50 protein-coding genes (1 of these 50 running past the window's edge) are annotated in these 57,671 nt (G+C 49.2%); 31 read left to right on the top strand and 19 right to left on the bottom strand.

Annotated features, from left to right (window positions below; translation table 11 throughout):
• Positions 1-1,044, top strand: partial view of a sensor histidine kinase gene (locus M988_RS19720; protein ID WP_064575436.1) — the 3' portion only. The gene continues 426 nt to the left of window position 1, outside the view; 1,044 of the gene's 1,470 nt are visible here — the last part of the coding sequence; its start codon lies off the left edge, out of view; the stop codon is at positions 1,042-1,044.
• A gap of 71 nt (positions 1,045-1,115) precedes the next feature.
• Positions 1,116-1,739 carry a threonine export protein RhtC gene (gene rhtC / locus M988_RS19715; protein ID WP_064575434.1) on the top strand — a complete coding sequence of 208 codons (624 nt, stop codon included), beginning with the start codon at positions 1,116-1,118 and terminating at the stop codon, positions 1,737-1,739.
• Positions 1,740-1,873: 134 nt separating this feature from the next.
• Here the strand turns inward: rhtC and M988_RS19710 are convergent, their stop codons facing one another.
• The 9 genes from M988_RS19710 to M988_RS19670 all read right to left on the bottom strand — a co-directional run bounded on the left by M988_RS19710 (position 1,874) and on the right by M988_RS19670 (position 11,493).
• Positions 1,874-3,133, bottom strand: a complete 1,260-nt coding sequence (locus M988_RS19710) for a DUF3142 domain-containing protein (RefSeq protein ID WP_248846526.1) — start codon at positions 3,131-3,133, stop codon at positions 1,874-1,876.
• Positions 3,134-3,340: 207 nt separating this feature from the next.
• Positions 3,341-4,678, bottom strand: a complete 1,338-nt coding sequence (gene gntU, locus M988_RS19705; protein WP_008815866.1) for a gluconate transporter — start codon at positions 4,676-4,678, stop codon at positions 3,341-3,343.
• Positions 4,678-5,217, bottom strand: a complete 540-nt coding sequence (gntK, locus tag M988_RS19700) for a gluconokinase (RefSeq protein ID WP_008815867.1) — start codon at positions 5,215-5,217, stop codon at positions 4,678-4,680. The genes gntU and gntK overlap by 1 nt, the downstream gene beginning before the upstream one ends.
• Before the next feature lie 188 nt (positions 5,218-5,405).
• Positions 5,406-6,401, bottom strand: coding sequence for a gluconate operon transcriptional repressor GntR (gene gntR / locus M988_RS19695; protein WP_064575432.1), 996 nt, complete (start codon positions 6,399-6,401; stop codon positions 5,406-5,408).
• Between the two features lie 111 nt (positions 6,402-6,512).
• On the bottom strand, positions 6,513-7,430 hold the full coding sequence (locus tag M988_RS19690; RefSeq protein WP_008815868.1) for a LacI family DNA-binding transcriptional regulator: 918 nt from the start codon (positions 7,428-7,430) through the stop codon (positions 6,513-6,515).
• A 100-nt stretch (positions 7,431-7,530) separates the two neighbouring features.
• Positions 7,531-8,910 (bottom strand): glycoside hydrolase family 1 protein, encoded by a 1,380-nt coding sequence (locus M988_RS19685; RefSeq protein WP_064575431.1) that lies wholly within the window; start codon positions 8,908-8,910, stop codon positions 7,531-7,533.
• A 10-nt stretch (positions 8,911-8,920) separates the two neighbouring features.
• A complete protein-coding gene (locus M988_RS19680; RefSeq protein WP_008815870.1) occupies positions 8,921-10,231 on the bottom strand; it encodes a PTS sugar transporter subunit IIC in 1,311 nt (436 codons plus the stop codon).
• A 16-nt stretch (positions 10,232-10,247) separates the two neighbouring features.
• A complete protein-coding gene (locus M988_RS19675) occupies positions 10,248-10,553 on the bottom strand; it encodes a PTS sugar transporter subunit IIB (RefSeq protein WP_008815871.1) in 306 nt (101 codons plus the stop codon).
• 244 nt (positions 10,554-10,797) lie between these two features.
• Positions 10,798-11,493, bottom strand: coding sequence for a pirin family protein (locus M988_RS19670; RefSeq protein WP_008815872.1), 696 nt, complete (start codon positions 11,491-11,493; stop codon positions 10,798-10,800).
• Between the two features lie 280 nt (positions 11,494-11,773).
• On the opposite strand from M988_RS19670, the gene M988_RS19665 reads away from it, so the two are divergent.
• The 5 genes from M988_RS19665 (at position 11,774) to M988_RS19645 (ending at position 18,728) form a co-directional block, all read left to right on the top strand.
• The gene (locus M988_RS19665) at positions 11,774-14,104 is read left to right on the top strand and encodes a zinc/cadmium/mercury/lead-transporting ATPase (protein ID WP_064575430.1); all 2,331 of its coding nucleotides are present in this window, start codon (positions 11,774-11,776) and stop codon (positions 14,102-14,104) included.
• A gap of 190 nt (positions 14,105-14,294) precedes the next feature.
• Entirely contained in the window at positions 14,295-15,416 is a 1,122-nt protein-coding gene (locus M988_RS19660; protein WP_039189780.1) for a hypothetical protein, read from the top strand.
• Positions 15,416-16,558, top strand: coding sequence for a BamA/TamA family outer membrane protein (locus M988_RS19655; RefSeq protein ID WP_008815875.1), 1,143 nt, complete (start codon positions 15,416-15,418; stop codon positions 16,556-16,558). The genes M988_RS19660 and M988_RS19655 overlap by 1 nt, the downstream gene beginning before the upstream one ends.
• Positions 16,552-17,691, top strand: coding sequence for a DUF4056 domain-containing protein (locus M988_RS19650; protein ID WP_082019210.1), 1,140 nt, complete (start codon positions 16,552-16,554; stop codon positions 17,689-17,691). The genes M988_RS19655 and M988_RS19650 overlap by 7 nt, the downstream gene beginning before the upstream one ends.
• A gap of 170 nt (positions 17,692-17,861) precedes the next feature.
• Complete coding sequence (locus M988_RS19645; RefSeq protein ID WP_008815877.1) at positions 17,862-18,728, top strand: carboxylate/amino acid/amine transporter; 867 nt, start codon at positions 17,862-17,864, stop codon at positions 18,726-18,728.
• Here M988_RS19645 and metR read toward each other — a convergent pair.
• Positions 18,640-19,647, bottom strand: coding sequence for an HTH-type transcriptional regulator MetR (gene metR, locus M988_RS19640; RefSeq protein ID WP_004089354.1), 1,008 nt, complete (start codon positions 19,645-19,647; stop codon positions 18,640-18,642). The two genes, M988_RS19645 and metR, sit on opposite strands and share 89 nt — an antisense overlap.
• 271 nt (positions 19,648-19,918) lie before the next feature.
• Here metR and metE point away from each other — a divergent pair, with 271 nt between their 5' ends.
• Positions 19,919-22,195, top strand: a complete 2,277-nt coding sequence (metE, locus tag M988_RS19635) for a 5-methyltetrahydropteroyltriglutamate--homocysteine S-methyltransferase (RefSeq protein ID WP_064575425.1) — start codon at positions 19,919-19,921, stop codon at positions 22,193-22,195.
• 264 nt (positions 22,196-22,459) lie between these two features.
• Positions 22,460-23,314 carry an AraC family transcriptional regulator gene (locus M988_RS19630; protein ID WP_064575422.1) on the top strand — a complete coding sequence of 285 codons (855 nt, stop codon included), beginning with the start codon at positions 22,460-22,462 and terminating at the stop codon, positions 23,312-23,314.
• Between the two features lie 13 nt (positions 23,315-23,327).
• On the opposite strand, the gene M988_RS19625 is transcribed toward M988_RS19630, so the two are convergent.
• The 5 genes from M988_RS19625 to M988_RS19605 all read right to left on the bottom strand — a co-directional run bounded on the left by M988_RS19625 (position 23,328) and on the right by M988_RS19605 (position 28,341).
• Positions 23,328-23,672: a PTS fructose-like transporter subunit IIB gene (locus M988_RS19625; protein WP_008815881.1), complete on the bottom strand. Its 345-nt coding sequence runs from the start codon at positions 23,670-23,672 to the stop codon at positions 23,328-23,330.
• A gap of 25 nt (positions 23,673-23,697) precedes the next feature.
• The gene (locus tag M988_RS19620) at positions 23,698-24,585 is read right to left on the bottom strand and encodes a [formate-C-acetyltransferase]-activating enzyme (protein ID WP_061059330.1); all 888 of its coding nucleotides are present in this window, start codon (positions 24,583-24,585) and stop codon (positions 23,698-23,700) included.
• Positions 24,551-26,848: a formate C-acetyltransferase gene (locus M988_RS19615; protein WP_064575421.1), complete on the bottom strand. Its 2,298-nt coding sequence runs from the start codon at positions 26,846-26,848 to the stop codon at positions 24,551-24,553. Before M988_RS19615 ends, M988_RS19620 begins: the two co-directional genes overlap by 35 nt.
• A gap of 68 nt (positions 26,849-26,916) precedes the next feature.
• The gene (locus M988_RS19610) at positions 26,917-27,237 is read right to left on the bottom strand and encodes a PTS fructose-like transporter subunit IIB (protein WP_004089362.1); all 321 of its coding nucleotides are present in this window, start codon (positions 27,235-27,237) and stop codon (positions 26,917-26,919) included.
• Between the two features lie 21 nt (positions 27,238-27,258).
• The gene (locus M988_RS19605) at positions 27,259-28,341 is read right to left on the bottom strand and encodes a PTS fructose transporter subunit EIIC (RefSeq protein ID WP_039189755.1); all 1,083 of its coding nucleotides are present in this window, start codon (positions 28,339-28,341) and stop codon (positions 27,259-27,261) included.
• A gap of 328 nt (positions 28,342-28,669) precedes the next feature.
• On the opposite strand from M988_RS19605, the gene ptsP reads away from it, so the two are divergent.
• A complete protein-coding gene (gene ptsP, locus M988_RS19595; RefSeq protein ID WP_064575419.1) occupies positions 28,670-31,171 on the top strand; it encodes a phosphoenolpyruvate--protein phosphotransferase in 2,502 nt (833 codons plus the stop codon).
• A 16-nt stretch (positions 31,172-31,187) separates the two neighbouring features.
• Complete coding sequence (gene fsa / locus M988_RS19590; protein WP_008815886.1) at positions 31,188-31,850, top strand: fructose-6-phosphate aldolase; 663 nt, start codon at positions 31,188-31,190, stop codon at positions 31,848-31,850.
• A 75-nt stretch (positions 31,851-31,925) separates the two neighbouring features.
• Here fsa and udp read toward each other — a convergent pair whose 3' ends face one another.
• Positions 31,926-32,687 (bottom strand): uridine phosphorylase, encoded by a 762-nt coding sequence (udp, locus tag M988_RS19585; RefSeq protein WP_004089366.1) that lies wholly within the window; start codon positions 32,685-32,687, stop codon positions 31,926-31,928.
• A gap of 338 nt (positions 32,688-33,025) precedes the next feature.
• Here udp and M988_RS19580 point away from each other — a divergent pair, with 338 nt between their 5' ends.
• The 13 genes from M988_RS19580 to hemB all read left to right on the top strand — a co-directional run bounded on the left by M988_RS19580 (position 33,026) and on the right by hemB (position 45,803).
• Entirely contained in the window at positions 33,026-33,862 is an 837-nt protein-coding gene (locus M988_RS19580) for a dienelactone hydrolase family protein (protein WP_064575417.1), read from the top strand.
• Between the two features lie 127 nt (positions 33,863-33,989).
• Positions 33,990-34,775: a tyrosine-protein phosphatase gene (locus tag M988_RS19575; RefSeq protein ID WP_008815888.1), complete on the top strand. Its 786-nt coding sequence runs from the start codon at positions 33,990-33,992 to the stop codon at positions 34,773-34,775.
• A 157-nt stretch (positions 34,776-34,932) separates the two neighbouring features.
• Positions 34,933-36,741, top strand: a complete 1,809-nt coding sequence (locus M988_RS19570; RefSeq protein ID WP_004089370.1) for a carbon starvation CstA family protein — start codon at positions 34,933-34,935, stop codon at positions 36,739-36,741.
• Positions 36,742-36,861: 120 nt separating this feature from the next.
• Entirely contained in the window at positions 36,862-37,392 is a 531-nt protein-coding gene (locus M988_RS19565) for a DedA family protein (protein WP_064575415.1), read from the top strand.
• Between the two features lie 121 nt (positions 37,393-37,513).
• On the top strand, positions 37,514-39,046 hold the full coding sequence (gene rmuC, locus M988_RS19560) for a DNA recombination protein RmuC (RefSeq protein ID WP_064575413.1): 1,533 nt from the start codon (positions 37,514-37,516) through the stop codon (positions 39,044-39,046).
• A gap of 103 nt (positions 39,047-39,149) precedes the next feature.
• Positions 39,150-39,905, top strand: a complete 756-nt coding sequence (gene ubiE / locus M988_RS19555; protein WP_004089375.1) for a bifunctional demethylmenaquinone methyltransferase/2-methoxy-6-polyprenyl-1,4-benzoquinol methylase UbiE — start codon at positions 39,150-39,152, stop codon at positions 39,903-39,905.
• 13 nt (positions 39,906-39,918) lie between these two features.
• Complete coding sequence (ubiJ, locus tag M988_RS19550) at positions 39,919-40,536, top strand: ubiquinone biosynthesis protein UbiJ (RefSeq protein WP_008815891.1); 618 nt, start codon at positions 39,919-39,921, stop codon at positions 40,534-40,536.
• Positions 40,533-42,167: a ubiquinone biosynthesis regulatory protein kinase UbiB gene (ubiB, locus tag M988_RS19545; protein WP_008815892.1), complete on the top strand. Its 1,635-nt coding sequence runs from the start codon at positions 40,533-40,535 to the stop codon at positions 42,165-42,167. The genes ubiJ and ubiB overlap by 4 nt, the downstream gene beginning before the upstream one ends.
• A 134-nt stretch (positions 42,168-42,301) precedes the next feature.
• Entirely contained in the window at positions 42,302-42,571 is a 270-nt protein-coding gene (gene tatA, locus M988_RS19540; protein ID WP_004089379.1) for a Sec-independent protein translocase subunit TatA, read from the top strand.
• A gap of 3 nt (positions 42,572-42,574) precedes the next feature.
• Positions 42,575-43,129, top strand: a complete 555-nt coding sequence (gene tatB / locus M988_RS19535; protein ID WP_008815893.1) for a Sec-independent protein translocase protein TatB — start codon at positions 42,575-42,577, stop codon at positions 43,127-43,129.
• A 3-nt stretch (positions 43,130-43,132) separates the two neighbouring features.
• The gene (gene tatC, locus M988_RS19530) at positions 43,133-43,921 is read left to right on the top strand and encodes a Sec-independent protein translocase subunit TatC (protein ID WP_004089381.1); all 789 of its coding nucleotides are present in this window, start codon (positions 43,133-43,135) and stop codon (positions 43,919-43,921) included.
• A gap of 62 nt (positions 43,922-43,983) precedes the next feature.
• A complete protein-coding gene (tatD, locus tag M988_RS19525) occupies positions 43,984-44,766 on the top strand; it encodes a 3'-5' ssDNA/RNA exonuclease TatD (RefSeq protein ID WP_064575410.1) in 783 nt (260 codons plus the stop codon).
• 14 nt (positions 44,767-44,780) lie between these two features.
• On the top strand, positions 44,781-45,803 hold the full coding sequence (gene hemB, locus M988_RS19520; RefSeq protein WP_064575408.1) for a porphobilinogen synthase: 1,023 nt from the start codon (positions 44,781-44,783) through the stop codon (positions 45,801-45,803).
• Between the two features lie 79 nt (positions 45,804-45,882).
• Here the strand turns inward: hemB and rfaH are convergent, their stop codons facing one another.
• Positions 45,883-46,371 carry a transcription/translation regulatory transformer protein RfaH gene (gene rfaH, locus M988_RS19515; RefSeq protein WP_008815896.1) on the bottom strand — a complete coding sequence of 163 codons (489 nt, stop codon included), beginning with the start codon at positions 46,369-46,371 and terminating at the stop codon, positions 45,883-45,885.
• A 253-nt stretch (positions 46,372-46,624) separates the two neighbouring features.
• On the opposite strand from rfaH, the gene pepE reads away from it, so the two are divergent.
• The 3 genes from pepE to fre all read left to right on the top strand — a co-directional run bounded on the left by pepE (position 46,625) and on the right by fre (position 49,761).
• On the top strand, positions 46,625-47,350 hold the full coding sequence (pepE, locus tag M988_RS19510; protein WP_008815897.1) for a dipeptidase PepE: 726 nt from the start codon (positions 46,625-46,627) through the stop codon (positions 47,348-47,350).
• A 152-nt stretch (positions 47,351-47,502) separates the two neighbouring features.
• Positions 47,503-49,011, top strand: coding sequence for a 4-hydroxy-3-polyprenylbenzoate decarboxylase (ubiD, locus tag M988_RS19505; protein WP_008815898.1), 1,509 nt, complete (start codon positions 47,503-47,505; stop codon positions 49,009-49,011).
• Between the two features lie 48 nt (positions 49,012-49,059).
• The gene (gene fre / locus M988_RS19500; RefSeq protein ID WP_064575407.1) at positions 49,060-49,761 is read left to right on the top strand and encodes an NAD(P)H-flavin reductase; all 702 of its coding nucleotides are present in this window, start codon (positions 49,060-49,062) and stop codon (positions 49,759-49,761) included.
• Between the two features lie 122 nt (positions 49,762-49,883).
• On the opposite strand, the gene fadA is transcribed toward fre, so the two are convergent.
• Both fadA and fadB read right to left on the bottom strand, forming a co-directional pair.
• Positions 49,884-51,047 (bottom strand): acetyl-CoA C-acyltransferase FadA, encoded by a 1,164-nt coding sequence (gene fadA, locus M988_RS19495; protein WP_039189869.1) that lies wholly within the window; start codon positions 51,045-51,047, stop codon positions 49,884-49,886.
• A 25-nt stretch (positions 51,048-51,072) separates the two neighbouring features.
• Positions 51,073-53,277, bottom strand: a complete 2,205-nt coding sequence (gene fadB / locus M988_RS19490; protein ID WP_064575404.1) for a fatty acid oxidation complex subunit alpha FadB — start codon at positions 53,275-53,277, stop codon at positions 51,073-51,075.
• A gap of 202 nt (positions 53,278-53,479) precedes the next feature.
• Here fadB and pepQ point away from each other — a divergent pair, with 202 nt between their 5' ends.
• The 4 genes from pepQ (at position 53,480) to hemG (ending at position 57,521) form a co-directional block, all read left to right on the top strand.
• A complete protein-coding gene (gene pepQ / locus M988_RS19485; RefSeq protein ID WP_008815902.1) occupies positions 53,480-54,811 on the top strand; it encodes a Xaa-Pro dipeptidase in 1,332 nt (443 codons plus the stop codon).
• Positions 54,811-55,425 (top strand): IMPACT family protein, encoded by a 615-nt coding sequence (locus tag M988_RS19480; protein WP_064575403.1) that lies wholly within the window; start codon positions 54,811-54,813, stop codon positions 55,423-55,425. The genes pepQ and M988_RS19480 overlap by 1 nt, the downstream gene beginning before the upstream one ends.
• A 61-nt stretch (positions 55,426-55,486) precedes the next feature.
• The gene (trkH, locus tag M988_RS19475; protein ID WP_004089405.1) at positions 55,487-56,938 is read left to right on the top strand and encodes a Trk system potassium transporter TrkH; all 1,452 of its coding nucleotides are present in this window, start codon (positions 55,487-55,489) and stop codon (positions 56,936-56,938) included.
• A 43-nt stretch (positions 56,939-56,981) separates the two neighbouring features.
• A complete protein-coding gene (gene hemG, locus M988_RS19470) occupies positions 56,982-57,521 on the top strand; it encodes a menaquinone-dependent protoporphyrinogen IX dehydrogenase (RefSeq protein ID WP_008815904.1) in 540 nt (179 codons plus the stop codon).
• Positions 57,522-57,671: the final 150 nt, after the last annotated feature.

Here is a 57,671-nt window from a genome sequence, read left to right as displayed (position 1 = left end):
CCACTGCAAGTCGATGGTAAAACCGAAGGATACTTATATGTTGTGCTGCTTGGTGAAGACTATGCTCGACTAGCCGATGATGCCCGAATGGGATCGGCGGCGCTAACGGCGTTTTGGTCGATGGGGTTGATTATGCTGTTTGGTTCTCTGGCTGGTTGGCTGGCTTTCCGCTGGGTGACTAAGCCGGTGCGTCAACTCACCCGTCAGGTGATCAAACTGGAACAGGAAGGGTTGGATTATGCGCGGGTCATGGCGCTGAGCGTGCCAGACGCTGACGTAAAAAGTAATGAGGTTACTCAGCTCAGACGTGCATTTGTTTTGATGGCCAAGCGTATTGCCGAGCAGTGGAAAACCTTGGCGGAGCAGGATCAACAACGCCGTGAATTTATTGCCAATATTTCACATGATTTGCGAACGCCGCTGACGTCTTTACATGGGTATTTAGAAACGCTGTCGGTCAAGTCATCCAGCTTGAGTGACGCTGAACGTAAACGTTATTTAGATATTGCACTCGCGCAGAGCCTGAAAGTAGGCCGTTTGGCACAAGAGCTGTTTGAGCTGGCGCGCTTAGAATATGGCGTAGTGAAGCCGCAAAAAGAGCGTATGTCGTTTAGTGAGCTGTTGCAGGATATTTTCCAAAAGTTTGAGCTTACGGCTGAAACCCGTCAGATTAGGCTTAGTGCGGATGTTCCTAAAGGTTTACCTCTGGTCAACGCTGATATCTACATGATGGAGCGCGTGTTGACCAATCTTTTGGATAACGCAATCCGCCATACGCCTTCAGGCGGGTATATTGCGGTGAAACTTTGGCATCAAGACGGGCAGATGTGGGTTCAACTGACCGACAGTGGTACAGGTATTCCTGAAGAGCTAAAAGCGGGATTATTTGAGCGTCCATCGTTGCTTTCAGGCGTGCGTCGCCAGTCGGCTGGAGGGCTTGGGCTAATGATTGTCAAACGCATGCTGCAACTGCATGACGGGGACATCATGTTGGTCAATGAGAATGAGCAGGGCGCTTGTTTTCGTTTAATGCTGCCAGTGTGAATTGCTCCCTTAATTATTATCACACTTGGTGGTAGCATGAATTTCCCTTCTAATTATAAGAGTTCACTCCGATGATGTTGTTTTTGACGGTGGCATTGGTTCATCTGGTGGCCTTGATGGCTCCAGGTCCTGACTTCTTTTTTGTTTCTCAAACGGCGGTTAGCCGCTCTCGCGCTGAAGCCATGCAGGGTGTTGTAGGGATTACACTGGGTATTGTTATTTGGGCTGCGGTGGCGCTGATGGGGCTGCATTTGCTGCTCATGAAAATGGCGTGGCTGCACAGCATTATTACCGTTGGCGGGGGCTTGTACCTGACATGGATGGGCTATCAGCTCTTAAAATCTGCGCGAGCCAAAGGACAGTTGGACAACAGAGATGAGGTTAACGTCACTCTACCAGCGCGTGGTAAAACCTTTTTACGTGGCTTCCTAACCAACTTATCTAACCCAAAAGCGGTTATTTATTTTGGCTCGGTGTTTTCCCTGTTTGTGGGTGACAACGTTAGCACGCCTGAGCGCGTGGGGTTATTTGTGATGATTGTGGCAGAAACCTTCGTATGGTTCAGCATCGTTGCCTCCGTGTTTGCCCTGCCGGTAATGCGTCGTGGCTATCAGCGTTTAGCTAAGTGGATCGACGGCGTTGCGGGCGTTCTGTTTATCGGCTTCGGTCTGCATCTAATTTTCTCGCGTTCATAATTATACTGGCTAATACATATAAAAAGGTGGGCTGCAGGCATCAGGCATTCGCAGGGGCGAAAGGCATTAGCGTGGTTGCTAGTGCCAGACTTAAGGACAGTAGGGTTTTACAACGCCTTTTCCAAGCAAATAAGCTAAGGCGTAACATGAATATCTCCTGGAGCCAATTGAGTACAACGAGCCCATCCGATAGCCTGGCTCCGGCTTGCCCGCAGTTGCTGAGACTGAATACGAATAAAACGTAGCGGCTGATCGCCGCTGTCTAAACGATAATTTCCGACGGCGTCTGCTATCTGGCAACGATCGCTGGAAATGGTAATCTCTTTGGGCATAACGCTATCTATTTGCCCCTTGTTACGCAGTACCAAATTATATAAAGCATCGGTCTGGCCAGACTCCGCTGGCTGGGCCTGCGCATCAACAATCCATTGAACGGTCAACGCTTGTTGCAGGATCACCGCTTTCAGCGTTGGCATGGACCAAGCTCTGCGGTCGCCCTCGAGAGGTAAGCGAAACCAGATTAGCCCTTTTAAATGGGGGATATGCTGTAACCTAAGCTGAGATAAAAAATCAGCTATAGTCTGAGGCTGAACCGAGATCTCTTGCATTTGGCCTGCAATGTAGAGGGAGCTTTCACTCTCTACCACGGGCTGTTGATTCTGAAAACCCGCTAGCCCTATGCCATAGGCCGGTAATGCGACATAAAATGGTTTTTGTGTCACGTTGCTATAGCGTTTGATCCAGCTAGCCGCTAATTCAGCATCGAATAACCCTTTCTCTGGCGAAAGGACGGCATGCACCTGTAACACGGATTGATCCGCCTGCTGAATTAACGCAGGCAAATAAGGAGAGTCTAACCATGTAGGTAACAGCGTTAGGCTGAGTTGCAGATCCTGTGGCAATCTCGTTCGCAGTAGCTTAAGAAATTGTTGATAAACCACCAGTTTTGAACTGGGGGAATCATAGTCAATTTCAACGCCCGTGACGCTTAGACCACTCTGCTGCCATTGGTGTAGCTGATTAAGTAGATTTTCAAACACCAACGACGAATCAATATGCTGTAGTTGCCCATCAAGGCGGACCACTAACCAGACGGGGCGTCCATCTTGCCGCAGCATTTGGGTATCTACGGCGATTTTGCGTAAGCCTTCATCGCGATTGAGCTGTAGTCCCAACACCCGTAGGCTAGAAAATAGTTCATGGCTTTGCAAAAGTGCGTCTTGGTGCTGTGGAGTCCAGACTCTTTGCCAAATATAGGTTTGCTGATCCCATGGTGTGAGATTTTCTCCCGATGTTCCTGATGAGGGATTTCGATAAAGACTAAAAAGTATGCTGCAAAAAAGTGCCACCATACCGATTACAATCCATGTCCGTTTCATGTCCGTCTGCTTCATCCCCACCGCCTAAATAACTTGGTTCGGTCACATTATGTGAGATCGTGTCTATGAATACTGATCCAGTACAAGCTTGGCATCAAGGATGAATAAAGGGTTTAGGGATTTTTAAAGAGTCGGGTTTACGCTTGCCACCAAAAAACAAAACGCCTGATGAGAACATCAGGCGTTTTCAGGCTAGAAAGGATGGGTTAGCGCTGAGACAAATTACATCGCAGCGAAGAAGATCATACCAACGACTGCGCCCGTGGTACCCAAAATGGTTTCCATTATTGACCAGGTTTTCAGCGTTTGAGCTTCGGTCGCACCGGTGAATTTACCAAACAGCCAGAAGCCGGAGTCGTTTACGTGGCTCAGTACGATGGAACCACCCGCGATACAGATAGACAGTGCAGCCATCTGTGCGCCGTTGTAACCCAGTTCGCCGATAACCGGAAGAACCAAGCCTACTGTCGTTAAACACGCAACGGTAGCGGAACCCTGAATCACACGAACCGCAGCGGCGAGTACGAAGCAAGCCACAGCAATTGGCAGACCCGCACCAATCAAAGAGTTACCCAGAGCTGGACCTACGCCGGAATCAACCAAGATTTGTTTGAAGACGCCGCCCGCACCGGTAACCAGAAGGATGATACCCGCTGGCTGGATCGCCGCAGAACATACTTCCATGACTTTCTCTTTGCTCATGCCCCGACGAATAGCCAGACCATAAATGGCAACCAGACAAGCCAGCAGAATTGCGGTAAACGGATGACCGATAAATTCCAACCACTTATGCAGTTCAGTACCGGTTTCCACAAAGCGCGCGCCGATGGTTTTCATTCCAACCAGAACCAGTGGGAATAAAACTAACGCTAAGCTGAAGCCGAATGAAGGCAGTTTGCTCTTATCTAAGCTTGGCTCTTGGATATCAGCAGGCAGATCCAGAGTGACATACTTGCTGATGAAGTTACCAAACAGAGGACCCGCTAAAATCATGCCTGGAATAGCAGCACACAGGCCGATCAGAATCATCCAACCATAGTCTGCTCCCATCTGAGAGGCCAGCAGCATAGGCGTTGGACCTGGTAACAGGAACGCTGCGGCACCCGCAACCCCAGCAAACAGAGGGATCGCCAGTTTAACCACGTTACCGTTGGTACGACGAGCAACGGCGAATACCACACCAATCAGCAGAACGATGGCAACATCGAAGAACAGCGGCAGTGCACAGACCAGACCTGCAATACCTAGTGCATAATGTGCCCGCTTCTCTCCAAAGCTAGAGAGCAGTTTGGCAGCAATCTGATCCAGTGCGCCGGTTTCATGCAGGATTTTACCGAACATGGCACCTAAGGCGACGACGATAGCGAGGAAGCCTAAAGTGCCTCCCATGCCTTTTTCCATGGTCTTGGCAATCATATCCAGCGGCATTCCGGAGAAGATACCTGCGCCGATAGATACCAACATCAGAGCAACAAAAGCGTGCATACGTGCTTTCATTACCAGAAACAGCAACAGTAGGACGGAGCCGACTGCGGTAAAGACGAGAGTGAAGGTGCTCATTATGACCCCTGAGAAATCACAGATTTAATGGTTGTAATTGTATTTTCAACAACACCGTCCAGTGGGAGGCTGATGTCGACAGCATGAACGTCATGTTCATCGCTGGTAGGTTCTTCTAACGCTTCAAATTGTGAAACTAGCATCTGCGGTTTAAAGAAATGACCTTTACGCGCTAACAGACGGCTTTCGATCAAATCGAAATCGCCTTTTAGATAGATAAAAGAAACGTTTTTATTGCCGTCGCGCAGCATGTCGCGATAACGCTTTTTCAGTGCAGAACAAACGATCAGAGATACGTCGTTGGTACGTTGCATGGCAAAAATGGCGTCGTTAACCGCTTTCAGCCAAGGCGTGCGGTCTTCATCATTCAGCGCATGTCCTTCGGACATTTTTTTGATATTAGCGCGGGGGTGCAAGAAGTCTCCATCTAGGAAACCTGCGCCAAGCTGTTGGGCTACGGAAGTTGCAACAGCAGATTTACCGCTGCCAGATACGCCCATCAGGATAAAAACGTGGTGTTGTGGTTTTTGCTCGCTCATTTCTACTCCAGAGAGGGGACGGAAGACCATCCGCTAAACGTAATGTTACTGGTAACTTGTTATGGGTAACATTGTCTGAGCAGAGATAACAATTAGCAAGAACCGTGACAAAGTAGCTTCAATAACTGTGAGGTTACTCTCAGTTAGTAACGGTAATTAACTATAAGTGAGTAGTTGCTTACGGGGTTTTAGATGCTGCCGCCATAGAGAAGTGTGAAACCAACGTCAACCATCTGGGGTGAAATGGTTTCACCGCGTAGGCGTGCTAGCATGCGCTCTGCGGCAATTTGCCCCATGCGCTGGCGAGGTGTTAATACGCTGGCGAGTTTCGGGGTCATGACCTGACCAATATCGTGGCCGTGGAAACCGGCGATCGCCATATCTTGAGGAATGCGCAGACCCAAACGCTGGCATTCAAAGGCAGCACCTGCGGCTAAGTCATCGTTGGTGCAGAAGATACTGTCCATGTCAGGATAGCGTTCTAGCGCTTCACGCAGTAGCTCACTGCCGACGGAGTAAGAGGAACCGCGTGGGATCATGACACTACGAGGCTCTAAGCCGGCATGATTCATTGCCGCTTCATAGCCATGCTGTTTGATGACCGTACGCTCATCTTGGCGAGCGCCAAAATAAACCACTTTGCGATGACCGCGATCGATGATGGCCTGAGTCATTTGACGAGCGGCTTCGAAGTTATCAAACCCAACCGCGATATCAATACACGGCGTCACGCAGTCCATCATTTCCACGACGGGGACGCCTGACACTTCGATCATCTTACGTGTGCGTGCGGTGTGACTGCGTTCAGACAGGATCAACCCATCGACGTTGTAGGAGAGCAGAGACAATAAACGCTCTTCTTCTTTTTCTTGGCGATAGCCATAGTGCGCTAGCATAGTTTGATAGCCATGCGCGTCGGTGACGCTTTCTATGCCACGAATAACATCGGCGAAAACTTGGTTGGTCAGAGAAGGAAGAAGCACGCCAATCGCGCGGCTCGTTGAATTGGAGAGAATATCCGGTGCGCGATTAGGGATGTATCCCAATTCGTCCAACGCCACTGCAATTTTTGTTTGAAGTGCAGCAGAAACTTGCTCAGGGTTACGCAAATAACGGCTTACCGTCATTTTTGTCACACCAACTTTGTCTGCGACATCTTGAAGTACAGGGCGTTTTTTCTTCATTTTCAATGAAATAACTAATGTTCGGACGAATGCAGACAGTTTAGCAAAAAAACAATGTCACGTATAAAACAAATGTTACGCATATCATGCGAAACATCGCGCTCTGGGATATCACGCCACTAATGCGCCGCGAACCACGTAGGAGTGCCCTGCATCACGTGACCCGACGATAAGCTCAAGTGCTCTTTGTGCCAACGATTCTAATGGATATTCAATGGCGGGCTGCCCTGGAAGACTCATGGAACCATCGAGACTAAAAATCATGACCTGCCTAGGAACATCACGATTGAATGCTTGCAACAGTTCTTTTGCCTGCTGAGCATCGTTGTTATCGCGTAGCAGAAGCCCATTAAAGGCAACACCGCTGTTAAGCAACGACTGGAGGGCGACCTTCATAGAGGGAGAACATTGGGTCACAAGCTGTCTGTTGTAAGGAATAAGGTTAAATTCTAATGCGCTGCGATAACCCTGTAGTGTTTGGTCAGCGGCATCGCTCTGGTCATAATTTAGCAATGCCAACTGGCGTCGCCCCTGACTGACCAGATATTGAGAAGCGGTGTGTGCAGCAAACTCATGATCGAACTCAATCCGGCTGCCGCCTTCGGCGTCTAAACAGTCAATCAGCACAATGGTGTCGTCAAGCGGAGGTAGTGTAAAACGCGCTCCGATGATAATCATGGCATCACACAGTCCGCGCCCCAACTCGCTTAACGCATGTTGTACGCTGGCAGCATCGGTGGCGAAGCGTAGCAGAAGGTGTTTTTTATGCAGACGCATCTGTTTTTCTAACGCCTGAAGGTAATGCGCTGCCTGCTGGATAGTTTCCATGGCGCACACGACACCAATGCAACCGGTCGTTTGTGTACTCAGCGACTGAGCAATCAAATTCGGCGCATAGTTCAGGGCTTCTGCGGCTTTTAGTACCGCCAGACGGCTTTCCTCCTTCACGCCACGGCTGCCGCTGAGTACCCGTGATACTGTGGCTTTGGACACCTGAGCGAGTCGTGATACATCGTTGATAGTCGCCATATTCTTTTGCCAGTTGGAGTGAAATCATTCGTTCTAGTGCAGGAGATACAGGTTAAAAAAGTAGAACCCTGCATCTCCGAGCAAAACAATGCCTAATGTGTTAAAAACCGTTCTCTTGTGAGACTTTGGCAAACCATTGGCCACTTTTTTTTATTTTCCGCGTTTGCGTCGCTAAATCGAGTTGCACAAAGCCATAGCGGTTTTTGTAGGCATTGCACCACGACCAGTTATCGATAAATGTCCACATATGATAACCCAAGCACCGACTGCCTTCCTGAATCGCTTTATGCACCCATTGCAGATGTTCGCGAATGAATTCAATGCGGTAGTCGTCTTGTACCTGCCCATGTTCAACAAATTGCTGCTCGTTTTCTACGCCAATGCCATTTTCTGAAATAAAACAACGCGGATTTCCGTATTGAGTGCGTAGGTTCGCCAAAATGTCATAAACGCCTTTTTCATAGATTTCCCAGCCGCGATAAGGATTCATTTTACGCCCTGGCATTTCATAGTTATCGAAGAACCATTCAGGCATAAACGGGCTCTCGGGATTCACCATGCTATCACGGGATTTGATGCGTCTTGGTTGATAGTAATTGATTCCAAGTAGTGAGACCACGCCCTGAGCCAATAGCTCGCGATCGCCGTCACGGCATTCTGGCAGTTGGTGATGCATTTTGAGCAAATCGACTAACTCATCGGGATATTTACCTAACAGAGCGGGATCGAGAAAACTACGGTTAAACATTAGGTCGGCGATATTTGCCGCTTTTACATCGGCCGGATTCTCAGAACGGGGATAAGAAGGCGTCAGGTTGAGGATAATGCCAATGTCTCCACCTTGATCCAACTGGCGATAGCGTTGCACCGCCTGTGCATGGGCGAGCATGGTGTGATAAGCCACGGTCGCGGCGCGTTTAAAATCCACCACGTTGGGATAATGGAAGTCGTACAGATAGCCACCTTCGACCGGAACCACAGGCTCATTAAAGGTAAACCAGTGTTTGACGCGATCGCCAAACAGATGAAAACAGGTCGCGGCGTATTCCGCGTAAGCATCAACGACTTCACGATTTTCCCAGCCACCTTGCTGTTGCATCACCATCGGCATATCGAAATGGAAGAGATTGATAAAAGGCGTAATGCCCTGAGCCAGCATTTCATCGATGATCTGATTATAAAATGACACCGCATCAGGATTAACCGCTCCACGGCCGTTAGGAATTAAGCGCGCCCATGATATCGAAGTGCGAAAGCTGTTATGTCCAACCTGCTTTAGCAGTGCAATATCATCTCGCCAATGCTGATAAAAGGTCGATGTATCTTGTGGCCCCACCTGTTGATGAAAACGATTTGGCTGTTGGGAGAACCAGTGATCCCATACCGTGGCGCTTTTGCCGCTGCCAAGACTATTGCCTTCGGTTTGCGGTGCCGAGCTGGCGCTGCCCCACCAAAATCCAGTTGGAAACGAGTGTGTCATAGGTGCTCCGTTATGAGTTCAACGCCAGTTCATTGGCCTGTTTATCTTCTTCCTGTTTAAGCAAGGTACGTTCGTAGGCTTTCAGGAATGGGTAGTACATTGCAGCGGACAACACCATGCAGATCAGACACATAATGACGGGGCTGAGTGCCCAGTTTGCAGCCCATGAGGCTCCGATTGGCGCAGGCGTTGTCCATGGCGTCATTGAAACCACTTGTGCAACCCAGCCAAGTTTGGTGGCGGTCCATGCAAAAGTGGCATTGATCATGGGTACTAAAATAAAGGGCAGGAAAAACACGGGGTTCATGATGATGGGGGCACCGAACAGAATTGGTTCGTTGATATTAAAGAAACTCGGTACAACGCCCATTTTTCCGATGGTTCGTAGGTGAATGGCTTTACTACGTAACAGTAGGAATGCCAAAGGTAACGTAGAACCCACGCCGCCAATCAGCAGGTAGTGATCCCAAAACCCCTGCAAATAGATGTGCGGTAGCGGTGCGCCAGTTGCTAATGCAGTTTGATTGAGTGCCAGATTGGTCATCCAGAACGGATTCATAATGCCAGTAACGATCAGCGCACCGTGAATTCCGGCAAACCACAGGATTTGGCACAGTAACACCGATAACAAAATGGCTGGCAGGGAATCAGAGGCTGAAACCAGCGGAGCCAATAAATGCATGATGGCTTCAGGGATAATCATCCCCGTCATGGATTCAACTAAAAGGTTTAACGGATGCAGCGTTGCGACGATGATCACCACAGGAATTAAGATTTCAAACGAACGGGCGACCCCTGTAGGGACTTCTTTGGGCAGCCGGATGGTGATGTTTTTACGCTTTAGGAGGGCGTACATTTCGCTGGCATAGATAGCAGTGATAATTGCCGTGAAGATCCCTTGTCCTGAGAAGTACTGAGTCGAGATGTGATCATCTTTATAAGGCGCAGCGACGATTAAAAAGGCCATGAATGCCAGTAGGCCAGTCATGATGGGATCGAGCTTATAGTGTTTACCCATGCTGGCGCCGATACCAACGGAGATAAAAAATGTCATTACGCCCATGCTAAGGTTAAACGGCAACATCAGTTCGGCACGGTATTTAAGTGAAAAATTCAGCCAGCCGCGGGCAAATCCCCATTGCGTATCTGCGTCGAAAGGCGGAAAGATAAATACCAGCATGAACGAGCCAATAATCATGAAGGGCAGGGCGGCGAGAAAACCATCACGGATGGCAATCACATATTTTTGCTGCCCGATAGAACCGGCTAGAGGCGCGATCTTTTGTTCAATCACGCTAACCATTGATTGATATAAGCTCATTGGCGATCCCCTCGCGCTAATCGATTAACGACAGGGCAAAATCTAATACTTTATCGCCACGCTGCATTCCGTAATCCATCATGTCGATAGCCGCCACCGGAATGCCTTTCGGCTCTGCTTTTTGCGCCAGGCCGCTGAGCATATATTTCACCTGAGGCCCCAGCAATATGACCTGATAATGCTCAAACTGATCGTCAAATTCGCCTGCGCCAAAAGCTTTGATTTCAACGTCTAACCCGCGCTCCTGCGCGGATGTCAGCATCTTTTTCACCAATAAACTGGTGGACATACCCGCAGCACAGCACAGCATGATTTTTTTCATTTTTATGTTCTCTCTGAGTTAAACGGTTCATTTTCTAAAACTCATTGGATACATTTTGGAAACCGGTTTCCAATACAAAAAAACTAAAGTGAGAGCGGTATTCAGGAATGAAAATTTACTCAGATAAAAGCTGTGAAAACGGTCACAAGTTAAATAGATACTGTGGAAAAAATAGGCTAACAAAGAATTTCAGGCATAAAAAATGCCAGCACTTAGGCTGGCATTGAACACGTTATCTAATGGTTCATACGGCTGGCAGGTCGAACAGCAGGATTTCCGCTTTATCATCAGCATGGATAGAAATTGCCGCTTCATCCCAGATGGCAACACCATCGGCGGTGCTAACGTGTTGGCCGTTGATGGAAACGTTGCCTTTGACAACCTGAATCCAAACGCGGCGATCTGCCTGCATCTGATAAACGCTCTGCTCGTCTTTCAGCAGCGCCCAACGGGTGAGTGTCATGTCTTGGAACACTTTCAATGACCCGTCGCGAGCATCAGGAGAGAGTACCAATTGGCGCCCTTGTGGCACGTCGAACGCTTTTTGCTCGTAGCGAGGTGTCAGGTTTTTCTGATCGGGAATGATCCAAATCTGATACAGATGTAAGTCGCGATCCTGATAAGCATTGAATTCAGAATGGCGAATACCGGTACCGGCGCTCATGATCTGGAACTCACCGGCGTTAACCTGCTCTTTATTGCCCATGCTGTCTTGGTGAGCAACGGCGCCTTCCATTACATAGGTCAGGATTTCCATGTCTTTATGCGGATGCGTTGGGAAACCTTCACCTGCAGCGATTCTATCGTCGTTAATCACGCGTAACGCTGAGAATCCCATAAAATCGGGATCGTAGTAATCAGCGAAAGAGAAAGAGTGCCAGCTATCGAGCCAACCATGATTTGCGTGACCACGGTCATTTGCTTTACGGATATAAATCATAATCAAAATCTCCTATGAGCCAGCCAATCAGGCTCTTGTCGTTGAAATCTAGTTTAGACCTAAGCCGATAATAAGAAAGCGTAAAAAACTCATCCCTCTGTTCAAAAAATCAGAACAAGATCTGGATTTATCATGAAAGTTGTTTCATTTCCGGAATATGCAAAACAAGAATTTATCTCATTTAAACCCTTGACTCTGGAGTCGACTCCAAGGTGTAGACTTCCCTAAAATCTTAGAAATCCATCTTCATCCGTTATCGGATAACACCACGGAGGTCAGCATGTCTGAACACATTCATCACTCCCATGAGCCGAATCATGCTCACGGACACTCTTCATGTGGCTGCAGCCATAGCCATAGCAAAACGCAGCACGGCTGTTGCTCCACAGCTCATGAGCATCAGGATATACAAACCGATTCGGCAGGATCCAAATCGGGTGGGGACAGTTGCTGTAGCAGCGGTCATTGCCATGACAATGATGATGAAGATGAACACCCCTCAGGTTCCTCTCTAACTCCACCTCCTGCTGGCAGCCAACGTTTTAGCTGGAAAGTTCGTGGGATGGACTGCCCAAGCTGCGCTAAGAAAATAGAAACCGCGGTGAGCGGGATCCCCGGCGTTAATCATGCCGCCGTGTTATTTGCCACAGAAAAACTGGTGGTCGATGCGGGTCATGACGTCAGTAAAAAAGTGCAGACTGCGGTTGAAAACGCGGGCTTCGTTCTCCTTGGCGTGAATGGAACGACGTCACCGCCAGAAAATAGCTTTTGGAAAGAATACGGCCTGCTGATCTCTTTGGTTGTTTTGATGATTGTCAGCTATGGCATTGAACAGTTTAGTCCAGCATTAGGGCGTATTGCCTTTATTGCGACGACTTTAGTGGGTTTAGCGCCAGTGGTACGCCAAGCGTGGAAACTCACTCGTAGCGGCACGCCATTTGCGATCGAAACGCTCATGAGTATTGCCGCTGTTGGTGCTCTATTTATTGGCGCGACCGAAGAAGCAGCCATGGTATTGCTGCTGTTTATGATCGGTGAGCTATTAGAGTCTTATGCAGCTAACCGTGCACGCAAGGGCGTGAGTGCGTTAATGGCTCTGGTGCCCGAAGAAGCCATCGTGATTGAAAACGGCCAGCGTAAAACGGTCGCTGTCTCTTCGCTATTGCCAGGACAGATAATTGAAGTTGCGCCGGGCGCGCGTATGCCAGCGGACGCAGAGTTACTGGCTGATGGAGTGAGCTTTGACGAAAGTGCGTTAACCGGTGAATCCGTCCCCGTGGAGCGCCAAAGCGGTGAGAAAGTTGCGGCGGGTTCTCTGGTGGTCGATCGTGTTTGCCAGCTACGTGTGGTGTCGGAGCCGGGCAATAATGCGATTGACCGTATTTTACAATTGATCGAAGAAGCTGATGAACGGCGTGCGCCTATTGAGCGTTTTCTGGATCGCTTTAGCCGCTATTACACGCCAGCGATCATGCTGTTCTCGCTACTGGTGATTGTGGTTCCACCGCTCTTTTTTGCCCAGCCTTGGGATACGTGGATCTATCGTGGTTTAACTATGCTGTTGATAGGTTGCCCTTGTGCGTTAGTTATTTCTACTCCGGCAGCGATCACCTCTGGTTTAGCTGCCGCAACACGCCGTGGAGCCTTGATTAAAGGTGGCGCAGCGCTGGAACAGCTAGGGCGAGTCACTACGATTGCGTTCGATAAAACCGGAACGCTGACGCAGGGGACTCCGCAGGTCACTGACGTGGTGGCTCTGGGCGACGTGGATTCGGCGCGAGTTCTCACGCTTGCTGCCGCGGTGGAGGTGGGTTCTCATCATCCGTTGGCGCAGGCCATCGTGCGCAAAGTGACTGAACAGAAGTTAGGACAACTGACGGCTGATGAACGCCAAGCTAAGGCGGGTATTGGCGTCGAAGGGTATATCAACGGTGAATTGATTCAGGTGATGGCACCTTCAAAGCTGGCGCAAAATGCGTTATCAGAAGCGGCGTTAGCGCAGGTGCATGAGTTGGAAAGTGCAGGGAAAACGGTAGTCGTAGTGGTTCAAGCTCAGTTGCCGGTTGGCCTGATCGCATTAAGCGATACGCTACGTGCTGATGCGGTAGAGGCTATTGCGCAGCTTAAACGCATGGGGATCAGTGGCGTTATGCTTACAGGCGATAACCCACGCGCCGCGGCGGCGATTGCCAGCCAGCTCGGTATTGATTTTCGTGCAAGCTTACTGCCTGCTGATAAAGTCGAAGCCGTTACCGCATTAAGCCGAAAAGCAGACACGGCAATGGTGGGAGACGGCATTAATGATGCGCCAGCGATGAAAGCGGCCAGCATTGGGATAGCCATGGGCAGTGGCTCGGATGTCGCCTTAGAAACCGCCGATGCGGCGTTGACGCATAACCGCCTAACGGGATTGCCTGAGATTATTGCTCTGTCGCGTGCGACTCATGCCAATATCCGGCAAAATATCACTATTGCGCTGGGGCTGAAGGCCATCTTTATGGTGACGAGTCTATTAGGACTTACCGGTTTGTGGTTAGCGGTTCTGGCTGATTCTGGTGCTACCGCATTGGTAACTGCTAATGCTTTAAGATTATTAAGAAAGACGAAGTAGTTACATAACCACATGTAAAATAGTAAAAATTAATCGCGACTAAGAGGCATCTTAGTCGCGATTCGCATTTTATGACGCGCTAAATACCCATAGTTTGCTGGTATACTCGCGCGGTTTCTGCTCGTAATTATTCGTTTTACACACATATTCGAGTTTTCAATTCATATTTCAAATAAAAGCTAAACCTAAAATGAAGAATTCAACTCTGCTCGCGCTGATCCCAGTGGCGATGATGTCCTCTTTTGCCTTTGCTGATTTGCCAGAGTCTGATGATGCCACTCAAGCCATGATCGATCAGGCTGCCACACCTAAGTTTCTCTTGCCGCAACAGAATGTGAGTGGAGAAAGTACTGTCTCTGCAACAGCAACAAAACAGGGCAAGAAAAAAGCTATTTCGTCAGCGTCCTCATCCTATTTGCCTTTCTGGGGCGATGAGGCTAGAGCTCTGGGTTACGAATTGCCGGAGCCTTTTGGTGTTAGCGTTAGCTACATGAATATCCGACAGAATATTAACGTTGATAGTATTGCATTTAATGGGTTGGGCTTAGGTTCAGGAAGTAACTTCATCGCTTTACCGTCCAATCTGTTTGATATCAAAGTGGGTAAGACTCGCCAGAAGAGTGAAACTGAGACAATGAAATTGGATGCATGGGTGCTCCCTTTCATGAACGTCTATGGAATTATTGGTCATACCAAGGGTAGTTCAATATCAAATGTTTCTGTTGATTCCGATCCTTCTAATTTCAAAGGGTTAAGTAATACATTAAATAGAATAATTTCAAACGTTATTCATGGAATGAATCAGAATGGAACACTAAAAGATATTGATTTTAAACTGGATTTTAAAGGCACCACTTATGGTGCTGGTACTACGCTGGTGGGGGGATATGGTGACTGGTTTAGCATGGTGGACATCAACTATACCCAAACACGTTTTGATATTCTTGATGGCAGTATAGATGCATTCACTCTTTCACCGCGTGTAGGTTACCGTTTCTCTATTCCTGCAATTGATGCGTTGCACATGGGTCCCAGTAAGCTCAACGTTTGGGTGGGGTCGATGTATCAGGATGTTCAGCAAGAGTTTAAAGGCAATCTAAACGATTTAAATATGCCTGCAGAGTTGCAAAAGCTTATGGCGATGGCCAACGAAGATGGTAAAGGCCGCTTTGACGTCAAACAGCATCTGCAATCGCCGTGGAATGTTTTGCTCGGGGCGCAGTATGAGATTACTCGTAATTTCAATCTGATCACTGAGTTTGGCTTTGCCGAACGTAACAGTTTCTTTGTTTCCGGTGAGTATCGCTTTTAATGCGAGGTATAGCAGGGCTTTGTCTGGTGAGCTGCCTCAGTATATCGACCTTGGTTCAGGCGGGGGATCTCCTGCCTTCGCGCCAACAAGTTGATGGCTGGTTGGTGGGGTTAGGCGCAGATAACCAGTTCGATTCTAGTAAAGGTATCGACTGGGGCGTCATGCCGGGGCCCTTCTATACACCAGAGTTAGGCCTTGGCGTTGGTGTAGCCGTTGTTGGGATGTACCGACCTGACGAAACCGATCACGTTAGCCAAAACTCCACGCTTTCGCTTAGCGGCTTTGCCAGCTCTACGGGTGCCTTTGGCATAGGTCTGGATAATTATAGTTTTTTTGCCGACGATGCTTGGCGCTTCTACTTGAGCGGTGCTCTCAATGATATGCCTACCTACTATTGGGGCTCAGGATTCAGTGCTGGCCGCAATGACAGCGACAAACAGAAATATACTTCTCAGGAGTTCAGTGCTAAACCCGATCTTTTGTATCGCATTGCGGCGAATACCTATTTAGGTGTTGGCTGGTCTTTCTCTTCGGTACATGCGGCTTCAATTCAGGATAAAGACAAAGGCACTTTGGAACGCGAAAAAGCGGGAACTTCGGTGCTCAGTTCAGGCGCTAGCGCGACGTTTACTTACGACACCCGTGATTTTGTCGCTAATCCACGGCACGGACAGTTGGTGAATATCACCTACACTCATTACGCGCCAGAGCTGGGCAGTGATACCCGTTTTGATGAGCTGGATAGTCGTTATGCCCTATACCATGCACTGGATGAAGATAATGTTCTGGCGTGGGAAGTCGATGGCCGCTTTACGCAAGGTGATGTGCCGTGGAATATGTTGCCGCTTTTGGGAAGTAATAATCGTATGCGTGGCTATTATGAAGGGCGCTATCGCGATAGAAACGTGGTGAGTACTCAAGTTGAATATCGACGTAAGCTCGACTGGCGCAATGGTGTTGTCGGCTGGCTGGGTACGGGTACCATGGGGCCAAGAGCCAGCGATTTAGGGCAAAGTCGCTGGCTGCCTTCAGTGGGCGTAGGCTATCGTTTTGAATTCAAACCACGCATGAATGTACGGCTTGATCTGGGTGTTGGTAAGGGAAGTACCGGATTTTATTTTCAGGTAGGGGAAGCATTTTGAACGTTGTAAAATATGGACTCATTACCGGCATCTTGCTGTCATCTTCCTGCTTCTCTCAAATTAAGCTGCCTATTGTGCCAGATTTATCCACCTCTCCGCTTCAGCAGGCAACGCGCGCATGGCCGACGGTTGAAATGCTTTCTGCTCCGGATGGTTTGCGGCCATGTTGTGCGTTTGGCTATAACCTAAAGGCGCAGGCATTAGGTATTCCTGTACCGCTTTACCAGCTAAATAATGTGGTTGAAGCTGATGGATTGGGTGAGCATCATTATAACGATAGCTTATTGGGTGCCGTCGCTAATCTAATGGGTATCAGCAGCGAGCAAGACGGTTTGCTCTATACCGCTCATGGTGGGTTTATCGATATCGCACATGTGCGTGATACGGCAGATATGACGCTCTTTCTGTTCAGCCAGATTTGGCCACGGTTGGGGCAAGAGCAAACGATCGTGCTAAGCGAAGAACTCGCACAGCGCCATATCCAGTTGTTTGCATTCACTCCACCGCAAAATGAAGCCGAGCGATTTACGCTGGCGGCCTATCTTTCAAGCTATTTGGCATTTCAGGTTGCCGCGTGGCATGAAATTGCTCAATGGTATGGTTTCGAGTCTGTTCCCGGATTTTCAGAAGGAATTTCGGCATTTTCGCCAGAAGATCTCTACTCCAATTTGTTAGGGGCACGTTTGGCCGCGTCGCTCATTTTGCAGGGACATTCGAGTTCGGTTGAGCAATTTAATCTGTCTATGCAGGCCATTTTGCCCGCAGCATTGCATCAGTTAGGGGCAGTATCGGCCAAAGATACGCGTTTTCAATTCGACATGCTGGATGGCAACTGGTGGGATAGCCACCGTGCTGTGCCGGAGAAGTTTTTGGTATTAAAGCGCAACTATCTGACTGACGACGATCGCATCCCGACGCCGATACCGAGTGAATCCACCGCATCGCTACGTTTACGGCTTCCTGCCGAATGGGCAGGCTTTCAGATGAAAGATCTCGGTGAATTACGTCTCTTGTCAGGCCGCTCAATGAAGCAACTCCCTAAGCCTGACGAATATTACACGTTCCGCGATTTTCCCGCGCTTGCATTGCATGCGAGAGCCGAGGATGCAGGGCAATTGGCAGAAATGAAGTAAGGGATATCTACCTGCCATACTTCAAATTGTGGAGAGTGCTGCACTCATTTACCCCAGCCACTTCAAATTGTTTGGTTGATTATACGTCACTTGTAAACCGACTTCGTCCAGCATTGCTCGTCATCCTTCAGTAGAATTGCCCTCTAAATCGGCAATGGACGAAAAACTTCGTGATTCTATTACTTCTCACCACGGTGTTGTGGGCATTTTCATTCAGCTTGATTGGTGTTTACCTTGCCGGTCAGGTTGATGGGTGGTTCGCGGTATTGGTGCGTGTCGCGTTAGCTGCGTTGGTATTCTTACCTTTCCTACGTTTTCGCGGCGTGCAGGCTAAACAGGCGCTGCTGTATATGGCGCTCGGAGCCTGTCAGTTAGGCGTGATGTACCTGTTTTATTATCAGTCTTTCCTGTACCTGTCGGTGCCAGAAGTTCTGCTGTTCACCATCATGACGCCGATTTATGTCACGCTGATTTACGATCTTATGCAAGGAAATCGTCTGCGCTGGGGATACTTATTTAGCGCGTTGCTCGCTGTTTTAGGAGCTTTGATTATCCGCTATAACCCTTTGAGCCCGCAGTTTTTACTGGGGTTTGGTCTGATTCAGGGAGCAAATATTTGCTTTGCAATTGGGCAGGTTGGCTACAAACGCTTGATGGAAATCAGCCCGATGCCACAGCGTAATGCATTTTCATGGTTTTACTTGGGCGCGCTATGCATTGCCCTGCCGGCATGGCTGATATTTGGGCATCATCAAATGATGCCAACAACCAGTTTGCAGTGGGGGATCCTGATTTGGCTTGGCATTGGCGCTTCAGGCATGGGTTATTTCATGTGGAACTATGGTGCCACTCAGGTGGATGCTGGAACCTTAGCCATCATGAACAATGTGCTCATTCCGGCAGGGCTGCTGGTTAATCTGGCGATTTGGCAGCAGCACCCTGACTGGATCAGGCTGATTGCTGGTGGCGCGGTGATCGCGCTTTCGCTATGGGTGCATCGGCGCTGGATTGTTCGTCGTGAGGAGACAGCCCGTTAGCAATTTTACTGTGATAGATTTCCGCGTCGCGTACGAAGGGCAGATGTTCGCAGGCATGGCGGCGCGCCGAATGGATAAAGGCTTCTGTCACGGGCTGGTTTTGTTCCCCATCGCGAACCGCAGAGTACAAACGACTCCATAGCCCTTCCCCTAGCGGCTTAGTGACTACTAAGCCCTGACGCTCCACATTTTCCACGACCCAATGCGGTAATGCAGCAATACCCATGTGTGCGGCAACCATCTGAATCAGCAGCAAGGTGTTATCCACGCTTTTCAGCGCTGGGGTAATGCCAGCCGGTTGCAGAAAATGTCTCCATACGTCTAGGCGCTGACGCTGTACCGGATAAATCAACAAGGTTTCCTCTGCCAGATCTTGCGGCGTGATTTCAGCTTTATTCGCCAGAGGGTGATCCGGTGCGAGTACTAGACGTACTTCATAATCAAACATCGGCGTGTAGTGCAAATGACTGCGCGGCAAAATATCGGACGTCATCACTAAATCCAATTCGCCCTGTTGCAATGCGGGCTGAGGATCGAAGGTCACGCCGGAGTGAAAATCGACGGATACGTCTGGCCAATGTTCGCGAAATTTATCTAGCGCTGGTGTGAGCCATTGGATACAGCTATGACATTCGATCGCTATACGCAGAGCGCTTTGATGGGGTTCGTTACAGGCTTTTAAGGCTTGCTGGATCTGTGGTAGCACCTGCTCCGCTAATCTCAACATGATCTCACCCTGCACGGTAAAACGTAGCGGCTGGCTTTTTCTCACAAATAAGCGATAGCCCAGACGTTCCTCTAAATCACTGAACTGATGAGAAAGGGCTGACTGTGTTTGATGCAGCTGTGCTGCGGCTGCAGCTAAAGAGCCTGTATTCCTCAGTGCTTGCAGCGTCCTTAAGTGTTTCAGTTCGATCATGAGAGTCTTTCACCTTGAGTGTGAATAATTTGCGCTTGTTCGATACACAGTACCTGTGGATTATGGATGTGTAAACATCTAGATGGCTATATCCTTCATAATTAAAGTTGCTGATGTGTTGACCCTGTTTGTTCACCCTAATGACATCACTGTCTATCCACTTAGGGAGCCGCTCACGTGTCACCTTTCTTCAACCCAGATTATCTAGAGTATAACCATAATAATTCAGACGCCGAGCGCGGTTAGATCGGGTCATAATGAGGTAACAATAATGAGCGTAATCAATCACACTTTAGGTTTCCCGCGTGTCGGCCTGCGTCGCGAACTGAAAAAAGCACAAGAAAGCTATTGGGCGGGCAATATCTCTCAAAACGAATTATTGGCCGTAGGTAAAGAGCTGCGTGCACGTCATTGGCAGCAACAGCAAGACGCGGGCGTTGATTTATTACCGGTGGGTGATTTCGCGTGGTACGACCATGTACTGACAACCAGCCTGCTGCTGGGGAATGTGCCAGCACGTCATCAAAATGCTGACGGCTCGATTGATTTAGATACGTTATTCCGTATCGGCCGTGGTCGTGCACCAACCGGTGAGCCGGCCGCCGCTGCCGAAATGACCAAATGGTTTAACACTAACTACCACTACATGGTGCCTGAGTTCACGCAGGGTCAGAGTTTCTCTCTGGGCTGGCAACAGTTGCTGGAAGAAGTTGATGAGGCGTTGGCGCTGGGTCATAACGTAAAACCTGTACTGCTTGGCCCCGTAACCTATCTCTGGCTCGGCAAAGTGAAAGGTGCCCAGTTTGATCGACTGGAACTCCTGAAGGATATTCTGCCGGTTTATCAACAGGTGCTAAAAGCGTTGGCCGAGCGCGGCATTGAGTGGGTACAAATCGATGAGCCTGCGCTGGTTCTGGAACTTCCTCAGGAGTGGCTGGATGCGTATCAACCCGCTTATCAGGCGTTGGCTGGGCAGGTAAAACTGCTGCTGACGACCTATTTTGAAGGTATCAGCCATAACCTAGACATAATCCGTGCGTTGCCGGTTCAAGGGCTGCACGTAGATGCGGTACATGGCAACGATGATTTATCGGTATTGCACAACGCGCTACCGCAAGAGTGGGTACTGTCCATCGGTGCGATTAACGGTCGTAATGTATGGCGTGCTGATGTCGGCCAGTGGTTCGATCGCATTCAGCCGTTGGTGTCCCAACGCCAAATCTGGATCGGTTCTTCTTGTTCACTGCTGCATAGCCCAATCGACCTGAATGTTGAAACTCGCTTGGATGCAGAGGTAAAAAGCTGGTTTGCTTTCGCATTACAAAAATGCGCAGAGTTGGCACTGTTGACGAAAGCGGTCAACGATCCGACAGCAGAAAATCTACAGTTGCTGACCGATTACAGCGCGCCGATTCGCGCTCGTCGTAGTTCAACCCGTGTACACAATGCGCAGGTAGAGAAGCGTCTGGCGGCAATCACCGCTCGTGACAGTGCGCGTAATCAACCTTATGAAGAACGAGCGAAAGCTCAGCGCGCGCGCTTTAATCTGCCAGCATGGCCAACGACAACCATCGGCTCATTCCCACAGACGACCGAAATTCGTGGGCTTCGTCTCGACTTCAAACAGGGTCGTGTGGATGGTAATAACTATCGCACAGGGATCAGCGAGCACATTAAACAGGCTATCTCTGAACAGGAGCGTCTTGGCCTAGATGTGTTGGTCCACGGTGAAGCAGAGCGTAATGATATGGTGGAATACTTTGGTGAACACCTCGATGGCTTTGTATTTACCCAAAACGGTTGGGTACAGAGCTATGGTTCTCGCTGTGTAAAACCACCGGTCATTATTGGTGATATCAGTCGCCCAGAGGCGATCACCGTCGAATGGGCTAAATATGCTCAGTCACTGACAGACAAACCGGTAAAAGGCATGCTGACAGGGCCTGTCACTATTCTGTGTTGGTCATTCCCTCGTGAAGACGTGACACGTGAAATCATCGCTAAGCAGATCGCCTTAGCGCTACGCGATGAGGTGGAAGATTTGGAAAAAGCCGGTATTGGCATCATTCAGATTGATGAACCTGCCTTACGTGAGGGCTTACCGCTGCGTCGCTCGGATTGGCAGGCATATTTGGAATGGGCGGTTGATGCATTCCGCTTAAATGCCGCTGTAGCTCAAGATGACACTCAAATCCATACTCATATGTGTTATTGCGAGTTCAATGACATTATGGATTCTATTGCGGCACTGGATGCGGATGTAATCACTATCGAGACCTCTCGTTCGGATATGGATCTGTTGGAAGCATTTAAAGAGTTCGAATATCCCAATGAAATTGGCCCAGGCGTCTATGATATTCACTCGCCAAACGTACCAAGCGTAGAATGGATTGAGGACTTGCTGCGTAAAGCTGCGCAAAACATTCCTGCGGAGCGTCTGTGGGTTAACCCTGACTGCGGTTTGAAAACACGCGCATGGCCTGAAACTCGTCAGTCACTGGCGAATATGGTGAAAGCAGCGCAGCGACTGCGTGAACTAGAAGCGTAATCAATACGTTTCTTGGCTATAAACCAACGGCTACTGGATTTCCAGTAGCCGTTTTGTGTATTTAAAGGAAAGGTCAGCGGTGAGAGAAATAGTCTGTGATATTCTTTTAAGCCGTTAGCTCGACATTTATGCCCACGATGCTTGCCGCGTGACTCGGCTTTGCCTCGCCCCGCTGGGGCCAGCGCAAGCGCTGTTCAAAAGGCTAAATCCTTCTTGTGTTGCAATGGCAATTATTGGGGTATATCACCAAAGGGTTTGGATCTCATGAGAGAAATTACACATGCGTTAACGTTATGGCTACAGCAGCCGGATCGGCAAGGGCAGGTGTATTTTGCAGGGAATCAGCAACCCGCGCCTGAACTTGCATATCAGGTGAATTTCCCTCGTTTGGAGCTAGTGCTGGAAGGCCAGCAGAAAATGAAATGGGAAGATGTGCAGGAAGGCGCTGCTGAGCATATTCTTCATGCCGGTGATGCTTTGTTTGTTCCAGCGGGTGGTTGGAATAGCCCCGCATGGAAGATGCCGGTGACCACACTTAGTATTTTATTTGGTAAGCAGCAGTTAGGGTTCAGTCTGTTGAGCTGGGATGGCGAGCAATACCAAGATCTTGGCAAACAAAATGTAGCGCGTCGTGGCCCGCGGGTGGGGTCATTTTTGCTTCAGGCGCTAAATGAACTGACATGGAATCAGCGTGACCAGAGCACAGCATGTTTTATCGTGAAAAGCCTGATCAGCCATTGCCTGGATTTACTCGGGAGTCAGGTGCAGACGGCTTCCCGCAGTCAGGCTCTGTTTGATGCGGTACGTGAACATCTTGATGAGTTTTACCGTGAACCACTGACGCGTGAATCTGTGGCGCAGGCGTTTTATATATCACCGAATTACCTTTCTCATCTGTTTCAGAAAGCAGGAGGGATCGGTTTTAATGAATACCTGAACTACACGCGGCTGGAACAGGCAAAACACTTGCTTAAACGTTATGACATGAAGGTAAAAGAGGTCGCACACGCCTGTGGTTTTGTTGATAGTAACTATTTTTGTAGACTGTTTCGCAAAACCACCGAACGATCGCCTTCTGAATATCGTCGCCAGTATCGAAGCCAACTGCTAGATAAGTAGCTAATCGACAGTTTTAGCTGATGTCAATGTGAGTATCCTGCGGGGATGTGATGATTTTTTTCACAGCAGAGAGCGTTTTCTCTGGAAGACGTAGGAATGTGCTGATGCTGCTGTGCACACAGCGGCAGTGAGCAAAACGCTCCGCGCCTTCTAGCTCAATATCGGCAATGAGTAACACAACGTCAGCCGAGCGAATATCATGTTCTGTCAGTGCGTTTTCGATGCCGAGTGCGCCTTGAGTTTCGATTTTCACTTGCCATTTTTCGTGCTGGCAGATTTTCTCTAATCTCTCTGCGGCCATATAGGTATGAGCAACACCGCTAATGCAGCCTGTCACTGCCACCAGTTTTATTGTCATCTCTGTCTCCTTGTCCGCATATGACTTATCCGCCAGTTATAACATGATAGCCTGCATTTATAGCCAGTTGTCGTATGAGTTCAACATCCCGTTCGCTCGGTGTTGCAACATTTTTCATCGCATAAGGTCGATTTAAGAGCTGATACTTAGACTCGCCAAACTGATGGAAAGGCAATAAATGTATTTCCGGCAGATTGAACGGAGCCAAGAAGTCGAGAATTGCATGAAAATTGTTGTGCTCCAGCGTGTAACCGGGAATGAGTGGTACACGCGGTATCACTGGTATTCCTGCTGCAATAAGGCGAGCGAAGTTTTTTAAAACCCGTGGCTGATGCATATTCAGCACATTTTTTGCCTGTTCCGTATCCATTATTTTGAGATCGAAAAGCACTAAATCACATCGTTGAGCCACTTTGAGCAGCATTTCTTCGTTGGCGTCGCCAGCGGTTTCTATCGCGGTATTTATTCCAAGCTCTTTAAGGCGGGTAAGAAACTGTAGTGCAAAGGGAGCCTGCATAAGTACCTCGCCGCCCGACAGTGTGACTCCTCCCCCAGATGTGCGGAAAAAAACGTCGTCTTTGAGCACTTCCTTAAGCAGATTTTCTAATGAAATATCTCGGCCAATACGCTCCATTGCCGTGGCCGGACATTCATCCGCATTGTTAAGGCAAGGCTGGCAGTGCAAGCATTTTGCTTCTCGGCGCACTGTGTGAATGCGGCTCGACATTGATTCGGGGTTCGCACACCACGGACAGGTATGCGGACATCCCTTGAAAAAGACGACGGTGCGGATCCCGCCGCCGTCGTTGAGCGAATAGCGCTGTATATTAAAAATCCGCGCCATGTTGTCTGACAAGCGCCCAGCAGATATCGGCTTACTAGAGCTGATGTGCCGTACGGCGAATGATGTCATCCTGAATTTCCTTTGAAAGCTCGACAAAGAAAGCACTGTAGCCAGCAACACGAACGACAAGCCCAGCATAGTCTTGTGGCTTCGCCTGAGCTGCTCGCAATGTTTCAGCATTTACAACGTTAAATTGGATATGCTGAAGCTTGAGTTTGGTAAAGGCGCCAAGAAAATCAGCCAGCTTGTTGAGGCCGGATTGCCCTTCAAGCGTAGACGGCGTGAATTTGACGTTCAGCAGTGTACCGTTAGAAAGTAGGTAGTTATCCAGCTTGCTGACCGATTTAAGTACTGCCGTCGGTCCTTGAGCATCTTGACCAAGCATGGGGGATAATCCGCCGTCGGCCAGTTGTTCCCCTGCGTAGCGTCCGTCGGGCGTCGCGCCCACTACGGCACCCAGTGGGACATGTGCTGAAACCGTATAAGACCCCGGTGTGAACTGGCCTCCGCGTGGGTTGTGATAGGTTTCTACTTCCTTGCAATAAAAGCGCAGCAGGTCGGCGCTAATGTTATCTACGACGTCGATGTCATTGCCGTATTTTTCAAAACGGTTGATAAGGCGAGCGCGAATTTGCTCACCTTCAGGGGTGGCGAAGTTGGCCTTTAGCGTTGCGATAAGTTCATCAAAACTGAGCCTTTGTTGATCAAAAACGATCCCTTTCAACGCATGCAGTGAGTCGCTGAGGTTAGCGATGCCAATTCCTTGTACGCCAGAGAAGTTGTAGCGTGCGCCGCCTTCAGTAATGTCTTTGCCGTTATGGAGGCAGTCACTGATAAAAGAGGAAAGTAAAGGAACAGGAGCCCAATCGCGGTGGCCAATATCACAGATGTTGCTACCCTGTGCCATTAGCTTCACGTAATGACAAATCTTATGGCGGATTTGTTCTAGCAGATCGTCATAGCTAAGATTGGCGTTACCTTCATTCTCAAGTAGAACGATCTCCATCACCTTAAGTAGGTTAAACATGGCGATGTCATGTAAACCGTAGGTTTTGCCGGGGATAGACAGTTCTACGCAGCCAACCACAGAATAGTCGCGCGCATCTTCCAGAGAAACTCCGCGGTTCAAAAATGCCGGTACGACGACTTCATCATTGAATATCTGTGGGATCCCCGTACCAATGCGGATAGTTTCAGCCGTTTTTAAGAGGAAAGGCCGGTCGATCAATTCATTAACGCGTACGCCGAGATTTGGTTGCGGTAGTTGGGTATTTTGGTAAGCGTCCAAACATAAAAACGACAGCGGGTTAACGGCGCTGCGGCCGGTTTCGGTAAGCCCCCCTAACAAGATAGTGTAACCCGTAGGGAATCCGGCGAAGTAGCGTGCACTGGAGGTTGAACGAAGTAAGACGATATCGTTGCACTTGATCCATAGCGACTCTAAAAGCTCTTGTAAAAACTGCGGCTCCTCTCCTTGCTGTAGCGATGTCTGATAAAACGGCAACATGTATTGATCGAAACGTCCTAGCGAGAGCGAGCTGGCGTTCGATTCATACTGAAGAATGATGTTCATGTACCAAAACAACTGGCAGGCTTGATAGAAGCCTCGTGGTCGTTCAGTGGCAATAGTTCGAGATATCTCTGCAATGTTTGCCAACTCTTCCCTACGCAGTGCATCTGAGCAGGCGAAGCTCATCTCCTGCGCCAACGCGCTATAGCGCAGAATATGGCGCTGTGAGGCCTCGAGCAGTAAAAGGGCTGCCTGATAGAACGCATTATCTGGATGCTGAGTGGTAAGCGATCGCATCTCACCCACTAACTGACCAAGACCATTTTTAAGCAGACGTGGGTAATCAATGATGATATGCCCCTGACCTTTGTCGGTCTGGTTGATGCTGAAAATCTGCGTTTTAACGGCCGTTTTGACTTCATCGGTCATCTGTTCATTGATGAAATCTTTCATGGAGCGCTTTTCCCAATATGGGAATAGCTGCTCACGATATATCTGCTTATCCTCGTTGGAGATCTCAAAGCGATCTTGTGGACGCGTCGGGAACTGCTCCAACTCCTTTAGCAGCCAATAAGGATCCATCTCAGGAGAAACGATCCCCGCTCGTGGCTTAACGGTGCGATTGCCTGCGATAAGTTCATCAGCTCGAATCGAAATCTCGACGTGATCGAGTATGTGAGCGGTCGCTTTAGCGCGGCGTAAAATGGTTGGCTCACCTTCGGTCTGCTGGTGGCTGACGGTATAGAGCAGGGCGCGTTCCAGAGAAATTTCTCTTGGATTTGCAAACATCGCGGCTTTAAGGCGTTCGATACGAGCGGTCATAATGGACTCCGATTCGAGAATTCAGCGCAGTAATCGAGAGCAGCGGTGATGCCACTCTCGTTGGGCAATCAGGCAGTTTGTGAAAGATGCGACTCAATTTTTCCCATAATGACATCAGCGCGTTTTACCGCATCGCTGATGTTGACGCGTACGATGGTTTTGCCTTGGAATCTTTCCTCAAATTTGATGCCGATGTCTTTGGTTAAGATCACCATATCCGCAGATGCCACGTCTTCAGCTGTTAATTCGTTTTCTAGTCCGATTGAACCTTGAGTCTCTACTTTGCATTCCCAGCCTTTGGCAAGCGCTGCACGTTCTAAGGCTTCAGCGGCCATGTAAGTATGGGCAACACCGGATGGGCAAGCGGTCACAGCAATAATTTTGGTCATAATGATGTCCTCAAAGCAGAATTAATTGATTTCAAAATCTAGGTCTAAATCGTCTTCTTTGGTTTCTGTTTTCTTAGCCTGCTTTTTAGCGGCCAGGCTTTTTAACACGTTGACGCAAAGGGCTGTGACGACCATGCCTACGGCTAATGCCACGATATAACCGAGCTTGCCTTCCACGACGGGCAGAACGATAAGTCCCCCCCAGCCTGCATAGCATTGAGCACCTAATAGTGCAGCGGTTACCGCGCCACAGGCAGAGCCGAGCATAATGGACGGAATTACGCGCAGAGGGTCAGCGGCGGCAAAAGGTATCGCACCTTCTGTAACCCCTACGCAGCCCATTAGCAATGCCGCTTTGCCCGCTTCTTTCTCTTCGGCGTTGTAATATTTGCGACCAATCAGAGTGGCGAAACCTAGCCCAAGAGGTGGCACAGCAATCGCTACGGCGGCAATGGCTACCACGCTATACACCCCTTGAGCGACGCAGATGAGCATAAATGCATAGGCAACTTTGTTGACGGGGCCGCCCATATCAAAGGCCAGCATTAACCCCATGATGATCGCCAACACCACAATGCTCCCTTGCTGCATGCCTTGCAGCCAATGCGTGAGGCTAGAAGTGAGTGCGCCTACTGGTTCACCTAATCCCCACATCATGATCCCCGCGGTCAGCAGCGTGCCGATGATTGGGATAACAAAAATAGGCATGACGGAACGCAGGATCTTGGGAACAGGTATCTTCTTGAGATAGAAAACAATGATGCCGCCGATAATGCCGGCGATGATTGCTCCAAAAAAACCTGCGCCAAATGAGTTGCCTACCCAAGCGCCAATTGCACAGGGCGCTAACGCAGAGCGATCGGCAATTGAATAACCGATATAGGCTGCAAGAAAAGGCACCATCAGCGTTAAGCCGGCAACGCCGATATCAAACAGCTTTTTCAGATTGGGATCGGTTGCTGCATTCGGTACCGCACCTTGACCGTACAGCATGACGGAAACGGCAAGCAATATACCGCCGGCTACCACGAAAGGAATCATATGTGATACGCCAGTCATCAAGTGCTGGCGGGTATTTTTGAGTATCTGAACCAACTCTTTCATAGCGTTCTCCAGTGCATGGACTTTGTTTGCCGCGGTAGGGGCATGACAGGAAATAGGTTTCCACAATAGGCAATCTGGCGTAAGGCAGACAGTGGAGAAAATTGACATTTACTGGATATTTGTACGATATGTGGAAAAATGCGATCGGGCGCAAACTTGTCGATGATAGATACATATTTCCCATCATAATTTGGGATGTGAGCATCATCGCACTTTTGGCTTATGATTACATTTGTCCAGTGTTTGGCATTTTTGTCCCATAGCCGCATAGGGGAGACCGCTTTTATCCTGTTAGCCATCATCCAGTTTTGGTTCAGGAGAACGCGTCATGCCGCAAGTGCTGAAATTTACCTGTGATTTACCGAACGGTGTCCATGCCCGTCCCGCCAGTCATATTGAAACCTTATGCAACCAATTCACTGCGCGTATTGAGTGGTTCAACTTGCGTACAGGTAGGCAAGGGGATGCTAAAAGCGCCTTATCTTTAATTGGTACGGATACACTGCAGGGCGATGAATGCCATATCAGTATTGAGGGTGTTGATGCCGAACAGGCTTTTTTACGTATTTCTACCTTTATCAAAGATGAATTTCCTCATTGTGATGCCCCTTTGCCACAGAGTTCGGAAAGCCAAGAAGAAGCATTGCCGCAGTCACTGACTCATCTAAACCCTAACGTTATTCGTGCTCGCTCGGTGTGCGGTGGAATTGCTCAGGGGATTTTATTGCGCCTATCCACCATGAATTTGAAGCATCTTGGTGAACTGCCCGCGTCGCGCGGCGTGGAAGAAGAGCAGGGGGCGTTGGATTTGGGTTTAAGCCGTTTGCTGAAGTCTTTGGATCTGCAACTGTTGGATGATAACGGTACGACGAGCGCGGTGTTGGAAGCGCATCGCTCTTTGCTCAGCGATCACTCATTACGCGCTCAGATTTTAGAGCAGATAGTAAAAGGCGCTAGCTGTGCGCAGGCTATCGTCGCGGCTGAAGAGCATTTCTGCCAGCAGTTTTCCTCATCGGCGAGTGAGTATCTACGCGAACGGGCACTCGACGTTCGTGATGTCTGTTTTCAGCTATTACAGCAAATTTATGGTAGTCAGCGATTCCCTTCTCAGACCGCGTTGCAACAAAGCTCAATCTGTATGGCTGATGAGTTAACGCCAAGTCAGTTTTTAGAACTGGATAAATCACTGCTGAAAGGATTGCTGCTGAGCAACGGTGGCAGCACTTCACATACGGTGATTTTGGCGCGTTCATTCAATATTCCGACGCTGGTGGGCGTGGATGCAGAGGCTCTTGCTGCGTATGTTGGTCAGGAGGTGCAAATTGATGGGGATTTGGGACTGGTTGCTGTCGATATGTCGCCTGAAGTGCAGCGTTATTATCAGCTTGAGGCTCAGGTTCAGCAGCGCATCCGTGAGCAGCAGAGGGCATATCTCTCCACGCAGGGGCGCAGCGCAGATGGGGTCCGTTTGGAAGTTGCCGCAAATATTGCCCACTCCATAGAAGCCGTACCGGCATTTAGTAACGGGGCTGAGTCGGTAGGGCTATTCCGCACTGAAATGCTGTATATGGATCGCGCTCATGCACCATCAGAAAACGAACTTTATAATATTTATTGTCAGGCACTTGAGGGCGCCGAGGGGCGTAGCATTATTGTGCGTACCATGGATATTGGCGGGGATAAGCCCGTTGAGTATCTCAAAATCCCCGCAGAAAATAATCCTTTTCTCGGATATCGCGCGGTACGGATCTATCAGGAATTTATCTCTCTTTTTCATACCCAGCTACGCTCAATATTACGTGCGTCGGCGCATGGCTCTCTGAAGATCATGATTCCGATGATCTCTTCGATGGAGGAGATCTTGTGGGTTAAAGATCAACTTGCCGAAGTGAAGCAAAAGCTCCGTACCGAACAGATCCCTTTCGATGAAAAGATCCCGTTGGGCATCATGCTGGAAGTACCATCGGTGATGTTTATCATCGACCAATGCTGTGAAGAGATTGATTTCTTTAGCATCGGCAGCAATGACCTGACGCAATATCTGCTCGCCGTTGACCGTGATAACGCCAAGGTCACCAAGCATTACAACAGCCTCAATCCTGCGTTCTTACGAGCGTTAGATCACGCGGTGCGCGAAGTACATCGGCAGGGGAAATGGATTGGGCTGTGCGGAGAGTTAGGTGCCAAAGGCTCGGTGCTGCCGTTGTTACTTGGGCTGGGGCTGGATGAAATCAGCATGAGTGCTCCTTCTATTCCAGCGACAAAAGCGCGGCTTGCACAGTTGGACAGCCGCGAATGCCGCTTGTTATTAAATCGTGCTATGGCTTGCCGGACTTCTTTAGAAGTGGAGCACTTACTGGCTCAATTCCGCATGACGCAGCAGGATGCTCCGCTGATTAGCGCTAACTGTATTTCACTCAATAATGATTGGCGCAGTAAAGAAGAGGTCATTAAAGGAATGACCGATAATCTTCTGCTCGCAGGGCGCTGTCGCTACCCGCGTAAGCTTGAGGCTGACTTATGGGCGAGAGAGGCCGTATTTTCCACCGGGCTCGGTTTTGGTTTTGCGATTCCCCACACTAAATCTGAACACATTGAGCAATCTACGATCAGCGTTGCGCGATTGCCGCAGCCAGTCATCTGGGGAGATGAAGAGGCTCAATACATCATTATGTTAACCCTAAACAAACATGCCGCTGGGGATCAGCATATGCGCATCTTCTCTCGCTTGGCGCGTCGCATCATGCATGAGGAGTTTCGTTCCGCGCTGGTTGGCGCTAGTGATGCCAGCGATGTGGCTAACTTACTGGCTCGTGAGCTAGACATTTAATTTAAGGAAACAGGTTATGGAACTCTATTTAGACACGTCAGATATCGCGGAAGTAGCACGCTTAGCCCGTATTTTTCCTCTGCAAGGGGTAACAACTAACCCCAGTATTATCGCAAAAGGTGGGCAGCCCGTTTGGGATGTCTTACCACAGCTGCGTGATGCGCTTGGCGGCAGCGGAATTTTGTTTGCACAGGTCATGGGACGTAATGCTGAACAGATGGTTACAGAGGCTAAACAGCTGACGGAGCGGGTATCTGGGCTGGTGGTGAAAATTCCGGTAACGCCCGAAGGATTAGCGGCGATCAAACAGTTAAAAGCGTTAGGTATCCCAACGTTAGGCACCGCTGTTTACAGTGCGGCACAAGGGTTATTGGCTGCACTCGCGGGGGCAGACTATGTTGCACCTTATGTGAATCGCATTGATGCCCAAGGTGGTGATGGGATTAAAACAGTGCAAGAACTTCAGTCATTGCTGGAAATGCATGCTCCACACGCGAAGGTGCTGGCAGCTAGCTTTAAAACGCCGCGTCAGGCATTAGATTGTCTGCTGGTGGGCTGTGAAGCGATAACGTTGCCGTTGGATGTTGCTCAGCAATTCTTGGCGTCACCAGCCGTGGATGCGGCGGTTGTTAAATTTGAGCAGGATTGGCAGGGGGCGTTTGGTTCTCTCTGTTTATAGCTGTCTTGAGAACTACCATGGAAAAGGGAGGCATAAGCCTCCCTTTTGATATTGAGCGTTGTCTGAATCGAACGATTACAGCAGACGACGTGCTGCTTCTACCACGATTTTCACCGCGTGAGATTCGGTTTTCTTCATAGTTTCTGCGTTTGGAATTTCTTGCTGCGTGCGGTTAACAATAACGCCTGCAACCATACCTGCGCGCAGACCTTGGCTTGCACACATGGTAAGCAGAGTCGCTGACTCCATCTCGAAGTTCATCACGCCCATTTCCTGCCACTCTTTCATAGAGCCTTTGAAACGGCTAACTACGCGGCCAGAGAAGGTGTCATAACGTTCTTGACCTGGGTAGAAGGTGTCAGAAGATGCGGTTACGCCAATGTGAGTCGTTGCGCCAACCGCTTTAGCAGCATCAACCAGTGCGGTCGTACAGGTAAAGTCGGCAACGGCAGGGAATTCCATTGGTGCGAAGTGCAGACTAGCACCGTCTAAACGTACAGAACCCGTAGTGACCAATACATCACCCACGTTGATGTGCGGCTGAATTGCACCAGTGGTGCCGACACGCAGGAAGGTACGAATGCCTAGCTGCGCCAGTTCTTCAACGGCGATAGAGGTTGATGGACCACCGATACCGGTTGAGCAAACGATGACAGATTTACCGTCTAGCTCTGCGCGCCAAGAAGTGAATTCACGATGTGAGGCCAATTTGACTGGGTTATCCATCAAATTAGCAATTTTTTCTACACGCTCAGGGTCACCAGGGACGATAGCCAAGGTTGCGCCTTTCAGATCGCTTTTTACTAGGCCGAGGTGGAAAACATCAGAATTAGACATACGGACTCCTCTGTCATTGCTATAAGTTGTTAAGGAGGAACAAAAACGCACTCTACTGAAATTCATCAGTGAAATGCGTGACTCAAATCACTAGATATGAAGAAACAATAACAAGAACGACAAATAATTGTGATTAAAATCACACAATATGGCGAGTTAGCGGTTTTTTTCACCGCTCACAGTGTGACATGTACACTTTATCTTCGCTAGTTGGGAGCACGCTTGTGGGTGATAACGTGTTGTTTAGTGCTTCCGAGTGATTGTTTGATTCTCATGCAAACAAATTATTGCTATTTATACTTAACATTCTTGCAATATATTCAGACAGGGAGTTTTACATGAAGACCGAAGATCTTATTACGTTGATAACCTCACCGTCATCGTTCTCCCCCGCCGCTGGCACTATCGCTTCTACCTCGATCCATACCGATAGTGAAGGTTTGCATGCAGGATTCACCACAATCCCATCTCAGGGAGACGATCTCCCAGCATATTTAGCCAAGCCTTTGCACGCAGAAGGGCCATTGCCCATCGTATTGGTGGTGCAGGAGATCTTTGGTGTGCATGAGCATATTCAAGATATTTGCCGTCGTCTGGCAAAACAGGGCTATTTGGCGATTGCCCCAGAGCTTTATTTCCGCCAAGGGGAAGCCAGTGACTACACTGATATTCCCTCGTTGTTTCAACATCTGGTCAGCAAAGTACCTGATAAACAGGTTTTGGGGGACTTAGATCATGCAGCTCACTGGGCCACTCGCCACGGTGGTGATGCGAGCCGCTTGTTTATCACCGGCTTTTGCTGGGGTGGACGTATTACTTGGCTTTATGCTGCGCACAATCCTCAACTTAAAGCGGGGGTTGCATGGTATGGTCGCATGGTGGGCGATAAAACGTTAACATCGCCAAAGCATCCCGTTGATGTTGCCGCTGAGCTTAGTGCGCCGATGTTAGGCTTGTACGGTGGCCTGGATGACAGCATTCCGCAAGAAACGGTAGAGACGATGCGACAGTCTTTGCGAGCAGCCAATGCAATCGCAGAAATTATCGTCTATCCAGAGGCTGGGCATGCATTTAATGCGGATTATCGCGCGAGTTATAACGCTGAAGCAGCCAAAGATGGTTGGCAGCGTATGCTAGCGTGGTTTGCCACCTATGGTGGAAATAAGGTGGAATAACGTCTAACCGTGACTCATTTTGTTGGTGCGATTGCATGCTCATAAGGATTCGGTGCGATGCGGTTTTACCGCTTTTCACTGAATCTGATAAGGTGGGAGCGATAACCTAAAATAATAAGAGGTCATGATGACAGCCACTATTTTTTTGCATCCCTCCCTTGCCCCCTTGGAAGGTGGCGTTAACTTTCGCGATATGGGCGGTTATCTCGCTGCCGATGGCCGTCGAGTTAAGCGTGGTAGATTGTTCCGATCAGGGGCGTTAGATCGCCTAACGGATAAGGATTTAAGCTACCTGCAAGATGTACCTATCAAAAATATCCTCGACTATCGCGATGCCGACGAGGTGTCTACCAAGCCAGATGTGCTTTGGGATGCGGTACGCTATATCAATTTGCCTGCTAATCCACTGAGTACCGAAGTTAACGCTAATCTGGAGAAACTCACTAGCGAAGCGCTAGAGTCTTTCGACGCCAATGCTTTTATGTTGGAGCTCTACCGTCGCCTACCTTTTAGCAATCACGCTTACCAACTGTTAAGCACCCTGTTACAGAGCGGTGAAGAAGGCGCCATCGTGCAGCATTGCGCAGTCGGTAAGGATAGAACCGGCGTTGGTTCAGCACTGGTACTGTTTGCCTTAGGCGCCGACGAAGCAACGGTGATGGAAGATTATCTTTTAACTGAAACCACGCTAGCGCCATTCCGTAGCCAAATGCTGGATTACCTGTCTGTTAAACTGAATGAAAAGGCGCTGGGGCAGTTTTCGTATGTCCTGTCTGCTCGCGAAGAGTTTTTGGTCACTGCGTTGGATGCGATCAAAGCCAGATACAGCACAATCGATAGTTGGCTAGAGCAGGAATATGGCCTAAATATGCAGGTGAGATCACAACTTCAGCAACAGTTCCTAGAGCCGTAACTCCCCGATATTTCATGAAAGTGGAGTCGATGGGCTCCACTCAATCCACTTTTCATACCGCTTACTGAGCCAAAACACCGCTTAATCAAATTCAACCCCTTCCCCAAATAGCCCTCAAGTATGTTAACGCCTGAGAAATCCTCAGGAGATAATAACTATGCAACATGCAATTACATTCGTTATTGCTACGCTGTGTATCCTTACGATCTGCTACCGTTTGTACGGTATCTTTTTCGTAAAAAAGGTACTGCGTGCTGATGATAACGAAGTGACTCCATCACATACCTTTGAAGACGGGAAAGATTACGTACCTACCAAAAAGTGGGTTAACTTTGGTAGCCACTTTGCAGCAATCGCTGCTGCAGGGCCTTTGGTTGGACCGGTTCTGGCTGCGCAGTTCGGCTACCTGCCGGGCTTCCTTTGGTTGTTGATTGGCTGTGTGGTCGGCGGTGCGGTACATGATACCGTGGTGCTGTTCGCGTCCATGAAACATCAAGGTAAATCCTTATCTGAAGTGGCTAAATCCGAGCTAGGGCCGATTGCAGGCTGGTGTACGGGTTTAGCAATGCTGTTCATTATCACGATTACCATGGCCGGTTTGTCGATGGTGGTAGTGCACGCGCTGGAACGTAACCCTTGGGGGACTTTCGCCGTGTTTATGACCATTCCTATCGCTATTGGTGTGGGGTTGTGGGAACGCGTTACTGGCAGCATGAAAGGCGCGACTTACGTGGGTATCGCCGCGATCATGGCCTGCGTATTCTTCGGTCCTCATATCCAGAACACCACTTTTGGTGAGTGGCTGACGTTTAAAGCGACGACGGTAAGCCTGTTGCTGCCAGCGTATGCATTCTTTGCTACCGCGTTACCTGTATGGATGTTGCTGACGCCGCGTGGTTACCTTTCTAGCTTTATGAAAATCGGCGTGTTCGGCGCGTTGGTTATCGGTGTTATCTTCATTAACCCAGAAATTCAGTTCCCTGCGGTGACTCAGTTCATTCACGGCGGCGGCCCGGTTCTTGCTGGCCCAGTTTGGCCATTCATCTCGATTACCATTGCCTGTGGCGCAATCTCCGGTTTCCATGCGTTTATCGGTTCTGGCACCACGCCAAAACAGATCGACAAATGGAGCGATATTCTGCCGGTAGGTTTTGGTGCAATGTTGGCGGAGTGTGTGGTGGGTGTGATGGCGCTGATTGCGGCAACGTCTCTGCATCCTGCTGACTACTTTGCGATTAACTCAAGTGCGGAAGCGTGGGCGGGATTAGGCATGGATGTGGTTAACCTGCCTAAGCTAAGCGAAGAAATTGGTCTGGATCTTTATGGCCGTACCGGTGGTGCCGTTACGCTGGCTGTGGGTATGACCGATATCTTCATCCGTGTGCCATGGTTTAGCAGTTTGGCGTCTTATTTCTTCCAATTTGTCATTATGTTCGAAGCGGTGTTTATCCTGACCGCCGTTGACTCCGGTACTCGTGTAGCACGTTACCTGCTGCAAGACTTCCTAGGCGACCTGTGGGCTCCGCTGAAGCGTACTGACTGGCTGCCTGGGTCCATCTTCTGTTCTGTCATCGCCTGCGCGCTGTGGGGCTACCTGCTGAACTCTGGTGACATTAACTCGGTATGGGCGCTGTTCGGTGTCTCTAACCAGCTGATGGCTTCTGTTGGCCTCATTATTGGTGCCACGATCATCCTGCGTTTAGCGACTAAACGAGCTTATATGCTGACCTGTGTTATTCCGTTGGCGTACCTGTTTGTCACCGTAAACTATGCCGGTTATTGGATGATTAAGAACGTGTACTTCAACTCGGCGGCGAAAGGCTACAATATTTTCAACGGAACTATTTCGATTATCATGATGGTTCTGGGCGTGATTATCCTTATCTCTGCCCTACGTAAATGGCGTGAGCTGTGGTCTGTACGTGGCAAGGAGCTTCGTGCTGAACAGACAACTGCAACGGCTTAATCGTTAGCGTTTCATCATTGTTTAAAACGGCCGATTTATCGGCCGTTTATTTTTGGTTAATCTACAACGCCACGTTATGCCGTATCCTGCCTGTTTAACCTCAATCGAGAGAGCTGCATCGTGACGTTAGATAGCATCATCCAGATAGTGGTTGAGTTTGTCCGCAACCATGAGCATTGGGCCATCCCAATCGTTTTCATTTTGGCTTTTGGCGAGTCGCTGGCATTTCTGTCTCTGTTACTCCCCGCTACGGTAATTTTGTTGGGGTTGGGTGCCCTCATCGGCGAGAGTGGAATTGCTTTTTGGCCGCTATGGATCGCCGCTAGCACAGGTGCGTTTCTTGGCGATTGGGTTTCATACTGGGTTGGTGACCGCTACCAGCATCAGGTTGAGCATATGTGGCCGCTATCCCGCCATCCACAGATGATGGCTCGGGGTCATACCTTCTTTGAACGTTGGGGAACGTGGGGCGTGTTTATTGGCCGTTTTTTTGGTCCATTGCGTGCGGTCGTCCCTTTGGTTGCGGGGATATGTGGCATGCCGCAGCGCTATTTTCAGCTAGCCAATTTGCTGTCGGCGATTCTGTGGGGATTTGCCATGTTAGCACCCGGCGCATTTGGCATTCAGTGGCTCAATGGCTGGCTGGACTAAGTTCTCATTCTATTTCATACAATTTTGCGTACTGTTTCGCAGCCTTTGCGTATTCGCTCTGGACATCCATACAGTATATTATTACCGTGACGATCAGAAAGCGTTATAAGGCGGAGGCAGGGTGGATTCCAGCATATTTTATGGTGTAGCAGGTGCCGTCGTTGGCATGCTGGTGGGGTGGTTGATCGCGAGTTTACGAATACAACAGCAGCGGCTAACACTGGAAGGTGATTTGCGTCTGCACCAGCAAGAGATTGCACAGTATCAGCAAGAGCAGCAGACGCTGATACAGCAACGCCAACAGCAAGAGCTACAGCAGCGCGAGAAAGATCAAGAATTGCGTATGCTGCACAGTCAGCTTGCCGCAACTCAGGAGAAGCTGAATCAGCAATCCGTGTGGCGTAACGAATGTGAGCAGCTAAATCAGGAGCTGCGTGCGCTGCGTGAGGTCAACAGCGCGCAAGAGGCTGAATTACGAGAAGTGACTATTCGTCTGGAAGAGACACGACTGGGAGCAGAAGAAAAACAGCGCTTGCTGGTCAACAGTGAGCAGCGCCTTAGTGCTCAGTTTGAAAATTTAGCTAATCGTATTTTTGAACATAGTGGAAAACGGGTTGAGGAGCAGAATCGCCAAAGTTTGAATAGCTTATTGAGCCCGTTACGCGAACAGTTAGATGGGTTTCGCCGTCAGGTGCAGGATAGCTTTGGGCAAGAAGCGCGTGAAAGGCATACGCTGGCGCACGAAATCCGTAATCTTCAGCAGCTAAATGCACAAATGGCGCGTGAGGCGGTAAACCTGACTAAGGCTTTGAAAGGGGATAACAAAACACAGGGTAACTGGGGGGAGGTAGTCCTCAGTCGTGTCTTGGAAGCCTCTGGCCTGCGTGAGGGATATGAATATCAGACACAGGTGAGTGTTCAGGTTGGTACTAATAGCCGTATGCAGCCCGATGTTGTTGTGCGTCTGCCACAGGGTAAAGATGTGGTGGTCGACGCGAAAATGTCATTGGTGGCCTATGAGCGGTATTTCAACGCCGAAGATGACATGGTGCGTGAACTGGCTCTGCAGGAACATGTGGCTTCGGTGAAAGGGCATATTCGTCAGCTTGGGCGTAAAGATTATCAGCAGCTTCCGGGACTGCGCTCTTTGGACTATGTCCTGATGTTTATCCCAGTTGAGCCTGCTTTTTTAGCCGCCATCGACCGCGAGCCCGAACTGATTAGCGAAGCCCTAAGACATAACATTATGCTGGTGAGCCCAACAACGTTGTTAGTGGCGTTGCGTACTATTAGTAATTTATGGCGCTATGAACATCAAAGTCAGAATGCACAGAAAATCGCCGAACGTGCGTCGAAATTATACGATAAGATGCGTTTGTTCGTTGATGATATGGAATCTCTTGGGCAGAGTCTGGATAAATCGCAGGCAAGTTATCGTCAGGCAATGAACAAACTGGCACAAGGCCGTGGTAATCTGATAGGACAAGTCGAGAGTTTCCGCACTTTAGGGGTGGAAGTGAAAAGGCCGATAAGTCCTTCGCTTGCTGATGAAGCCCGACTGGAAAATGAACCCGAAGATGAGGAGTTTGCTGATCCTGCCGAGCAGGCGATACAGCAACCTACCATAAGAGTCGCCAACGGACTCGATGATTAAACACTGCTCCTTGCTTCGATAAGGCCGAGCACTGTTCGCACCAACGGGCAGCGCTTAATCGCGTAGATTCACAATCAATTAGATTAAAAGCAGGCTTAGAAAAATGGTAGATCAAACGCCAGAAACCACTCATTTTGGTTTCAAAACCGTCGCCACAGCTGAAAAAGCGGGCAAAGTTGCTCAAGTATTCCATTCCGTAGCGGCAAAATACGACTTGATGAATGATCTCATGTCATTTGGTATTCATCGTGTCTGGAAGCGTTTTACCATTGATTGCAGCGGCGTGCGCCGTGGGCAAAAGGTACTTGATCTTGCTGGTGGTACAGGCGATCTTGCAGCAAAATTCTCTCGCATTGTTGGCGAGCAGGGTGAAGTGGTTCTGGCAGATATCAACGACTCAATGCTTAAGATTGGGCGCGAGAAATTGCGTAATCTTGGCGTTATCGGCAATATTAACTACGTACAGGCCAACGCAGAAGCTCTGCCTTTCCCCGACAACCATTTTGACTGTATCACCATTGCTTTTGGTCTACGCAACGTCACCGATAAAGATAAAGCGTTACGCTCCATGTATCGTGTGTTAAAGCCAGGTGGACGTTTGCTGGTTCTTGAGTTTTCCAAGCCATTACTCGAGCCGCTCAACAAAGCCTATGATGCTTACTCATTCCATATCCTGCCGAAAATTGGCGAATTAGTGGCGCATGATTCTGAAAGCTATCGCTACTTAGCCGAATCGATCCGTATGCATCCCGATCAAGAAACGCTGAAGTCCATGATGGATGATGCCGGTTTCGAAAACACGACGTATTTCAACCTGACTGGTGGGATTGTTGCTTTACATCGTGGCTATAAGTTTTAACTGAAGGATCGTTATGCTGACCCCATTGCTAAACCCATTATTTACCGGTGCGATTGAAACGGCACTTAATCGAATGTTGTATCGTGACCGTGCGCTCAACAATGCGCGCCAGCGCCTGACGGGCAAGGTGCTGGGCGTTTTCGTCAATGAGATAAACTCACCACTCTATCTGGTTTTTAGCGATAACCGTCTGGATGTTTTGGGCGCGTGGGAAGGCGACACTGAGTGTTGCGTTAAAACGCGACTATCCGTGTTACCGGAACTGCGTGACCGTCAACAGCTTACCGCGCTTATCCGCTCTGGCGATTTAGTCGTAGAGGGGGATATTCAGGTTGTGCAGCAATTTATCGGTTTAATGGATTTAGCTGAATGGGATCCCGCAGAGTTGTTAGCTCCCTATACGGGGGATGTCGTTGCTCAGGGCATGAGTATGTTTATACGCAAAGGTGCCCATTTTGTGGTGACTGGCAGCCAGCGTCAGCGACAATACATCGGTCAAGCTGTGACTGAAGAGTGGCGTTTAGCTCCAGGGGTTTTGGAAGCGGCTTGGTTTTCTGAAGAAGTTGATGCCGTCAGCCATCAGCTCGAAAGTCTGGAAACGCGACTTTCTCTGCTTGAGGATAAAATATGACGCCATCGGAACTGTGCCGATTTTATTTGATTGTTCGGGTTTTCCTTGCTTATGGACTAGATGAACTGATCCCGAAAATGCGCATCACGCTTCCGTTACGAATGGGGCGTCATCTGCTGTTCTGGATGCGTAACAAGCATAAAGACAAGCCTTTGGGCGAGCGTTTGCGCTTAGCATTACAAGAGCTAGGGCCTGTCTGGATTAAGTTTGGCCAGATGATGTCCACCCGTCGCGATCTTTTCCCTCCGATGATTGCCGATCAGCTTGCATTGCTACAGGATCGCGTTGCACCATTCGATGGTGCTTTAGCTCGTAAGCAAATTGAAGACTCAATGGGTGGCCCGCTTGAGCAGTGGTTTGATGATTTCGACCAAAACGCGTTAGCATCGGCGTCGATTGCACAGGTACATACCGCTAAGCTGAAAGAGAATGGTCAGGAGATCGTTCTGAAGGTCATTCGGCCTGACATTCTACCGATCATCAAAGCCGATGTTCGCCTGATGTATCGACTTGCTGGCTGGGTGCCTAAGCTCATGCCTGATGGCCGTCGTTTACGCCCGCGCGAAGTGGTGCGTGAATATGAAAAGACGCTGCTGGATGAGCTTAATTTATTACGAGAAGCGGCAAATGCGATTCAGCTGCGTCGTAATTTCGAAGGCAGCCCAATGCTGTATGTGCCAGAAATTTACTCCGACTATTGCCGTGAAAACGTGCTGGTTATGGAGCGGATCTACGGTATTCCAGTTTCTGATTTACCTGCTTTGCATGCGCAGAATACCAATATGAAACTGTTGGCCGAACGAGGCGTGCAGGTGTTCTTTACGCAGGTGTTCCGCGATAGTTTCTTCCATGCAGATATGCATCCCGGCAATATTTTTGTCAGTTTTGAGCACCCTGAGAACCCACAGTATATCGGTATTGATTGTGGGATCGTGGGGAGCTTGAATAAAGACGATAAACGTTATCTGGCTGAAAACTTTATCGCATTTTTCAACCGTGATTATCGCAAGGTTGCTGAGCTGCATGTTGACTCTGGTTGGGTTCCTCGTGATACCAATATCGAAGATTTTGAATTTGCAATTCGCACCGTTTGTGAGCCGATTTTCGAAAAGCCGCTGGCTGAGATTTCTTTTGGACATGTTCTGCTGAACCTTTTTAACACTGCGCGCCGCTTCAATATGGAAGTGCAGCCGCAGCTGGTTCTGCTGCAAAAAACGTTGCTGTATGTCGAAGGTTTAGGGCGTCAGCTCTATCCACAGTTAGACCTGTGGACCACGGCGAAGCCCTTCCTAGAAACATGGCTACGCGATCAGGTGGGTATACCCGCTATTATTCGTGCGTTAAAAGAGAAAGCGCCGTTTTGGGCTGAGAAGCTCCCTGAGCTCCCTGAGCTGTTTTATGATAGTTTGCAACAGCACAAAGTATTGCAGCAGAGCGTTGATCGGGTATTCGCTCAGCTAGATAAGCAACGTAATCGCCATGGGCGTTCACGATACTTGTTTGGGATTGGCGCTACACTATTACTGAGTGGTACGATCTTGGTCGCTGCGAAGATACCTGTTTGGCCAGCTTGGATTATTGCTGGCGGCTGTGTTGCTTGGATTGTTGGATGGCGTTACACCCGTCAGTAGATACCTCTTACGAGTGTTATATCGTTCTCAGCGCATAGTTTTAATTAATAGTTATTGGTTAGTAGTTCAATATTTCTGCGTGACTACCGTATAATGCGGCGCACGAATAACCCCTATCAATAGAGGTGATTAAAATGGGTGGTATCAGTATTTGGCAGTTATTGATTATTGCAGTGATCGTGGTGCTGTTGTTCGGTACTAACAAGCTGCGTACTCTGGGCTCCGATCTCGGGGCATCTATCAAAGGTTTTAAAAAGGCGATTGGTGACGAAGATAAAACGCCTCCATCGACTAACGCAAACAACAGTGCCGCACCACAGGATGCAGACTTTAAGTCTCTTTCTGAGCAGCAGCCAGAAGTGAAGAAAGAAGAATCTAAGAGCCAGAACAAAGAGCAGGTGTAAACCGTGTTTGACATCGGGTTTAGTGAGCTGTTGCTGGTAATGGTGATAGGCCTGGTTGTTCTAGGGCCTGAGCGGTTACCTGTTGCAGTGCGTACAGTGGCAGGATGGATTAGGGCGCTAAGATCTCTTGCGGCCTCTGTTCAGAATGAACTGTCGCAGGAATTAAAGCTGCAGGAGTTGCAGGATAGTCTGAAGAAAGCGGAAAGCGCAGGTCTTCAAAATCTTACGCCTGAGCTAAAAGCCTCAATGGATGAGCTAAAAGAAGCCGCAGAGTCGATGAAGCGTAGCTATCAGACTCAGGTGACTGAGCCTGTAGCAAAAGCGGCTGAAACCATCCATAAACCGGATGTGTCGGATCCTGAAGCGTTCCATGATGAAGTCGATGCGGACTTAAGAGAAGATGAACGCAAGCGTGCGGAAGCCGTTAAAGTGGATGCGACAAATGCAGCTTCGGTTGAGCCGGTAGCCACAGAGGACGTTTTGGTAAGCACTGAGCAACAAACAGTGAAAGCACCAGAGCAGCCTGTTCCCTCTCACTCTACAACAAGCGATCGTTAAAGCATGGCCGTTGATGATACCCAGCCGTTGATTAGCCATTTAATCGAGCTACGTAAGCGACTCTTAAATTCGATTATTTGTATTCTGGTGGTATTTCTGGCGCTGGTTTATTTTTCCAACGACATTTACCACCTGATTGCATCGCCGCTCATTAAGCAACTGCCTCAAGGCGCGAGCATGATTGCCACCGATGTCGCATCGCCGTTCTTCACGCCGATCAAGCTGACAATGATGGTATCAGTATTCATCTCTGCGCCGATGATTTTGTACCAAATTTGGGCTTTCGTTGCGCCTGCGCTTTATAAGCATGAACGCCGTTTGCTAATGCCGCTATTGTTCTCAAGCTCTCTGCTGTTCTATTTAGGCATGGCGTTTGCGTACTTTATCGTGTTCCCCTTGGCGTTTGGCTTTTTTGCCAAGACGGCGCCGGCAGGCGTTACCATTGCGACGGATATTAACAACTATCTCGACTTTGTCATGGCGTTGTTTATGGCGTTTGGCGTGTCGTTTGAAGTTCCGGTTGCGATTATTCTGCTGTGCTGGAGTGGTGTCACTACCCCAGAAGAGTTGAAAAAGAAACGTCCGTACGTCATCGTCGGAGCCTTTGTTGTGGGCATGCTGCTCACACCGCCAGACGTGTTTTCACAAACGTTGTTGGCAATTCCAATGTGCATCCTGTTTGAAATTGGCGTGTTCTTTGCTCGTTTCTATGTGGGAAAACGCCGTCCTCGTGATGATGATGAGGATGAAGGAAGCGAAGAAGATACTGACGAACAGCCAAAACAAGGCTGACACACTGAGTGCCAGAGGCCGCCGAAAGGGCGGCCTCTTTACTTTGATTTTGGAGTTATTCCATGCTGGATATTGGCGTTAATCTAACAAGTGGTCAGTTTGCCAAAGATGTCGACCAAGTGATTGAACGTGCGCGTAAGGCTAGCGTGAATGCTTTGATGGTCACGGGTACTGACGTGCAAGAGAGCCAACGGTCTATAGCGTTGGCGCGCGAATATTCGGGCTATTGCTGGGCGACAACCGGCGTGCATCCGCATAACGCTAGTTCATGGAATAGCCAGACGGCGACACAGATATCGGCCTTGGCAGCTATGCCAGAAGTGGTTGCTGTGGGGGAGTGTGGGCTTGATTTCGACCGCAACTTTTCTACTCCAGCGGAGCAGGAGCGAGCTTTTAGCGCGCAGCTTGCATTAGCTGCAGATTTGAATAAGCCGCTGTTTTTGCATTGCCGTTCTGCGCATGACCGATTTATCGCGCTTTTGCGTCCGTGGCTCGCAAAAGTGCCGGGTGCCGTTGTACATTGCTTTACGGGCAGCCGTGAAGAACTACATGAATGTTTAGATCTCGGACTTTACATTGGCATTACCGGATGGGTTTGCGATGAGCGACGTGGCCTTGAGCTGCGCGCAATGCTTCCAGAGATCCCAACTGAGCGTCTGTTGCTAGAAACTGACGCACCTTATTTACTGCCGCGTGATTTAGAAACCAAACCTAAATCGCGACGTAATGAACCCTGTTACTTACCACACATCGTTTCACAAGTGGCTGGCTGGCGTCAGCAGGATGTGGAGTGGTTGAAGCAGGTTACTGAAAATAATGCCCGTCAACTTTTCCGGCTGGCATAAGTAAGGAGAATAACGTGAGCTATGCATTTCCAGGTGCCTTCCCAGGCCGTCGTCTACGCCGTGTTCGTCGCCATGATTTCAGTCGTCGTTTAGTTGCTGAAAACGTCCTGACAGTAGACGATCTGATTTACCCCGTGTTTGTTATGGAAGGCAAAAATCATCAGGAAGAAGTTTCCTCAATGCCCGGCGTGCATCGTATGACCATCGATTTGTTGGTCAAAGAAGCTGAAGCCATCGCTAAATTGGGCGTGCCGGTATTGTCGTTGTTCCCCGTCATTGGCGCGGATAAAAAATCTCTGCATGCAGAAGAGGCATACAATCCAGATGGTTTGGTACAGCGGGCTGTTCGTGCGTTGAAAGATGCCGTACCAGATCTAGGTTTGCTGACTGACGTGGCGTTGGATCCCTACACCACCCATGGTCAGGACGGTATTATTGATGCAGATGGCTATGTGATTAACGACATCACCAAAGAAATTCTGGTTCGTCAGGCGTTGTCACATGCAGAAGCCGGTGCTGAAATTGTTGCGCCAAGCGATATGATGGATGGCCGTATCGGTGCGATTCGCGATCAGCTTGAAGCACAGCAGATGGTAAATACTCAAATCATGGCGTACTCAGCCAAGTATGCGTCCTGCTACTATGGTCCATTCCGTGACGCGTTGGGCTCTTCTGGTAACCTGAAAGGCGGCAATAAGAAAACCTATCAGATGGATCCCGCAAACAGCGATGAAGCTTTGCAAGAAGTCGCTCAGGATCTACAGGAAGGCGCTGATATGGTGATGGTGAAGCCTGGTATGCCATATCTGGATATGGTGCGTCGTGTGAAAGATACCTTTGGCGTGCCAACCTTCGCTTATCAGGTTTCTGGTGAATACGCGATGCATATGGCCGCGATTCAGAACGGCTGGTTACAAGAAAAACCTGCGATTATGGAGTCACTGATTTGCTTCAAACGCGCAGGAGCAGACGGAGTACTGACCTATTTCGCTAAGCGCGTAGCTCAGTGGCTGCATGATGCAGAAATGAATCGTTAATTCTACGCAGTAGAAGCATAGAGATAGACAAAACCGCCATGGGGCTCCATCGGCGGTTTTTTATTTATAGCTTCAAGCTCTATAGCTTTTCAAAATCGGTGTTTTCTACACTTTGCTGTACGGGTTTATTCAATAAGTTCAGCAGCAGAATGGCACGTTTTTCTCCGTCAGCTTCGGTATAGATAGCCTCGAATCCTTCAAAGGCGCCGCTGGTAATCACGACGGTATCACCTGGGGCCGGCGTATCAGGATCGACACACTCCGTTGGGGGCGCCATCATCAATTGCTTGATAACTTTAAACGGTATAGTGACTGGAAGTGCGCCAAATCGTACAAAGTGGCTCACTCCGCGTGTTGATTGCACGGTAGTGGTATGGACTCTTTCAGGATCAAGCTCGATAAACATATAGTTAGGGAACATCGGTTCCTTAACCTGCGTACGTTTACCGCGGACGATTTTCTCCAACGTAATCATTGGGGTGAAGCAAGGGATCTCTTGGCGTGATAAATGTTCTTTCGCACGCTCCAGTTGACCTCTTTTGCAATACAGCAGATACCACGATTCCATAACAACCCACGATTAAATGACTTACTCAAAGCATAACAAAAGGTCGATTCGATAGACAGTTTCGAGGTGGGAGCGTGCGTTTTTCCCGTTAGGTGCGCGATGATTTAACATTTTTTGCCACTTCAGGCAGAAGATCACAGCTAGACCCATAATTATTAGTTATAAATGTCGCCCCATAGACTAGCTGTAATAGAGTTGGTTTTCGGCGCGGCAAAGCGCAATAAGATCGTCCTCAATGTCAGGAGATATTTTCATGGAGTTGTTTTTACTGAGTAACGGCAAGGTTTCTGGTGAGTCTGAGTTGCTGGGCTACGCTAAGGGACCGATTCAGTCCATGCTGCTAAGCAAGAAGATTCGTTCGGCTGTGCTGGTGCCTTATGCGGTGATCCGTGGTGACTACGATGCGCGCGCCGCGGAGCTAGAGAATTCGTTAGGCATTAAGGTAACGAGCCTGCACCATTCAAGCGATCCGGTTAAAACGATTGAAGAAGCTGAGTGTATTCTGGTTAGCGGTGGCAATACTTGGTTGTTAAACCAAATGCTGCACGAAAAAGGGCTGGTTGTACCAATCCAACGGGCTGTTCGTGAGCGTGAGATCCCGTATATCGGTTGGAGTGCGGGTTGTAATGTGGCTACGCCAAGCATCCGCACCACAAATGATATGCCAGTACGCAACAGCGTTGTGCTTCCGGCTCTGGGGTTGTTCCCTGTGCAAATTAATCCCCATTACATCGATGCACACCTGAGTGGGCATATGGGAGAAACTCGTGATGAGCGTATCGCTGAATTCTGTGCGATAAATCCAAGCGAATATGTGATCGCGTTGCGTGAAGGTAGCTTGCTGCATGTGGCTGGGGATGAATTGGAATACTACAGCGTGAAAGCACAGGGGTTTAAAGTGTTCCGCCACAATCAGGAAACTCAGGAGTATTTCGATACTCAGGCTTTAGCCGAGATGGTGCCTTTCCGCTGTCGTTAACTGCCCCTGACTCGTATGAGCAAGCTGTGTTGCCGACCTCGGGTTAACGATAATGCTTACTAAAGCAATTAGTTATCTGTTTGTAACAAAAGTGCAGCAACTAAAGTGAAGAACGCTTATAATGGGTTCTTCACCAGCCCAATAAGAAAGCTATGAAATACCGTGACTTGCGCGAATTCCTCTCTTTGCTGGAACAGAGAGGTGAGCTAAAACGCATCAGCCAGCCAATCGATCCTTATCTGGAAATGACAGAAATTGCGGACCGCACCCTGCGTGCCGGTGGACCCGCTTTGCTGTTCGAAAACCCGAAAGGTTACGACATCCCCGTTTTATGTAACTTGTTTGGTACGGCAAAACGTGTTGCCTTGGGCATGGGGCAGGAGGATGTAAGTGCGCTGCGTGAAGTCGGTAAGCTGCTGGCGTTTTTGAAAGAGCCGGAGCCGCCAAAAGGCTTCCGCGATCTGTTCGATAAGCTACCGCAGTTTAAGCAGGTGTTGAATATGCCGACTAAGCGGCTGAATTCAGCGCCTTGCCAAGAGTTAGTGTGGCAGGGCGATGATGTCGACCTTGGGCGTATACCGGTGATGCACTGCTGGCCTGAAGATGCGGCTCCGTTGATATCTTGGGGGCTGACAATTACGCGTGGCCCGCATAAAGAGCGCCAAAATTTAGGTATCTATCGCCAGCAGGTGTTAGGTAAGAATAAAGTGATCATGCGTTGGCTGTCGCATCGCGGCGGGGCGCTTGATTTTCAAGAGTGGTGCCAAGCACATCCTGGTGAGCGTTTCCCTGTTTCGGTAGCATTGGGTGCCGATCCAGCCACGATTTTAGGCGCAGTAACGCCCGTGCCAGATACTCTTTCAGAGTATGCGTTCGCTGGCTTGCTGCGCGGTAATAAAACGGAAGTAGTAAAGTGTATTTCTAATGATTTAGAAGTACCTGCCAGCGCAGAAATTGTGTTGGAAGGTTATATTGAACCGGGTGAAATGGCACCGGAAGGGCCGTATGGCGATCATACCGGCTACTATAATGAAATTGATAACTTCCCTGTTTTTACCGTCACCCATATCACGCAGCGTCGCAACCCGATTTATCATTCTACTTATACTGGGCGTCCGCCGGATGAACCTGCGGTGATGGGACTGGCGCTGAATGAAGTGTTTGTGCCTATTCTACAAAAGCAATTTCCTGAGATTGTTGATTTCTATTTGCCGCCGGAAGGGTGCTCATACCGCATGGCGGTTGTGACCATGAAAAAACAATATCCAGGTCATGCGAAACGCGTGATGATGGGAGTGTGGTCATTCTTACGCCAGTTTATGTACACCAAATTTGTTATTGTTTGTGATGACGATATCAATGCGCGAGATTGGAACGATGTTATTTGGGCGATCACTACTCGAATGGATCCTGCTCGTGATACGGTAATGATTGAAAATACGCCGATAGATTACCTTGATTTTGCTTCGCCAGTGTCTGGATTGGGTTCCAAAATGGGACTGGATGCTACGAACAAATGGCCGGGTGAAACACAACGCGAATGGGGACGCCCCATTGTTATGGATGAAAAAGTCCGCACGCGGATCGATGCCATCTGGGACGAGCTGGCAATTCTGGAAGATAACCACACTGACGCTATGAAAAGCCGTAAGCCTGATTAGAGGTGGCTGTCTGGTTATGCAAAACCCATTATCCGATAGAGTAACTACATGACAACGTTGAGCTGTAAAGTCACTTCCGTTGAAGCTATCACCGATACGGTATATCGCGTTCGGTTGGTGCCGGAAGCTCCGGTTTCGTTTCGCGCGGGCCAGTATTTGATGGTTGAAATGGATGAGCGCGATAAACGTCCTTTCTCTATGGCATCTACGCCATTGGAAAAAGACTTTATCGAACTGCATATCGGCGCTTCAGAAATCAATCTTTACGCAATGGCCGTGATGGATCGAATCTTGAAAGATCGCGTCGTTAACGTTGATATTCCACACGGCGAAGCGTGGCTACGTGAAGAGGGCGATCGTCCATTAGTGCTGATTGCTGGCGGTACTGGATTCTCTTACACTCGCTCGATTCTGATGATGGCGCTAGCGCAGAAACCAGAGCGTGAAATTGCCATCTATTGGGGCGGGCGCGAATCAAAATACCTGTACGATTTATCCGAGTTGGAGGCGCTTCAAGAGCAGCATCCACAGTTGAAAGTTATTCCTGTTGTAGAACAACCGGAAGAAGGCTGGAGTGGTCGAACTGGAACGGTGTTGAGTGCGGTTTTACAAGATTATGGTTCCTTGGCGGATTACGACATTTACATCGCGGGTCGCTTTGAGATGGCCAAAATCGCGCGCGAACGTTTTTGTGCTGAACGAGAAGCTAAAGCGGATCACATGTTTGGTGATGCCTTTGCGTTTATTTGATATTACGCGCCAACTGGCAGGTTGAATGACCTGCCGGTAGAAGACTGCTGACAGAAAGAAAAAACCCGCCCCTGACAGGCGGGAAGAACGGCAACTAAACCTCTGACAACGTACTAACTGGCTTAAACTCGCTCGAACACGGTCGCAATTCCCTGACCTAAACCAATACACATGGTGGCCAGACCAAACTGGACGTCACGGCGTTCCATTAGATTCAGCAGAGTCGTTGAAATTCGCGAGCCAGAGCAACCCAGCGGATGGCCCAACGCGATAGCCCCACCGTTGAGATTCACTTTCTCATCTAATACATCGAGCAACCCGAGATCTTTTAGGCACGGTAAGGTCTGAGCTGCGAAGGCTTCATTCAGTTCAAATTGCCCAATATCCGAAATACTTAACCCCGCTCGCTTTAATGCCAGTTGCGTGGCAGGTACTGGACCGTATCCCATAATAGAGGGATCGCAGCCTACAACAGCCATTGAGCGAATACGTGCACGCGGCGTTAAACCGAGTGATTTAGCGCGTGATTCACTCATCAACAGCATCGCTGAGGCTCCATCGGATAATGCAGAAGACGATCCCGCCGTGACGGTGCCATTGACCGGATCAAAGGCTGGTTTAAGCGCTGATAGGCTGGCGGCGGTGGTTTCTGGGCGAATCACTTCATCGTTAAACAACATTTTCAGCACGCCGTCGGCATCATGACCCGCAGTCGGAACGATTTCGTTTTTAAATGCACCGGATGTGGTTGCTGCATAGGCGCGCTGGTGCGAACGAGCAGCAAATTCATCCTGCATTTCACGGCTGATTTTGTGCATTTTCGCCAGCATTTCGGCGGTCAGTCCCATCATACCCGCTGCTTTAGCAACGGTTCGGCTTAAGCCAGGATGGAAATCAACGCCGTGGCTCATAGGAACATGCCCCATGTGCTCCACGCCGCCAATCATACTTATTTGGGCATCGCCGACCATAATTGCGCGAGCTGCATCATGGATCGCCTGCATGGACGAGCCACAGAGACGGTTAACGGTGTTTGCGGGTACGGTGTGTGGCAGTTCAGCTAATAATGCGGCGTTACGCGCAATATTGAATCCTTGCTCCAACGTTTGCTGCACGCAGCCCCAATAGATGTCATCGATCTCTTTTGCATCTACATTAGGGTTACGGCTAAGCAGGGCTCGCATCAGATGAGCGGACAGATCTTCAGCTCTTACCTGACGATAAGCGCCACCTTTGGAGCGGCCCATCGGCGTACGGACGGCATCGATCACCACGACGTTTTCAATTGAACGGTTTTCCATGTTTCCTTCCTCAAGCCTGTTGAGCGGCGTTGGTGCCAATGGCGGTATCGGTCTCAATTGGAGCCGCGGCCGGATAATAGGTCGCGTTGGTTTCTGCTTTGGCTCGGAGGCCGGCTGGCACCTGATATAGTTCGCCTAAATGCTGATAACGCTGCGCCATTTCGACATATTGCGTGGTTCCAATGGTATCCAAATAACGGAATGCACCGCCGTGGAATGGAGGGAATCCAATGCCATACACTAACGCCATATCGGCTTCTGCTGGGCTTGCCACGATTTTCTCTTCGAAGCACCGCACCACTTCGTTGATCATTGGGATCATCATGCGAGCGATAATCTCTTCATCGCTGAAGTTTTCGTTCGATGGAGCAACTTCGGCTAGCAGCAAGGGAGTCTGTTCGTCCTGAACCTTACGTGGCTTGCCTTTACTGTCCTGATCGTAACGATAGAAACCGACACCATTTTTCTGACCAAAACGCTGTGCATCAAACATCACATCTACTGCGTCACGGTAGTTTTTACTCATTCGTTGCGGGAAACCTTGTGCCATTACCGCCTGAGCGTGATGTGCTGTATCGATACCTACGACGTCGAGCAGATAGGCAGGTCCCATCGGCCAGCCAAACTGCTTCTCCATCACTTTATCGACCTGACGGAAATCAGCCCCGTCGCGCAGTAGCAAACTGAAGCCTGCAAAGTAAGGGAACAGTACGCGGTTAACAAAGAATCCTGGGCAGTCATTGACTACGATCGGTGTCTTGCCCATTTTTGTTGCATAGGCGACGACGGTTCCAATGGTTTGTTCTGACGTTTTTGCACCACGAATAATTTCGACTAATGGCATTCGGTGCACCGGATTAAAGAAGTGCATGCCGCAGAAATTTTCAGGGCGTTGTAGCGATGCAGCTAGCTGATCGATTGGAATCGTTGAGGTATTTGAAGCCAACACCGCATCGGGTTTTATCAATGATTCGGCTTCAGCCAACACGGCCGCTTTGATCTTAGGATTTTCAACGACAGCTTCTACCACTATCTGCGCCTGCTCGATCCCTGCGTAGTTCAGGGTTGGCTGAATCGTAGAAATAATCTGTGCCATTTTCAGGCCGTTGATTTTTCCTCGCTCTAGCTGTTTGTTCAGCAATTTTCCTGCTTCATTCATACCAAGCTGTAGCGATTTTTCACTGATGTCTTTCATCAATACAGGAACGCCTTTCAGCGCTGATTGGTAGGCAATGCCACCTCCCATAATACCGGCGCCAAGTACTACGGCATGTGTAGGTACTTGTCCTGACTGAGCGAGTTTTTTCGCTTTACCTTTCACAAACTGGTCGTTCAGGAAAATCCCGACTAAAGCACGCGCTTGCGTTGTGCGAGTTAATGGTACAAAACTGGCTGTTTCAAGCTTGAGGGCTTCAGTACGTTTCAAACCCGCAGCGGCTTCGATGGTTTTCACCGCGGTAATGGGGGCGGGGTAATGTTTACCCGCGGTCTGCATAACCATGCCTTTGGCGGTGGTAAAGCTCATCAGTGACTCAATTGGACTGAGCTTCAATGGTTCCAATTTCGGCTGGCGGTATGCTTGCCAATCAAGTTGGCCATCAATTGCCTGACGCAGCATATTGAGTGCGCCGCTAATCAGTTTATCTTGTGGAACAACTGCATCAACCAGACCGACTTTTAGCGCTTGTTCTGCTCCGATATCTTTGCCCGCAGCGATAATTTCCAACGCACTATCGGCGCCGAGCAAACGAGGCAGGCGAACAGAACCGCCAAAGCCCGGCATAATGCCGAGTTTAGTTTCCGGTAAACCGATGCGGATATCCGGTGTGGCAATACGGAAATCAGTAGCTAGCACACATTCACAGCCGCCGCCTAGTGCGTAGCCGTTAACGGCCGTAATCGTAGGCACGGGCAGATCTTCTAGGCGATTGAATACGCTGTTGGCAAAGTTGAGCCACTCTGTCAGCTTTTCTGTTGGTGCAGCAAAGAGTGATAAGAATTCAGTAATATCTGCGCCTACGATAAAGGCGGCTTTGGTGGAGCGCACTAATAGGCCACGCAGCTGCGGCTGTTTTTCAAGCACGTCGAGTGCCGCCCCCAAGCTGGCAACAGTTTTAGTATCCAGCTTGTTAATCGCGGCTGGGGCATCAAATACCAGCTCGGCAATGCCATTTTCGAGCCAGTTTACATGTAGGTTTTCGCCTTGGTAGAGCATCGTGATCTCCTAAATCAGCGCAGTTGATCTGGTATGACCAGATGTTGTGAAGTGTGGTTTTAATGTTAAAAATTTGCAAACAAAACATTGAATATTTGCAAACGCGATCACAGAGGGCCGAATGGGATTTTTGGCAACGTCCTGTTTTTATGGAGCGCTGTGATAAGATGAGGAAATTCGTTGTGGGCAAAGGGTCATATACATGGAAACATTAGCTTCGCTGTATTCTGAACACATGGAAACGCTGCAGCAGCGTACCCGTGAGGTTTTAGCTCGTCATCAGTTGGATGGACTGTTGATTCACTCCGGTGAGTTGCTGTCGCTGTTTTTAGACGATCGTGATTACCCGTTTAAAGTTAACCCTCAGTTTAAGGCGTGGATCCCTGTGACTCAGGTGCCTAACTGCTGGTTATGGGTCGATGGCGTAAATAAACCGAAACTGTGGTTCTACTCGCCTGTCGATTACTGGTACAGCGTAGAGCCCTTGCCTGAGGCCTTTTGGACTGCGCATGTTGAGATGACTGCGCTGCGTAAAGCTGATGATATTGCGAACTTATTACCAACGGCACGCGAACGTGTTGCTTATATTGGGTATGTTCCGCAACGAGCACAGACTCTGGGCATCAAAGCTGAAAATATCAATCCGCAGCCAGTGCTTGATTACCTTCATTACCATCGTGCGTATAAAACTGGCTATGAGCAAGCCTGCATGCGTGAAGCGCAAAAAACTGCTGTAGTTGGGCATCAGGCCGCGTTGGAAGCATTTCAGTCAGGCATGAGTGAGTTTGATATCAATCAGGCTTATTTGACTGCCACCGGACACCGTGACACCGATGTGCCTTACGATAATATCGTGGCCTTGAATGAGCATGCCGCTGTTCTACATTACACGACGTTGCAGCATAAGCTTCCTTCTGAAGTGCGTAGTTTCTTATTAGATGCGGGGGCTGAATATAATGGCTACGCAGCAGACCTGACGCGAACTTATGCCGCGAAAAGCGATAGTGATTTTGCCGCGTTAGTCAGTGATATGAACAAAGAGCAGCAGGCGCTTATTGCTACATTGAAATGCGGTGTGCGCTATACCGATTACCATGTGCAAATGCATCAACGTTTGGCTAAATTACTGAAGAAACACCATATCCTGAAAGATATCAGCGAAGAAGCTGCCGTTGAGCAAGGGCTGACCTGCCCATTCTTACCACACGGCTTGGGCCATCCGCTGGGGTTACAGGTACATGACGTGGCGGGTTTCATGCAGGATGAAAAGGGTACCCATCTGGCTGCACCAGAAATGTATCCTTTCCTACGCTGTACGCGCATTATGGAGCCTGGCATGGTGATGACCATTGAGCCTGGCTTGTATTTCATTGATTCGCTGTTGGCTCCGTGGAAAGAAGGGCAGTTCAGTAAACATTTTGATTGGGCTCGTATTGATTCTTTCCGCCCATATGGCGGGATCCGCATTGAAGATAACGTGATTTTCCACGAGAAATCGGTGGAGAATATGACGCGCGATCTGCATTTGGACTAATGAGTCAGCCTTATCTTATTCCCGCTGAGGCATTGAGCTTCAGCGAGGAAATCAAAAAAAGCCGCTTTATTACTCTGCTGGCACATACGCAGGGTAGTGAGGCGGCAAAAGCATTTATTGCGCAGGTAAAATCTGAACATCCAGATGCACGCCATCACTGTTGGGCATTTGTGGCCGGTGCACCGGATAATTCACAGCTGTTAGGTTTTTCTGATGACGGCGAGCCGTCTGGCACTGCGGGTAAGCCAATGCTTGCCCAGTTGATGGGAAGCCATATTGGCGAAGTCACGGCAGTGGTGGTGCGCTATTACGGCGGTATTCGGCTGGGCACTGGCGGATTAGTTAAGGCATATGGCGGTGGCGTTCAGCAAGCATTAAAACTTTTGCCCGTCGAGCGTAAAGTGCCGCAGGCTGAGTATACTTTGCAGTGTGACTATGGATTACTGACCCAAGTCGAGACCGTTATTGCGCAGGCTGGGGGCGAGATATTGCAGAGTGACTATGCTGTTGAGGTATCACTAACAGTGAGTTTGCCAGTGCTGGTTGTCGATGACGTCGCTGAAAAATTACGCAACATGAGCCGTGGTTCGTTGCAATTACATCAGACTTCGTAATAATCCCCCGCATTACTTTTTTGTTGTACTTATTACTCTATTGAGCAAGGAACGTGCCCGAATGCATTTTCGTGCCATTATCCGCATCGTCGGTTTACTCGTCATACTGTTCTCAGGAACTATGATCATCCCTGGGCTAGTTGCCTTGATTTATCGTGACGGTGCAGGCCGGGCGTTCACTCAGACTTTCTTCGTTGCGCTGACGATTGGCACATTATTGTGGTGGCCACAGCGTAAACAAAAGCATGAATTAAAACCGCGTGAAGGTTTTCTCATCGTCGTTTTGTTTTGGACGGTGCTGGGCAGCGTGGGGGCATTGCCTTTCCTGTTCTCTGAGCGCCCAAATCTCAGCGTAACGGATGCGTTTTTTGAGTCGTTCTCGGGTTTAACTACCACGGGGGCAACCACGCTGGTGGGATTGGATAACTTACCGAAGGCAATTTTATTCTACCGTCAGATGCTGCAATGGCTTGGTGGTATGGGGATCATCGTGCTGGCCGTGGCTATTTTACCAATCTTAGGTGTGGGTGGACTACAGCTCTATCGCGCTGAAATGCCCGGGCCGCTCAAAGATAATAAAATGCGGCCGAGAATTGCCGAAACAGCGAAAACATTATGGTTCATCTATGTGCTGCTGACGGTGGCCTGTGCGGTAGCCCTATGGGGGGCAGGGATGGATGTGTTCGACGCCATCTCGCATAGCTTTTCAACCATCGCCATTGGTGGATTTTCAACCCACGATGCCAGTATCGGTTATTTTAATAGTCCCACCATCAACACTATTATTGCGGTGTTTCTGCTGATCTCTGGTTGTAATTTTAGTTTGCACTTTGCACTCCTTAGCGGACGTAGTTTGAAAGTTTATTGGCGTGACCCTGAGTTTCGCATGTTTATTTTTGTCCAGCTGACGTTAGTCGCGGTGTGTACCTTAGTGTTGTGGTGGCACAACGTATATCAAACCGGATTACAAACGGTGAATCAGGCATTTTTCCAAGTTGTTTCTATGGCAACGACGGCGGGATTCACCACGGATAGCATCGCCCATTGGCCGCTGTTCCTACCTGTGCTTCTACTGTGTTCTGCATTTATCGGTGGCTGTGCGGGGTCAACCGGTGGCGGATTGAAGGTTATTCGTATTCTGCTTCTTTTCTTACAAGGCTCCCGCGAGCTAAAACGTCTAGTGCATCCGAATGCGGTTTATACCATTAAGTTGGGCAACCGTGCTCTGCCCGAGCGTATTCTTGAAGCGGTGTGGGGATTCTTTTCTGCCTACGCATTGGTGTTCATTATCAGCATGCTGGCGATTATCGCGACTGGGGTAGATGATTTCTCTGCGTTTGCTGCGGTAGTCGCCACATTGAATAACCTTGGTCCGGGGCTGGGTGTCGTTGCCGATAATTTCACTTCGATGAATGATGCGGCTAAATGGGTGCTAGTCGTTACTATGTTGTTTGGCCGACTGGAAGTCTTTACTTTGTTAGTACTGTTTACGCCAACCTTTTGGCGTAACTAAGGCATTCACAATTAATTATGGAAAAGTGTAGAGGCCGCAAGTCATGAAAACTTTAGTGCTTTACTCCAGCCATGATGGACAGACCAAAGCTATTGCCTCTTCTATAGCATCGACGCTGTCTGAGACGCTTGAGTGTGATGTGATGGATCTGGCCCTATCAATGGATATCAATCTGGCAAACTATCAGTCAGTCGTGATCGGCGCTTCTGTTCGCTATGGGCATTTCCAGCGTTCTCTCTATAAATTCACCAAGCAGAATGTGGCGCAGTTAAATACTATGCCGAGTGCATTCTTCGCCGTTAACCTTACGGCGCGTAAGCCTGAAAAGAGAACGCCGCAAACAAATGCCTATACCCGCAAATTCCTGCTTGCTACTCCGTGGCAGCCAAAGCAGTGTGCTGTTTTCGCCGGAGCGCTCCGTTATCCACGCTATGGCTGGTTAGACAAGGCAATGATCAAATTAATTATGAAAATGACCGGCGGTGAAACGGATACCAGCAAAGAAGTGGAATATACCGATTGGCAGGATGTAACGCGTTTTGCGAAAGACTTTGTGCGTTTAAGCAGCAGTGCGGCGCGATAATCATCACAAAACTCAACTTTTGTTGATAATTTGCGCGGTTGGTAATTTATTTCAAATAAACACTTGTCAGCCGTTCAGAAGTCCCTATAATGCGCCACCACTGACCGGGAACAACGACGCAAACGTCGCTCGGTGAGAAAGAGAAAAGCG

This window comes from Hafnia paralvei ATCC 29927 (genome assembly GCF_001655005.1).
Lineage (GTDB): Bacteria > Pseudomonadota > Gammaproteobacteria > Enterobacterales > Enterobacteriaceae > Hafnia > Hafnia paralvei.
This window is presented reverse-complemented; position numbering and strand designations above follow the sequence as displayed.

Coding starts and splice junctions, on each gene's coding strand:
- pepE (WP_008815897.1), top strand. CDS start 46,625: ATGGAGTTGTTTTTACTGAGTAACGGCAAGGTTTCTGGTGAGTCTGAG.
- M988_RS19655 (WP_008815875.1), top strand. CDS start 15,416: ATGCGAGGTATAGCAGGGCTTTGTCTGGTGAGCTGCCTCAGTATATCG.
- fsa (WP_008815886.1), top strand. CDS start 31,188: ATGGAACTCTATTTAGACACGTCAGATATCGCGGAAGTAGCACGCTTA.
- fadB (WP_064575404.1), bottom strand. CDS start 53,277: ATGCTCTACCAAGGCGAAAACCTACATGTAAACTGGCTCGAAAATGGC.
- gntU (WP_008815866.1), bottom strand. CDS start 4,678: ATGAGCACCTTCACTCTCGTCTTTACCGCAGTCGGCTCCGTCCTACTG.
- tatD (WP_064575410.1), top strand. CDS start 43,984: ATGCTGGATATTGGCGTTAATCTAACAAGTGGTCAGTTTGCCAAAGAT.
- M988_RS19690 (WP_008815868.1), bottom strand. CDS start 7,430: ATGGCGACTATCAACGATGTATCACGACTCGCTCAGGTGTCCAAAGCC.
- M988_RS19665 (WP_064575430.1), top strand. CDS start 11,774: ATGTCTGAACACATTCATCACTCCCATGAGCCGAATCATGCTCACGGA.
- M988_RS19575 (WP_008815888.1), top strand. CDS start 33,990: ATGACAGCCACTATTTTTTTGCATCCCTCCCTTGCCCCCTTGGAAGGT.
- M988_RS19580 (WP_064575417.1), top strand. CDS start 33,026: ATGAAGACCGAAGATCTTATTACGTTGATAACCTCACCGTCATCGTTC.
- rfaH (WP_008815896.1), bottom strand. CDS start 46,371: ATGGAATCGTGGTATCTGCTGTATTGCAAAAGAGGTCAACTGGAGCGT.
- ptsP (WP_064575419.1), top strand. CDS start 28,670: ATGCCGCAAGTGCTGAAATTTACCTGTGATTTACCGAACGGTGTCCAT.
- tatA (WP_004089379.1), top strand. CDS start 42,302: ATGGGTGGTATCAGTATTTGGCAGTTATTGATTATTGCAGTGATCGTG.
- metE (WP_064575425.1), top strand. CDS start 19,919: ATGAGCGTAATCAATCACACTTTAGGTTTCCCGCGTGTCGGCCTGCGT.
- hemG (WP_008815904.1), top strand. CDS start 56,982: ATGAAAACTTTAGTGCTTTACTCCAGCCATGATGGACAGACCAAAGCT.
- tatC (WP_004089381.1), top strand. CDS start 43,133: ATGGCCGTTGATGATACCCAGCCGTTGATTAGCCATTTAATCGAGCTA.
- M988_RS19630 (WP_064575422.1), top strand. CDS start 22,460: ATGAGAGAAATTACACATGCGTTAACGTTATGGCTACAGCAGCCGGAT.
- M988_RS19685 (WP_064575431.1), bottom strand. CDS start 8,910: ATGACACACTCGTTTCCAACTGGATTTTGGTGGGGCAGCGCCAGCTCG.
- M988_RS19625 (WP_008815881.1), bottom strand. CDS start 23,672: ATGACAATAAAACTGGTGGCAGTGACAGGCTGCATTAGCGGTGTTGCT.
- M988_RS19675 (WP_008815871.1), bottom strand. CDS start 10,553: ATGAAAAAAATCATGCTGTGCTGTGCTGCGGGTATGTCCACCAGTTTA.
- M988_RS19620 (WP_061059330.1), bottom strand. CDS start 24,585: ATGACATCATTCGCCGTACGGCACATCAGCTCTAGTAAGCCGATATCT.
- ubiJ (WP_008815891.1), top strand. CDS start 39,919: ATGCTGACCCCATTGCTAAACCCATTATTTACCGGTGCGATTGAAACG.
- ubiB (WP_008815892.1), top strand. CDS start 40,533: ATGACGCCATCGGAACTGTGCCGATTTTATTTGATTGTTCGGGTTTTC.
- M988_RS19570 (WP_004089370.1), top strand. CDS start 34,933: ATGCAACATGCAATTACATTCGTTATTGCTACGCTGTGTATCCTTACG.
- M988_RS19680 (WP_008815870.1), bottom strand. CDS start 10,231: ATGAGCTTATATCAATCAATGGTTAGCGTGATTGAACAAAAGATCGCG.
- gntK (WP_008815867.1), bottom strand. CDS start 5,217: ATGAGCGAGCAAAAACCACAACACCACGTTTTTATCCTGATGGGCGTA.
- ubiE (WP_004089375.1), top strand. CDS start 39,150: ATGGTAGATCAAACGCCAGAAACCACTCATTTTGGTTTCAAAACCGTC.
- M988_RS19610 (WP_004089362.1), bottom strand. CDS start 27,237: ATGACCAAAATTATTGCTGTGACCGCTTGCCCATCCGGTGTTGCCCAT.
- trkH (WP_004089405.1), top strand. CDS start 55,487: ATGCATTTTCGTGCCATTATCCGCATCGTCGGTTTACTCGTCATACTG.
- gntR (WP_064575432.1), bottom strand. CDS start 6,401: ATGAAGAAAAAACGCCCTGTACTTCAAGATGTCGCAGACAAAGTTGGT.
- udp (WP_004089366.1), bottom strand. CDS start 32,687: ATGTCTAATTCTGATGTTTTCCACCTCGGCCTAGTAAAAAGCGATCTG.
- M988_RS19710 (WP_248846526.1), bottom strand. CDS start 3,133: ATGAAGCAGACGGACATGAAACGGACATGGATTGTAATCGGTATGGTG.
- fre (WP_064575407.1), top strand. CDS start 49,060: ATGACAACGTTGAGCTGTAAAGTCACTTCCGTTGAAGCTATCACCGAT.
- M988_RS19480 (WP_064575403.1), top strand. CDS start 54,811: ATGAGTCAGCCTTATCTTATTCCCGCTGAGGCATTGAGCTTCAGCGAG.
- M988_RS19605 (WP_039189755.1), bottom strand. CDS start 28,341: ATGAAAGAGTTGGTTCAGATACTCAAAAATACCCGCCAGCACTTGATG.
- M988_RS19670 (WP_008815872.1), bottom strand. CDS start 11,493: ATGATTTATATCCGTAAAGCAAATGACCGTGGTCACGCAAATCATGGT.
- rhtC (WP_064575434.1), top strand. CDS start 1,116: ATGATGTTGTTTTTGACGGTGGCATTGGTTCATCTGGTGGCCTTGATG.
- M988_RS19615 (WP_064575421.1), bottom strand. CDS start 26,848: ATGACCGCTCGTATCGAACGCCTTAAAGCCGCGATGTTTGCAAATCCA.
- pepQ (WP_008815902.1), top strand. CDS start 53,480: ATGGAAACATTAGCTTCGCTGTATTCTGAACACATGGAAACGCTGCAG.
- ubiD (WP_008815898.1), top strand. CDS start 47,503: ATGAAATACCGTGACTTGCGCGAATTCCTCTCTTTGCTGGAACAGAGA.
- M988_RS19660 (WP_039189780.1), top strand. CDS start 14,295: ATGAAGAATTCAACTCTGCTCGCGCTGATCCCAGTGGCGATGATGTCC.
- metR (WP_004089354.1), bottom strand. CDS start 19,647: ATGATCGAACTGAAACACTTAAGGACGCTGCAAGCACTGAGGAATACA.